The sequence below is a fragment of the Phycicoccus endophyticus genome (genome assembly GCF_011326735.1).
Taxonomy (GTDB): domain Bacteria; phylum Actinomycetota; class Actinomycetes; order Actinomycetales; family Dermatophilaceae; genus Phycicoccus; species Phycicoccus endophyticus.
In genome coordinates, this window is record NZ_JAANCN010000001.1 from 338386 (window position 1) to 393146 (window position 54761).

The following is a 54761-nucleotide window of genomic DNA, read 5'->3' on the forward strand; positions in this document are numbered from 1 at the left end:
TCGTCGACGGCGGGCTGCCCCAGGTCAATGCCGCCGCCCGCGCTCTCGAGGAGGTGGGGGCGGTCGACGTCGCGGTCGTCGGGCTGGCCAAGCGGCTCGAGGAGGTGTGGCTCCCCGGCGAGGAGCACCCGGTCGTCCTGCCCCGCTCCAGCGAGGGTCTCTACCTCCTCCAGCGGCTGCGTGACGAGGCCCACCGCTTCGCCATCACCTTCCACCGCCAGCGGCGCTCGACGGCGATGACCCGCAGCGCCCTCGACGCCGTGCCCGGGCTCGGCGAGAAGCGTCGGCAGGCGCTGCTGAAGCGGTTCGGCTCGGTCAAGCGGATCCGCGCGGCCTCGCTCGAGGAGCTCATCGAGGTCCCGGGGATCGGGCCTGGGCTGGCGGCCACGGTTGCGGCAGAGTTGGGGTCGGCCGAGCCGGAGCTGCCGGCCGTCGACCCCGTGACCGGCGAGGTCGTCGAGGACGAAGGAGCACGCCGTGGATGAGCAGTTGGCAGGGGCAGCGGGGGCGGTCTTCCTCGTCGTCAGCGGGATGAGCGGAGCGGGGCGCTCGACGGCCGCCAACGTCCTCGAGGACCACGGCTGGTACGTCGTCGACAACCTGCCCCCCCAGCTGATCCCCGCCATGGCCGAGCTCGCGACCCAGGCCCGCGACACCGGCCACCCCGTCCTGCGGATCGCCGCGGTCGTCGACGTGCGGGCCATGACGTTCACCAGCGAGCTGCGCGAGGGGCTGGCCGCCGTCCGCGACCGTGGATGGCGGGCCCAGCTCGTCTTCCTCGACGCCACCGACGAGGCGCTCGTCCGACGCTTCGAGAGCGTCCGGCGCCCGCACCCCCTCCAGCGGGACGGTCGCCTGCTCGACGGCATCCAGGCCGAGCGCGAGCTGTTGCGCGACCTGCGTGCGGACGCCGACGTCGTCATCGACACCTCCGGCCTGAACGTCCACCAGCTCGCCCGCAAGCTCGACCCGATCGCCGGCGCCTCGCACGGCCCGAGCCTGCGGCTCGCGGTGATGTCCTTCGGCTTCAAGTACGGGGTCCCGCTCGACGCCGACTTCGTCTTCGACATGCGCTTCCTGCCCAACCCGTTCTGGGTGCCCGAGCTGCGCTCGCTCACCGGGGTCGACGAGCCGGTCGCGTCCTACGTCATGGAGCAGGAGGGTGCCGGCACGTTCGTCGAGCGGGTCGTGGCCCTCATGGAGCCGGTCACCGCGGGCTACCGGCGCGAGGGGCGGCGCTACGCGACGATCGCCGTCGGCTGCACCGGAGGCAAGCACCGGTCGGTGGCCGTCGCGGAGGCGCTCTCCCGGCGGCTCGCCGACGAGACCGTGGCCAGCTTCGTCGTCCACCGCGACCTGGGGCGCGAGTGAGCGGCCCGGCCGTCACGGCACTCGGGGGCGGGCACGGGCTCAGCGCCACCCTGACCGCCCTGCGCTTCGTCACCGACGAGATCACTGCGGTCGTCACGGTGGCCGACGACGGCGGCTCCAGCGGCCGGCTGCGCGAGGAGCTCGGCGTCCTGCCCCCCGGCGACCTGCGGATGGCGCTCGCGGCCTTGTGCAACGACACCGAGTGGGGGCACACCTGGCGCGACGTGCTCCAGCACCGGTTCGCCGGCGACGGCCCGCTCGGTGGGCACGCCTTGGGCAACCTGCTCATCGTCGCCCTCTGGCAGCTGCACGAGGACCCCGTGGCGGGGCTCGACCTCGTCGGCCGCCTGCTCCAGGCCCGCGGTCGGGTCCTGCCGATGGCCGCGGTGCCGCTCGACATCGAGGCCGTCGTCAGCGGCCTCGACCCCGCGGACCCCACGGCCCGGCAGACGGTGCGTGGCCAGGCCCGGGTCGCGGTGAGCGCCGGGACGGTCGAGAGCATCCGGCTCCTGCCGACCGACCCGCCGGCCTACCCCGAGTCGGTCGCCGCGATCCGGGGCGCGGACTGGGTGGTCCTCGGCCCGGGCTCGTGGTTCACCTCGGTGATGACGCACCTGCTCGTGCCCGACCTCGCCGAGGCGCTCGAGGTGACCCGCGCGCGCCGGCTGCTCGTGCTCAACCTCGACCCCGGCTCGGGGGAGACCGCAGGCTTCAGCGCGGCACAGCACCTGGAGTCCTTCGCGGCGCTCGCGCCCGGCCTGCGGCTCGACGCCGTGCTCGCCGACCCCGACGTCGTCGAGGACGAGAGCGCGCTCGCCGAGCACGCCGGGCGGCTCGGGGCGGCCCTGCACGTCGTCCCGGTCGGGCGGCACGGCGGCGGCGGTCAGCACGACCCCCTGCGGTACGCCGCAGCGCTGAGAGACATCCTGTACAGCCCGCGACCGGCACACTGACGCGTGGCAGGATGTCCCGCTATGGCGATGACGGCGAAGGTGAAGGACGAGCTGAGCAGGCACGTCGTGACCAAGCCCTGTTGCCGCAAGGCCGAGGTGGCCGCGATGCTCCGGTTCGCCGGGGGGCTGCACATCATCGGGGGACGCATCGTCGTCGAGGCCGAGCTCGACACCGCCAGCGCCGCGCGGCGGCTGCGCCGCGAGCTCGCCGAGGTGTACGGGCACACCCCCGAGGTCCTCGTGCTCGCGGCCGGCGGGCTGCGCAAGGGCAGCCGCTACGTCGTGCGGGTGGTCCACGACGGGGAGGCCCTGGCCCGCCAGACCGGGCTGATCGACACCCGCGGTCGGCCGGTCCGCGGGCTGCCCGCCAAGGTCGTCAGCGGCTCCGTGTGCGACGCCGAGGCGGCCTGGCGGGGCGCGTTCCTCGCCCACGGATCGCTCACCGAGCCCGGCCGCTCCTCGGCGCTGGAGGTGACCTGCCCCGGCCCGGAGGCCGCCCTCGCCCTCGTCGGGGCCGCGCGCCGGCTGGGGCTGGCCTCCAAGGCGCGCGAGGTCCGCGGGGTCGACCGCGTCGTCATCCGCGACGGCGACGCCATCGGGGCGATGCTCACCCGCCTGGGCGCCCACGACGCGGTCCTGTCCTGGGAGGAGCGGCGGATCCGGCGCGAGGTGCGGGCCACCGCCAACCGGCTCGCCAACTTCGACGACGCCAACCTGCGGCGATCGGCCCGGGCGGCGGTGGCCGCCGGAGCGCGCGTCGAGCGGGCGCTGGAGATCCTCGGCGAGGAGATCCCCGACCACCTGCGCGACGCCGGGCAGCTGCGCCTGGAGCACAAGCAGGCCTCGCTCGAGGAGCTCGGCCAGCTCGCCGACCCGCCGATGACCAAGGACGCCGTCGCCGGCCGGATCCGGCGCCTGCTCGCCATGGCCGACAAGAAGGCCCAGGAGGAGGGCGTGCCCGACACCGAGGCCGTGCTCACCCCGGAGATGCTCGAGGGCTGAGCGGGCCGACGGCGTCTCACGAGGAGAGCCGTTTCCCGGCTGTGCGGCCCACGGGCCGGACGGTGCGCAGGCCCTCCGGGCCGAGGTCTAGGGTGGGGTGTGGACCACAGGGACGTGGGACCACCCACGTCACATCCCTCCCCATCGGAAGGCAAGGCAAGTGACCGTTCGCGTAGGCATCAACGGCTTCGGCCGCATCGGGCGCAACTTCTTCCGCGCGGTACAGGCGTCCGGCGCCGACATCGAGATCGTCGCCGCCAACGACCTCATGGACAACACCTCCATCGCGCACCTGCTCAAGTACGACTCCGTGCTCGGCGTGCTCGCCGACGAGGTCTCGGCCACCGAGGACTCCATCACCGTCGGCGACAAGACGATCAAGGTCTTCGCCGAGCGCAACCCCGCGGACATCCCCTGGGGCGAGGTCGGCGCGGACGTGGTCATCGAGTCCACGGGCATCTTCACCGACGCGACGAAGGCCCGCGCCCACCTCGACGGTGGGGCGAAGAAGGTCATCATCTCGGCGCCGGCGAAGAACGAGGACGCCACGTTCGTCATGGGCGTCAACGACGGCGACTACGACCCGAGCAGCCACCACGTCATCTCCAACGCCTCGTGCACGACGAACTGCCTCGCGCCGATGGCCAAGCCCCTCAACGACGAGCTCGGCATCGTCAAGGGCCTGATGACCACCGTGCACGCCTACACCCAGGACCAGAACCTGCTCGACGGCCCGCACAAGGACCTGCGCCGGGCCCGTGCCGCCGCGCTGTCGATCATCCCGACGAGCACGGGCGCCGCCAAGGCCATCGGCCTGGTCCTGCCCGACCTCAAGGGCAAGCTCGACGGCTACGCGCTGCGCGTGCCCACCCCGACCGGCTCCGCGACCGACCTCACCTTCGAGGCCGGGCGCGAGACGACCGTCGAGGAGGTCAACGCGATCGTCAAGGCGGCCGCCGAGGGCCCGCTCAAGGGCTACCTGAAGTACACCGAGGACCCGATCGTCTCGGCCGACATCGTCACCGACCCGAGCTCGTGCATCTTCGACTCGGGCCTGACCAAGGTCATCGGCAACCAGGTCAAGGTCGTCGGCTGGTACGACAACGAGTGGGGCTACTCCAACCGCCTCGTCGACATCACCGCCCTCGTCGGCGGCAGCCTCTGAGCGCGGGGGACCGAGCGACCCATGGCTGACATCGCCTCCCTGGGCGACCTGCGCGGCAAGCGCGTCCTCGTCCGGTCAGACCTCAACGTGCCGCTGGACGGGACGACGATCACCGACGACGGGCGGGTCCGGGCCTCGGTCCCGACGATCTCCCGGCTGGCCGAGGCGGGGGCGCGCGTCATCGTGTGCGCCCACCTCGGCCGGCCCAAGGGCGCTCCCGAGGAGCGCTACTCCCTGCGCCCGGTCGTGGCGCGGCTCGCCGAGCTGCTCGGGCGCCCGGTCACCTTCGCCGAGGACACCGTCGGCGAGTCGGCCCGGGCGGCCGTCGAGGCGATGGCCGACGGCGACGTCGTCCTCCTGGAGAACCTCCGGTTCAACCCGGGGGAGACGGCCAAGGCCGACGAGGACCGGGCCGAGTTCGCCGACGCCCTCGCGGGCCTCGCCGACGCCTACGTCTCCGACGGCTTCGGCGTCGTGCACCGCAAGCAGGCCTCCGTGTACGACGTCGCCACCCGGCTGCCCTCGGCCATGGGTGGGCTGGTGCACGACGAGGTCGAGGTCCTGCGGGCGCTCACCGAGCACCCCGAGCGGCCCTACGCCGTCGTCCTCGGTGGGGCGAAGGTCGCCGACAAGCTCGCCGTCATCGACAACCTCATGGGCACCGCGGACCGGCTGCTCATCGGCGGTGGGATGGTCTTCACCTTCCTCGCCGCGCAGGGCCACGAGATCGGCAAGAGCCTCTTCGACGCCGACAGCGTCCAGGCCTGCGCCGGCTACCTCGAGCGGGCCGAGCGCGAGGGCGTCGAGCTCGTCCTGCCCGTCGACATCGTCGTCGGCACCGAGTTCTCCGCCGACACCCCGACCGAGACCGTCCCGGCGGACGCGATCCCCGCGGACGCCATGGGCCTGGACATCGGCCCGGAGTCGGCCCGGCTGTACGCCGCCAAGCTCGCCGACGCCCGCACCGTCTTCTGGAACGGGCCGATGGGTGCCTTCGAGATGGCGCCCTTCGCCGCCGGCACCGCGGCGGTGGCCCAGGCCCTCGTCGACGCCACGGCCTCCGGGGCGCTCACCGTCGTCGGCGGTGGCGACTCCGCCGCGGCTGTGCGCCAGCTCGGCTTCGCCGACGACCAGTTCGGTCACATCTCCACCGGGGGCGGAGCCTCCCTCGAGTACCTCGAGGGCAAGGAGCTGCCCGGCATCGCGATCCTCACGAAGGAGCACTGAATGGCCACCGGCCGCACCCCGCTCATGGCGGGGAACTGGAAGATGAACCTGGACCACCTCCAGGCCACCCACCTCGTCCAGAAGCTCGAGTGGACCCTGCGGGACGGCAAGCACGACTTCAGCGCCGTCGAGGTCGCGGTCCTGCCGCCGTTCACCGACATCCGCAGCGTCCAGACGCTCATCGACGGTGACCGCCTCGAGCTCCGGCACGGTGCCCAGGACCTGTCCGTCCACGACTCCGGCGCCTACACCGGCGAGATCAGCGGTGCCTTCCTCGCCAAGCTCGGGTGCACCTACGTCGTCGTCGGCCACAGCGAGCGGCGCGAGTACCACGCCGAGGGCGACGACGTGGTCAACCTCAAGCTCCAGGCGGCCTACCGGCACGGGCTCACCCCGATCTTCTGCGTCGGAGAGGGCCTCGAGGTCCGCCAGGCCGGCACGCACGTCGAGCACGTGCTCGCCCAGGTCGAGGCCGGGCTCGCACAGATCCCCGCCGAGCAGGCCGCGAGCGTGGTCGTCGCCTACGAGCCGGTGTGGGCCATCGGCACCGGCGAGGTGGCCACTCCCGAGGACGCCCAGGAGGTGTGCGCCGCGATCCGCGGCAAGCTCGCCGAGCTCTACGACAGCGCTCTCGCCGACGGTGTCCGCGTGCTCTACGGCGGGTCGGTCAAGTCCGGCAACGTCGCGTCCATCATGGCCCAGGACGACGTGGACGGGGCCCTCGTCGGGGGGGCCGCCCTCGAGGCCGGAGAGTTCGCGGCGATCTGCCGCTACCGGGACCACCTCACCGCGAGCTGACCCGGCACCCTCGGACCGGGTCGTGAGGCCCGGCGCGGGACCGGTTATCCTGGTCCGGTTCTCCGACCCCACACGCGAAGGATCCCCGTGGACGCGGTTCGCATCGGCCTCCAGGTCCTCCTGGTCCTCGGTGGCCTGTTCCTCACCCTGCTCATCCTGCTCCACAAGGGCAAGGGGGGCGGTCTGTCGGACATGTTCGGTGGTGGGATGTCGAGCTCGCTCGGCGGTTCCTCGGTGGCCGAGCGCAACCTCGACCGGATCACGGTCGGCGTGGCCGCGGTGTGGTTCACCTGCGTCGTCGGTCTCGGCGTCCTCGAGCGGTTCGCCTGAGAGGGGCTGACTGATGGCTGGTGGCAACGCGATCCGTGGCTCGCGCGTCGGCGCGGGTCCGATGGGGGAGGCCGAACGTGGCGAGGCGGCCCCACGTCGCTTCGTGTCGTTCTGGTGCTCCAACGGGCACGAGACCCGGCCGAGCTTCGCCGAGGAGCCCGGGCTGGCGGTTCCCGAGCAGTGGGACTGCCCCCGCTGTGGCTTCCCCGCGGGGCAGGACCGCGACAACCCCCCGGCGCCGCCGAAGGTGGAGCCCTACAAGACCCATCTCGCGTACGTCAAGGAGCGCCGCTCCGACGAGGACGGCGCCGCCATCCTCGAGGAGGCCCTCGAGAGCCTGCGGGGGCGCGGCCTCATCCAGTGAGCCGGTGACGCCGCCGGGGGCGGTCAGCGCCGTGCGGCCCGCGCCAGGTGTCCGACGACTCCCTCGACCCACCCGGCCTCGCGCTGCATCCAGCGCACCGCGACGAGGGTGCGCACGACGACGGGCACGCCGCGCCGTGGGGGTTCGACCGCCAGGTCGGTGCCGAACGGGTCGGTGCTGACGACCCAACGGTAGCCCTGGTCGACGAGGTGGTCCCCGATGGCGGTGCCGAAGACCGTGACCACCTCGGCCGCCACGCCGTCGTCGTCCCGGGCCAGCGCGCGGGCCCACGCCGTGGCGAGCGAGACGATGTCCCCGGGGTCGATGCCGTAGGCCGGGTAGCGCAGCCGGTAGGCCTCGAGGCGGGCCTCCTCCTCGGCGTCGAGCGGGCGGGTGAGGACCTCCGTCAGGGGGCGCACCTCGGGCGCGGGGTCGGCGTCGTCGTCGGCCGCCACCGGGTCGCGGTCGCGGGTGCGCCAGCGGTCCAACAGTCCCATGGCGCCTCAGCCCAGGTCCGCTGCGGCGTCCGCGTCGAGCAGCCACAGCGTGCGCTGCTCGCCGTGGACGTTCGCGGCCGGGGTCTCGGCGAAGGAGGACCCCTGCACACCGCGGCGCACGGCGTCGGCCTTGTCACCGCCGGCGACGAGGAACCACACCTCCCGGGAGCGCTCGAGCCGCTCGCGGGTCAGCGAGACCCGGTCCGGAGGTGGCTTGGGGGAGTCGTGCACCGCGACCGTCGGCCGGCCGGCCGTCGGCGCGGCGGGGTGGTGGGGGAAGAGGGAGGCGACGTGACCGTCCGGGCCGACACCGAGGACCATGACGTCGAAGAGGTCGACCGCGTGCTCCTCCAGCGCGGCTGCGTACGCCTCGGCCGCGTCCTCGGCGCTCGCGGTGAGGTCGGGCCCCGGGACCCGGTGGACGTTCCCCGGCGGCAGCCCGAGGCTCGCGAGCCCGGCCTCGTCGTTCTGGGTGTCGTTGCGGTCGGGGTCGCCCGCCGGGAGGTAGCGCTCGTCCCCCCACCAGACGTGCACCCGTCCCCAGTCGACGGCGTCGCGGGCCGGCTCCGCGGCGAGCGAGCGGACGATCTGCGAACCCATCGACCCGCCGGTCATCGACACGTGCGCGCGGTCGCGTTCCGCGAGGGCGTCGAGCAGCGCCACGACGAGGCGGGCCGCGGAGGCGTCGGCGAGGGCCTGTCGGCCGGGGTGGACCAGGACGGGGGCGGCGCTCACGACCGGCGCTCCGTGATCTCGGCCAGCCGCTCGGCGGCCGCCTGCTGCACCTGCTCCCCGGAGGCGTCGTCGGCCGGCATCGGCATCTTCTCCACCATGGCACTCGTTCCCGCCGCACGCGCGGCCCGGCGCAGCCGCCGGCTGGTCTTGGCCGCCTCGGACGGTGAGGGGGCGTCGCCCGCCCGCACGGCCTCGCTCGCGGTGCGCCGCGAGGCGCGCACGGCCGCCAGGCCGGTGGTGAGCGCCTCCTCGTACACCTCGTCGGGGTCCAGGCGGCGCAGCTCGTCGGCCAGGCACTCCGCGTCCGAGCGGTGCTGCAGGGCGAGCGTGCGGTCCGGCTGGCCGGGCTGGCTCAGGGTGGAGGTGTTGCCGTCCTCGGGACGGACGAGGTCGACGGTACCGCTCGCCCGCTCCAGCCGCACCGAGATGATGCCGGTGCCCCGCCGGGAGCGGGCCAGTGAGACCGGGCAGCGCAGCCGGGCGGCGAGCCAGCCGGCGAGGAGCTCGCCGGAGGGGGACTCGGGCGCGGCGACGACCGTCGCCTCGGTGACCGGCTCGAAGGGGGGCTGGTCGAGCGCGGCCGCGAGCAGCGCGCGCCACAGGGTGACCCGGGACCACGCGAGGTCGGTGTCGCCGGGGCGGTAGGCCGCCGCGAGCCGCTTGAGCACGGCACGGGGGCGCCCCTCGGTGTGTGCGGAGTCGGTCACCCGGCGCTGGGCCATCGCGCCGATCGGGTCCGCGGAGGGGTCCTTGGGCGCGTCACCGGGCCACCACGCGACGATGGGGGAGTCCGCGAGGAGGAGGGGGGTGACGACGGCCCGACCGTGGGCCGCGAGCGGCCCGTAGAGCCGCAGGACGACGACCTCGGAGGCGCCGGCGTCACCGCCGACGCGGATCTGCCCGTCGAGCCGGGCGGCGCCGCGCCGGTTGCCGGTGACGACGACGATGATCCGGCACGGATGCTGTCGGCTGGCGTCGTTGGCCACCTCGACGGCGTCCTCGGCGTCGGTCTCCTCGGTGACGACGACGAGGGTGAGGACCCGCGAGAGGGCCATCGCCCCGGTGTCGGCGCGCAGCTGGACGAGCCGGCGGGAGACGGCTCCGGTCGAGGTGTTCGGCAGGTCGACGATCACCGGGGTCCCCCATCGGTATCGGAGCGGCGGGTCAGCGCGGGTCCCACGCTCCGCGTGGGCGAACCTGTCGGGATGGTGGTCACGGCAGCCTCCACTCGCGTCCGTCGCGGTGCATGAGGTCGTCGGCCGAGGCCGGCCCCCATCCGCCCGCGACGTACTGGTCCGGGGTGCGGCCCTTGCTCGCCCAGTACTTCTCGATGGGGTCGAGGATGCGCCAGGACTGCTCGACCTCCTCGTGCCGTGGGAAGAGCGGGGGCTCGCCGAGGAGCACGTCGAGGATGAGCCGCTCGTAGGCCTCGGGCGAGGACTCGGTGAAGGAGCGCCCGTAGCCGAAGTCCATGCTGACGTCCCGGACCTCCATCTGGGCTCCGGGCACCTTGGCCCCGAAGCGCAGGGTCACGCCCTCGTCGGGCTGGACCCGGATGACGACGGCGTTCTGCCCGAGCTCCTCGGTCGCCGTGTCGGCGAAGGGCAGGTGCGGTGCGCGGGTGAAGACCACGGCGATCTCGGTGACCCGCTTGCCGAGGCGCTTGCCGGTGCGCAGGTAGAACGGCACCCCGGCCCAGCGGCGGCTGTCGACGTCGAGCCGCAGCGCCGCGTAGGTCTCGGTCCGGGAGTCGGCCGCGACACCGTCCTCCTCGAGGTAGCCGACGACCCGCTCCCCGCCCTGCCAGCCGGCCGAGTACTGGCCGCGGGCGGTCCCGGTGGCCAGGTCGTGGGGCAGCTGGACGGCCGAGAGCACCTTCTCCTTCTCGAGCCGCACGTTGTGGGCGTCGAAGGAGACCGGCTCCTCCATCGCCGTGAGCGCCAGCAGCTGCAGGAGGTGGTTCTGGATGACGTCCCGGGCGGCGCCGATGCCGTCGTAGTAGCCGGCCCGGCCGCCGATGCCGATGTCCTCGGCCATGGTGATCTGGACGTGGTCGACGTAGCGGTTGTTCCACACCGGCTCGAACATCGTGTTGGCGAACCGCAGGGCCAGGAGGTTCTGCACGGTCTCCTTGCCGAGGTAGTGGTCGATCCGGAAGACGCTGTCGGCGGGGAAGACGTTCTCGACGATGGCGTTGAGCTCGCGGGCGGACTCCAGGTCGTGCCCGAAGGGCTTCTCGATGACGACCCGCCGCCAGGCGCCGTGCGCGGGGGAGGAGAGGCCGCAGCGCTCGAGCTGCTGGCAGACCGTGGCGAACGAGCCGGGGGGGATGGACAGGTAGAAGGCGTGGTTGCCCCCGGTGCCGCGCTGCTCGTCGAGCTCGGCCACGGTCGCCGCGAGCAGGTCGAAGGCGGCGTCGTCGTCGAAGCTGCCCGGCACGAAGCGGATGCCCTCGGACAGGCTGCGCCAGACCTCCTCACGGAACGGGGTGCGCGCGTGCTCCTTGACCGCCTCGTAGACGATCTTCCCGAAGTCCTGGTCGGCCCAGTCGCGGCGGGCGAACCCGACGAGGGAGAACCCCGGCGGCAGCAGGCCCCGGTTGGCCAGGTCGTAGATCGCGGGCATGAGCTTGCGGCGGGCGAGGTCGCCGGTGACCCCGAACATGACCATCGAGCACGGTCCGGCGATCCGGGGGAGGCGCTTGTCGCGCGGGTCCCGCAGGGGGTTCGCGTCGGCGGTGATGCGGCGTGGGCTCATGCCCCACCCTGCCCGAGGGCTGCCCGCACCCGGGCCAGGCCGGCGTCGTGCTCGCTCAGGTGCAGCCGCAGGACCGGCCGGCCGTGCTCGGCGAGCACCTGGGCGTCGCCGGCGGCCTGGGCGGCGATGAACTGCCCGAAGGTGAAGTCGCGCCCGGGCACCGCGAGGTCCTGCGCCGGCGTGGTCGTCACCTGGACGTAGACGCCGGTCGCCGGCCCGCCCTTGTGGTACTGGCCGGTGGAGTGCAGGAAGCGCGGTCCCCAGCCGAACGTGGCCGGCCGCCCGGTGCGCTCGAACAGGTCGCGGGCGACGTGCTCGAGGTCGGCGTCGGCCTCGCGGTCGAGGTAGGCCATCACCGCGACGTACCCGTGATCGGGGTCGAGACGGCCCAGCAGGGCGTCGACGGCGGCCTCGAGGGTCGAGGCGTCGCCGAGCCACTCGCCGCCGAGGGCACGCACCTGCACGGCACCGTCGGTGAACGCCGGGGGCTGGCCGGTGCCGATGCCCTGCTCGAGCAGGTCGCGGGCCGCCGCCTTGGCGCTCTCGACGTCGGGCTGGTCGAAGGGGTTGATGCCGAGGAGGGAGCCGGCCACCGCGGTGGCGGCCTCCCACAGGAGGAACTGGGCACCGAGCGGGCCGGCGACGGTGAGGACCGAGCCGCTGGCGCCCGCGGCGGCGTCCTGGTCCTCGTCGTCGGTCGGCACGAGGCGCACGAGCGTGCCGTCCGGGTAGAGCGTGCCCGGTGCCGGGCCGACCGCGACGACCGGGAGGATGCCGGTGCCGTCCTTGCCGCTGGACTCCGCGATGAGCTGCTCGGCCCAGGCGGGGAAGCCGGCGTTCTCGGTACCGGCGTCGACGAGGACGAGCTTGTCGCGCAGGGGCTCGGTGCCGGCCATCGCCGCACCGAGGCGCAGGGCGGGGTTGCCCTCGTCGTCGGCGGCGAGGACGTCGGCCACCGCCTCGGCGTCGTCGAGCAGCGCCTCGACGTCGGCACCTGCGAGGGCGCTCGGCACGAGACCGAAGGCCGTCAGGGCCGAGTAGCGTCCGCCGACCCCGGGGTCGGCGGTGACCACCCGGTAGCCCGCCTCGCGCGACTGCGCCTCCAGCGGGCTGCCGGGGTCGGTGACGACGACCATCCGTGCCGTGGGGTCCAGCCCGGCGTCGCGGAAGGCCGCCTCGAAGGCGCGCCGCTGGCTGTCGGTCTCGACGGTGGAGCCGGACTTGCTCGAGACGACGACGACGGTCCGCTCGAGCTCGGTGAGCGCACCCCGGACGACGTCGGGGTCGCTGGAGTCGAGCACGACGATGGGCACCCCGGCGGTCGCGCAGATGACCTCGGGGGCCAACGACGACCCGCCCATCCCGCAGAGGACGACCCGGTCGTAGCCGACCTCCTCGAGCTCGGCGCGCAGGGCGGCCAGCTCACCGACGAGCGGACGCGAGGAGCGCGGGAGACCGGTCCAGGACAGCCGCTTGGCGGCCTCGTCCTGGGCCTGCTCTCCCCACAGGGTGTGGTCCTGGGCGAACAGCCGGCTGGCGAACCGCTGGGCGACCAGGTCGGGGACGTGCGCGGCGACCGCGTCGGCGGCCGCCCCGGTGGCCGAGACGTCCAGGGCGCTCACGCGGTCGCCTTCTCCAGCTCCCGGGAGACGCGGTCGAGCAGCTCGCCCCAGGACTTCTCGAACTTCTCGACGCCCTCGCGCTCGAGCTGGTCGACGACCTCGGAGTAGCTGATGCCCAGCCGCTCCAGGGTGTCGAGAACCTCGGCAGCCTCGGCGTAGCCCCCGGTGACGGTGTCGCCGGTGATCTCGCCGTGGTCGGCCGTCGCCTCGAGCGTGGCCTCGGGCATCGTGTTGACGGTGCCCGGCGCGACGAGCTCGGTGACGTACATCGTGTCGGGGTAGGCCTCGTCCTTGACCCCGGTGGAGGCCCACAGCGGCCGCTGCGGGTGGGCGCCTGCTGCCTCGAGGGAGGCCCAGCGTGGGGTGGCGAAGACCTCCTCGTAGGCCTGGTAGGCCAGCCGCGCGTTGGCGATGCCGGCCTTGCCGCGCACGGCCCGGGCCTCCTCGGAGCCGATCTCGTCGAGTCGACCGTCGACCTCGGAGTCCACCCGGGAGACGAAGAAGGAGGCCACCGAGCGGATGCTCGAGAGGTCCTTGCCGTGCTCGCGGGCCTGCTCCAGGCCGGTGAGGAAGGCGTTCATCACGGCGCGGTAGCGGTCGAGGCTGAAGATCAGCGTGACGTTGACCGAGATGCCTTCGGCGAGCACCTGGGAGATCGCGGGGAGACCCTCCAGCGTGGCGGGGATCTTGATGAAGACGTTCGGCTGGCCGACCTCGGCGGCGAGCGCCTTGGCCTCCTCGACCGTCGTGGCGGTGTCGTGCGCGGCCCGCGGGTCGACCTCGATCGAGACGCGCCCGTCCTCACCGTCGGTGCGCTCGAAGACCGGCTTCATGACGTCACACGCGTCGTGGACGTCGGTGGTCGTCAGGGCGAAGACCGCCTCGTCGACGCTCGCGCCGGCGGCGGCCAGGTCGTCGACCTGGTCGTCGTAGGCGTTGCCCTCGGAGAGTGCCTTCTGGAAGATCGACGGGTTGGTCGTCACGCCGACGACGCCGCGGGTGTCGATGAGCTCCTGGAGGTTTCCGGAGGCGATGCGCTGCCGGGAGAGGTCGTCGAGCCAGACGGAGACCCCCTGCGCGGCGAGGTCCTGGAGGGGCTTGGGTGTGCTCATGCGTGTCTCACTTCCTCGCCGAGCGCGCACTCTTGCGGCTCGGCGTCGTCTGATCGCCCTTGGCGCGCGAGGACTTCGCCCGGGGGGCGGTGTCGGTGACCGCGGGGACCCCGTCGGCCGCGCGGGCGGCCTTGAGGGAGTCCTTCGCGGCCTTGGCGACCGCCTCCGGGGTGAACCCGAACTCCTCGAAGAGCCGGGCCCCGTCGGCGGAGGCCCCGAAGTGCTCGATGCTCACGCACCGGCCGGCGTCCCCGACGAGGTCGTGCCACCCCATGGCGACACCCGCCTCGACGCTGACGCGGGCCTTGACCTCGGGGGGAAGGACCTTGTTCTGGTAGGAGCGCGTCTGCTCCTCGAACCATTCCCGGCACGGCATGGAGACCACACGGGTGCGGGTGCCGGACCGCTCGAGGCGCTGTCGGGCGGCCAGCGCGACGCTCACCTCGGACCCGGTGGCGACGATGACCACCTCGGGCGCCTCGTCACCGTTCGGGCCACCGTCGACGAGGACGTAGGCCCCCTTGCGGACGCCGCTGGCCTTGGCATGTGTGGAGCGGTCGACGGTCGGCAGGGCCTGGCGGGAGAGTGCGAGACCGGCCGGGCGCCGCCGGCGGAGGATTTCGGCCCAGGCCTCGGCGGTCTCGTTGGCGTCGGCCGGGCGGACGACGTCGAGCTGGGGGATGGCCCGCAGGGCCGCGAGGTGCTCGATCGGCTGGTGGGTCGGGCCGTCCTCGCCCAGCCCGATGGAGTCGTGCGTCCAGACGAAGGTGACCGGGATCTGCTGGATGGCGCAGAGGCGGACCGCGGGGCGCATGTAGTCGGAGAAGACGAGGAAGGTGCCCCCGTACGGGCGGGTGAGCCCCTCGAGGGCGATCCCGTTGAGGATCATCCCCATCGCGTTCTCCCGGATGCCGAAGTGGAGCGTGCGGCCGTAGGGGCTGCCCTTCCACTGGGCGGTCTGCTTGCCCGTCGGGATGACCGAGGGCTGACCGGCCATCGTCGTGTTGTTGGACTCGGCCAGGTCGGCGGAGCCACCCCACAGCTCGGGGAGGACCTCGCCGAGGGCACTGAGCACCGTCCCGGAGGCGGCCCGGCTGGCGACGCCCTTCTCGTCGGGCTCGAACACCGGCAGGGCCTTCTCGAAGCCCTGCGGCAGCTCGCCGGCGACGAGCCGGTCGAGCAGGGCGGCGCTCTCGGGGTGGCCCTTGCGCCACGCCCGGAAGCCCTTGTCCCACTCGCGGTGGGCCGCCCGGCCCCGCTTCTTGACCTCTCGGGTGTGGGCGAGCACCTCGCGCTCGACCTGGAAGGACTTCCCCGGGTCGAAGCCGAGCAGCTCCTTGGTGGCGGCGACCTCGTCGGCGCCCAGGGCCGAGCCGTGGGCCTTGCCCGTGCCCCGCGCCGACGGGGCCGGCCAGGCGATGACGGTGTGCAGGCGCACGAGGGTCGGGCGCTTGCCGGGGCGGCGGCTCTTCTCGAGGGCGGTGAGCAGGGCGTCGACGTCCTCGGTGTACTCCGGGGTGCCGGCCGGGTCGCTGGACTGGCGCCAGTCGACGTCGACGACGTCCCAGCCGTAGGCCTCGAAGCGCTGGGCGACGTCCTCGCTGAAGGAGATGTCCGTGTCGTCCTCGATGGAGATCTGGTTGGCGTCGTAGACGACGGTGAGGTTGCCGAGCTCCTGGTGGCCGGCGAACGAGCAGGCCTCGGAGGCCACGCCCTCCATGAGGTCGCCGTCGGAGGCGAGCACCCAGACGTGGTGGTCGAACGGGCTCGTCCCCGCCTTGGCGTCCGGGTCGAGCATGCCGCGCTGGCGGCGCTGGGCCAGGGCCATCCCGACGGCCGAGGCCAGGCCGGAGCCCAGCGGCCCGGTCGTGATCTCGACCCCGTCGGTGTGGTGCACCTCGGGGTGGCCCGGCGTGAGCGACCCCCACGTGCGCAGGGCCTTGAGGTCCTTCAGGTCCAGCCCGTACCCGGAGAGGTAGAGCTGGATGTACTGGGTGAGCGAGGAGTGGCCGCAGGAGAGGACGAAGCGGTCACGGCCGAGCCACGTCGGGTCGGCAGGGTCGTGGCGCATCACCTGCTGGTAGAGCAGGTAGGCCACGGGGGCGAGGCTCATCGCCGTGCCGGGGTGGCCGTTGCCCTTGCGCTGCACCGCGTCGGCGGCGAGCACGCGGACGGTGTCGACGGCCCGGACGTCGAGGTCGCTCCACTTCGCCTTCTTGGCCACGGGCCGGGAGAGTTCCGGGGAGCGGTCGGCGAGCACGGAGGTGCGGGGACGGGTGGTGGTCGGCAACGGGGGTACCTCTCTCGCGGGGACATCGGATCGACGTCGCCACCGGCGGTGAGGGCGCCGTGTGACGCAACTCCTACCCACCCTAGTCCGATGTCACGCCTGGTCGGGACGGGCGGTCGGGTCGGGTGCCCGCCGAGCCGACGGATACACTCGCGGTGCCCCACTCCCGGCCGACACCCGAAGGACGACGTGGCCTCCACCCCCCTGCAGACCGCCTCGGTGCCTGCCGCCGTGCGCGGCGGGCGGCGCCGGGTCGCGGCCTTCGTGGCGCTGACCAAGCCGCGGATCATCGAGCTGCTCCTCGTGACGACGGTCCCGGTGATGTTCCTCGCGGCGCGCGGCGTCCCCTCGCTGTGGCTCGTCCTCGCCACCCTCCTCGGGGGGATCCTCAGCGCGGGCGCGGCCAACACGTTCAACTCGGTCTACGACCGCGACATCGACCGGCTCATGCACCGCACGAGCAGCCGGCCCATGGTCACCGGCGAGGTGACGGTGCGCGAGGCGCTCGTCTTCGGCGGGGTCCTCACCGTCGCCTCGACCGTGTGGTTCGCCCTCGTGGTCAACGTGCTCTCCGCGGCGCTCTCGCTCCTCGCCGTCGCGCTGTACGCGGTCGGCTACACGATGCTGCTGAAGCGCCGCACCTCGCAGAACATCGTCTGGGGCGGTGTCGCCGGGTGCATGCCGACCCTCATCGGCTGGTCCGCGGTCACCGGCACCGTCGGCTGGCCCGCCCTCGTGCTCTTCCTCGTGATCTTCTTCTGGACGCCGCCGCACTACTGGCCGCTGTCGATGGCCTTCCGCGAGGACTACGCCTCGGCCGAGGTCCCGATGCTGCCCGTCGAGCGCGGGCCGGTCGCGGTGGGCCGGCAGGTCGTCGTGTACTCGTGGGTCATGGTCGCGACCTCGCTGGCCCTCGTGCCGGTGGCGGCGATGGGCTGGCTCTACCTCGTCGTGGCGGTCGCCTCCGGCGCCGTGTTCGTCGTCGAGGCCCACCGTCTCCTCGCGGCGGCCCGGCGCGGCGCGAACGGGCTGCGGCTGCGCCCGATGCGCCTGTTCCACTACTCGATCACGTACGTGACCGTGCTCTTCCTCGCCGTCGCCCTCGACCCGCTGCTGCACCTGCCGGTGGGCTGAGCACGCAGGTGGATGTGGGCCGGGGCTCAGCCGGCGACGGACTCGGCGCTACGGACGTGCCCGGCCACGGGCCGGAGCGTGACGCCGCGGGCGAGGAGCAGGACCCGGGTCGAGGCCGCCACGAGCACCGCCGCGCCGACGAGGTGGAGCGCGACGAGGGGGAGCGGCAGACCGGTCGCGTACTGCACGACGCCGACGGCCCCCTGGGCGAGTTCGACGACGAGGACGAGCGTCATGGGGCCACGCAGGGCGCCGGAGCGGGCGACCCACCAGGTGACCAGCGTGACGGCGAGGAGGAGGTAGACCGCGCCCGCGTGGACGTGGCTCCAGGTCTGCGGGTCCAGCCCGTTGCGGGGTACGTCGGCGTCACCGGCGTGCGGCCCGCTGCCCGTGACGACGGTCCCGAGGTAGACCGCCACCCACACCAGCCCCTGGACGACGAGGGTGAGGGCGCGCAGCCTCGGCGCGGCGGGCGCTCCGAGGGCGTCGTGCACCCGTAGGACGAGCCAGGTGGCCAGGGCGACGAGGACCATCGAGAGGAGCAGGTGGACCGCGACGAGCCAGGGGTTGAGGTCGGTGAGCACGGTGATCCCCCCGACGACCCCCTGGAGGGGGATGCCGAGCGCGAGCGCGACGGCGTGCCAGCGCAGCGAGGTGCTCGTGCGGCTCCACCGCCAGACGGCGACCAGGGTGCCGAGGGCGACGGCGACGAGGACGTAGGTGAGCAGCCGGTTGCCGAACTCGATGACGCCGTGGGCGCCGAGCGCGCGGTGCGGGACGAAGGACTCGTCGGTGCAGCGCGGCCAGGTCGGGCAGCCCAGACCCGAGCCGGTGAGCCGGACCAGGCCACCGGTCACGATGATCACGGTGTTCGCGACGAGGCTCGCCCAGGCCCACCCCCGTACGGCTGGCGTCGAGACGGAGTCGGGGACCAGCGGCAGCCTGCTCACGCCCCGATGCTACGACCCGCGGCGCAGCCCTCTCGTGGCCGTCAGCCGGACCAGCGGAACCACCGGGAGGCGGCGAGCCCGGCGAGCAGCGCCCAGGCCGCGAGCACCGCCCACTGGCCCCACGGCCAGAGCCCGTCGACGAACGCGGCACGAGCGGCGTCACCGAGAGCGCCCGAGGGCAGTGCCCGGGCAACCCCGACGAGCGGCGCGGGCAGCACGCTCGTCGGCACGAGCGTCCCGAGGGCCAGGAGCAGGACCCAGCCGAGGTTGGCCAGGGCGAGGACCGCCTCGGCCCGCACCGTCCCCGCGAGCAGGAGGGCGAGGGCGACGTAGACGGCCGTCCCGAGCAGGAGCGAGAGGACCCCGGGCAGGATCCCGGACGCGGGCGGGCGCCATCCCAGCGCGAGGCCGAGGGTGCCGAGGACGAGGACCTGCACCGCGAGCACGGTGAGCACCGCGAGCACCTTCCCGAGAAGGAGACCGCCGCGCCCCAGGGGGCTCGTGCCGAGCAGCCGCAGCACGCCCGAGCGCCGGTCGAAGCCGGTCGCGATGGCCTGGCCGGTGAAGGCCGTCGAGAGCACCGCCAGGGCCAGCGCGCCGGCCGCGGCGAGGTCGGCGCGCCGCCCGGGACCGAGGTCGGGCACGGAGGACAGCGCGAGGCCCGTGAGCGCGATGGCGGGCAGCAGGACCGACACGAGCAGCTGCTCGCCGTTGGCGAGCAGGGTCCGCGCCTCGAAGCGTGCCTGGGCCGCGACCCGGTCGCCAGCGGGCGTCGGGGCGCTCACGCGGCACCCCGTCGGGTGAGCTCGAAGTAGACCTCCTCGAGGGCGCGCTCCCCACGCACCTCGGGCAGGGGCCCGGCGGCGGCGACCCGGCCGTCGGACATGACGACGACGTCGTCGGCGAGCCGCTCGGCCTCCTCGAAGGAGTGGGTGGTCACGACGACCGCCGCCCCCCGCCCGGCCTCGGCCCGCACGAGTTCCCAGACCTCGAGGCGGCCGTGCGGGTCCAGCCCGGCGGTGGGCTCGTCGAGGAAGAGCACCTCCGGCCGGCCGACGAGCGCGGCCGCGAGGGACACCCGCTGGCGCTCGCCGCCGGACATCCGGCGCACCGTCGTGCGGGCGAACCGGTCGATGCCGAGCCGTCCCGCGAGGTCGGCCACCGGCCACGGGTCGGCGTAGAGCGCCGCGAAGTGGTGCAGCAGGGGCAGCGGCCGCGTCGTCGTCGGCAGCCCGCCGTCCTGGAGCATGACCCCCACGGCCGCCCGGTGGGCCGCCGGCGCCTGCCAGGGGTCGCGGCCGAGGACGCGCACCTCGCCGGAGTCGGGCCGTTGCAGCCCCTCGAGGCACTCGACCGTCGTCGTCTTGCCGGCGCCGTTGGGCCCGAGGAGGGCCAGCACCCGGCCGGCCTCGGCGGACCACGTCGCACCGTCGACGGCCCGGGTGGCCCCGAACGCACGCCGCAGGTTCTCGACGAGGACCGCGGGCGCCATGCCGGGCATCCTAGGCCGCGCTCCCGTGCCCGCCGGCGGGGGCCTGCACGGGTTAGGTGACCCTGCCTTGGAGCGGCCGGCGCAATTTCCTAACATGGATGTGTGGTTAATGCCGAGGCCCGGGCGGAGGAGTCGCGTACCCGCGACCGGCTCCTGCGTGTCGTGAGCCAGGAGGGGCCGGTGAGCGTCACCACCCTCGTCGAGCGCGTCGGTCTCACCGAGACCGCGGTGCGCCGGCACGTCGAGCGGCTGCACGCCGCCGGGCTCGTGGCCTCACGGGACGCCGCGGGGCCCCGCCGCCGGGGCCGCCCGGCCAAGGCGTGGGTGCTCACCGACGCCGGCCACCGGGCCCTGGCCTCCGACTACGACGACCTCGCCGGGGAGGCGCTCGGCTTCCTGCGCCGCACCGGGGGCGAGCGGGCCGTCCAGGCCTTCGCCGAGGAGCGGGTCGCCCGGCTCGAGGCGCGCATCGCCCGGGCGCTGGACGCCGCACCCCAGGACGCCTCCGCCCGCGCCGGCGCGCTCGTCGAGGCCCTCAACGCCGAGGGCTACTCCGCCTCGGCGCGCCCGGTGGGAACACCGGAGGGCCCTGCGGCGCTGACCGGGGTGCAGCTCTGCCAGGGGCACTGCCCGGTCCAGCACGTGGCGGCGCAGTTCCCCGAGCTGTGCGAGGCCGAGACCGAGGCCTTCTCCCGGGTCCTCGGCGTCCACGTCCAGCGCCTGGCGACCCTCGCCCACGGCGACCACGTCTGCACCACGTTCGTCCCGACCCCAACCGAGAGGCCATCGCGATGACGAGCCACATCGAAGAGCTCAACCCGGGCCTGAAGGACCTCGGCCGCTACGAGTACGGCTGGGCCGACAGCGACGTCGCCGGCGCCTCCGCGCGCCGCGGGCTGTCCGAGGAGGTCGTCCGCGACATCTCGCGGCTGAAGAGCGAGCCGCAGTGGATGGAGGACCTGCGCCTGAAGGCCCTGCGGCTGTTCGACAAGAAGCCGATGCCGAGCTGGGGCAGCGACCTGACCGGTATCGACTTCCAGAACATCAAGTACTTCGTGCGCTCCACCGAGAAGCAGGCGACCACCTGGGAGGAGCTGCCCGAGGACATCAAGCGCACCTACGACAAGCTCGGCATCCCCGAGGCCGAGAAGCAGCGCCTCATCGCCGGCGTCGCCGCCCAGTACGAGTCCGAGGTCGTCTACCACCAGATCCGCGAGGACCTCGAGGAGAAGGGTGTCGTCTTCGTCGACACCGACAGTGGACTGCGCGAGCACGAGGACCTCTTCCGGGAGTACTTCGGCAGCGTCATCCCGGTCGGGGACAACAAGTTCGCCTCGCTCAACACGGCCGTCTGGTCGGGCGGGTCGTTCATCTACGTCCCGCCGGGCGTGCACGTCGACATCCCGCTGCAGGCCTACTTCCGGATCAACACCGAGAACATGGGCCAGTTCGAGCGCACCCTGATCATCGCCGACGAGGGCTCCTCGGTGCACTACGTCGAGGGCTGCACCGCCCCGATCTACAAGTCCGACTCGCTGCACTCGGCGGTCGTCGAGATCGTCGTGAAGAAGAACGCCCGGGTGCGGTACACGACGATCCAGAACTGGAGCAACAACGTCTACAACCTCGTCACCAAGCGCGCCACGTGCGCCGAGGGCGCGACGATGGAGTGGATCGACGGCAACATCGGCTCCAAGGTGACGATGAAGTACCCGGCGGTCTTCCTCCTCGGCGAGCACGCCAAGGGCGAGACGCTCTCGATCGCCTTCGCCGGCGAGGGCCAGCACCAGGACGCCGGCTCCAAGATGGTCCACGCCGCCCCGAACACCTCGAGCACGATCGTCAGCAAGTCCGTCGCCCGTGGTGGCGGGCGGACGTCCTACCGCGGCCTCGTGCAGGTGATGGAGGGCGCCACCGGCTCCAAGAGCAACGTCGTGTGCGACGCCCTGCTCGTGGACCAGGTGAGCCGCTCGGACACCTACCCCTACGTCGACATCCGCGAGGACGACGTCCAGATGGGTCACGAGGCGACCGTCTCGAAGGTCTCCGAGGACCAGCTGTTCTACCTGATGTCCCGGGGCATGACCGAGGAGGAGGCGATGGCGATGATCGTGCGCGGCTTCGTCGAGCCGATCGCCAAGGAGCTCCCGATGGAGTACGCCCTCGAGCTCAACCGCCTCATCGAGCTGCAGATGGAAGGAGCCGTCGGCTGATGTCGCTGCTCACCCCCCAGCGCCCCTCCGAGGGGGCGCACACCCACAGCGGGGCGACGATGGTCCCCGACGCCTCGCGCGCCGAGCGCACGGCCTCCTTCGAGGTCGCCGACTTCCCGGTCCCGCACGGGCGCGAGGAGGAGTGGCGCTTCACCCCGGTGGACCGCCTCGGCGCCTTCTTCCGCGACGAGCCCACCGGCGCCTGCCTGCAGTGGGAGGAGTCCCTGCCCGAGGGCGTCACCCTCTCGACGCTGTCGGTGCCGCAGTGGCGCGACCTCGGCGTGCCCGCACCCCAGGACCGCGCGGCCGCCGCCGCCGCGGCACACAGCGGGGGCGTGGCGCTGGTCGACGTCCCGGCGGAGGCCGAGCTCGCCGAGCCGGTGCGCATCCGGCTCACCGGCACCGAGCAGGACCTCGTCCACGGCCACCTCACCGTGCGGGTGGGCCGGTTCGCCCGGGCCACGGTCGTCATCGAGCACGCGGGGGTCGCCGACTACTCCGAGGTGCTCACCGTGCTCGCCGGCGACGGCTCGCACGTCACCCTCGTCACCGTCCAGGAGTGGGACGACGCCTCGCACCACCTCGGCCAGCACGACGTCGTCGTCGGCCGCGACGCCACGGTGCGGCACATCGCCGTGACCCTCGGCGGCGGCGTGGTCCGGCTGAACACCAACACCTCCTACACCGGGCCCGGTGGCTCCTTCGAGGGCCTCGGGGTCTACTTCGCCGACGCCGGGCAGCACCTGGAGCACCGGCTCTTCGTCGACCACGAGGCGCCGCACTGCCGCAGCAACGTCGAGTACAAGGGCGCCCTCCAGGGCGAGACCGCCCGCACGGTGTGGGTCGGCGACGTCCTCATCCGCGCCTCCGCCGAGGGCACCGACACCTACGAGCTCAACCGCAACCTCATCCTCAGCGACGGCGCCCGGGCCGACTCGGTGCCCAACCTGGAGATCGAGACCGGCGAGATCGAGGGTGCCGGGCACGCCTCGGCCACCGGTCGCTTCGACGACGAGCAGCTGTTCTACCTCCAGGCCCGGGGCATCCCCGAGGACGAGGCCCGCCGGCTGGTCGTGCGCGGCTTCTTCGCCGGGGTCGTGGCCCGGATCGGCGTCCCCGAGGTGCAGGAGCACCTCATGGCCGTCATCGAGCGCGAGCTCGCCGGGGGTGGGGAGTGAGCGAGCAGCTGACCGAGCAGGGGTTCGTCCACGTCTGCCACCTCGCCGACCTGCCCGAGGTCGGGCCCGCCCTGGCCGAGATCGAGGGCCGCCGGGTGGCCATCGTCCGTACCGAGGACGGCGAGGTGCACTGCGTCGACGACACGTGCAGCCACGCCAACGTCTCGCTCTCGGAGGGCGAGCTCGACGGCTGCACCCTGGAGTGCTGGCTGCACGGCTCGCGCTTCGACCTGCGCACGGGGGAGCCGACCGGCCCGCCCGCCGTGCTGCCCATCGCCGTCCACACCGTCCGCACCGAGGGCGACGAGGTCTTCGTCGCCCTCTCCGAGGAGAGCTGAGCGTCACATGTCCACCCTTGAGATCAAGGACCTCCACGTCACCGTCGAGACCGAGCAGGGCACCAAGGAGATCCTCCGCGGCGTCACCCTGAGCATCGCCAGCGGCGAGACGCACGCGATCATGGGGCCCAACGGCTCCGGCAAGTCCACCCTGGCCTACTCGATCGCCGGGCACCCCAAGTACACCGTCACCGGTGGCACGGTCACCCTCGACGGCGAGGACGTCCTCGCGATGAGCGTCGACGAGCGCGCCCGTGCCGGGCTCTTCCTCGCGATGCAGTACCCCGTCGAGGTCCCCGGCGTCACCGTCTCGAACTTCCTGCGCACCGCGAAGACCGCCGTGACCGGCGAGGCGCCCAAGCTGCGGCACTGGGTCAAGGACGTCAAGGACGCCATGGGCCACCTGCGGATGGACCCCGCCTTCGCCGACCGCAACGTCAACGAGGGCTTCTCCGGTGGCGAGAAGAAGCGCCACGAGATCCTCCAGATGGAGCTGCTCGAGCCGAAGATGGCCATCCTCGACGAGACCGACTCCGGCCTCGACGTCGACGCCCTGCGGATCGTCTCCGAGGGGGTCAACCGGGCCAAGGAGCGCACCGGTGCCGGCGTCCTGCTCATCACCCACTACACCCGCATCCTGCGCTACGTGAAGCCCGACTTCGTCCACGTCTTCGTCGACGGACGGGTCGCCGAGGAGGGTGGGCCCGAGCTCGCCGAGCGGCTCGAGGCCGAGGGCTACGACCGCTTCCACCCGGTCAACGTCGAGGCCTGAGATGTCCGCCGCCCCCTTCACCGACGAGGAGCTGGCCCGGCTGCGGGCCGACTTCCCGATCCTGTCGCGCACCGTGCGCGGGGGGCACCCGCTGGTCTACCTCGACTCCGGGGCCACCTCGCACAAGCCGACGGTCGTCCTCGACGCCGAGCGCGACTTCTACACCCGCACCAACGCCGCGGTGCACCGCGGGGCCCACCAGCTCTCCGAGGAGGGCACCGACGCCTACGAGGCGGCCCGCACGAGCATCGCGGGGTTCATCGGTGCCCGGGCCGAGGAGGTCGTCTTCACCCGCAACGCCACCGAGGCCCTCAACCTCGTCGCCTACGCCTTCACCAACGGCACCCACGGCGGGGGCGGCGGTCGCGGTGAGCGTTTCTCCCTGCGCCCGGGTGACGAGGTCCTCGTCACCGAGATGGAGCACCACGCCAACCTCATCCCGTGGCAGGAGGCCTGCCGACGCACCGGCGCGACGCTGCGCTGGGTGCCACTGACGCCGGACGGCCGGCTCGACCTCGGCGACCTGGACGCGCTGCTCACCGAGCGCACCAAGGTCTTCGCCTTCACGCACGTCTCGAACGTCCTCGGCACGCTCAACCCCGTGCGCGAGCTGGCGGCCCGGGCCCACTCCGTCGGTGCCCTCGCCGTCCTCGACGCCTGCCAGTCCGTGCCCCACCTGCCCGTGGACGTCGGCGACCTCGGGGTCGACCTGCTCGCCTACTCCGGCCACAAGATGTTCGGCCCGCTCGGGGTCGGGGTCCTCTGGGGCCGCCCGGAGGTGCTCGAGGAGATGCCGGTCTTCCTCACCGGCGGCTCGATGATCGAGACGGTCACCATGGAGGGGGCCACGTACGCTCCCGTGCCGCAGAAGTTCGAGGCCGGCGTGCCGGTCGCGGCCCAGGCCGTCGGGCTCGCCGCCGCCTGCGACTACCTGCGTGACCTCGGCATGGACCGGGTGCACGCGCATGAGCAGGCCCTCACCGAGCGGCTGCTGCGTGGCCTCGCGCAGCGCCCCTGGGTCTCGGTGCTCGGGCCCACCGACCTGCGCGAGCGCGGGGGAGCGGTGGCCTTCGCCGTGGACGGCGTGCATGCCCACGACGTCGGGCAGGTGCTCGACGACCGTGGCGTCGAGGTCCGCGTCGGCCACCACTGCGCGTGGCCGCTGCACCGGGCGCTGCGGGTGCCGGCGAGCACCCGGGCGTCCTTTGCCGCGTACACCACCCCGGGGGAGGTCGACGCCCTGCTCGAGGCGCTCGACCGGGTCCCGGCCGTGTTCGGGACCGGGGTGCCCGCCTGATGGACCTCTACCAGGAGCTCATCCTCGACCACTACAAGAACCCGGTCGGGCACGGCCTGCGCGAGCCGTTCGAGGGCGAGAGCCACCAGGTCAACCCGACGTGCGGGGACGAGGTCACCCTTCGGGTGCACGTGAGCGGCGAGGGTGAGGACGCCGTCGTCGAGGACGTGTCCTACGACTCGATGGGCTGCTCGATCAGCGTGGCCTCCGCCTCGATCCTCGCCGAGGAGGTCACCGGCGGCAGCGTGGCGCACGCCCGCGAGACCTACGAGGCGATGCGCCGCATGCTCACGAGCAAGGGCCAGGACCCCGGCGACGAGGACGAGATCGGCGACGGCGTCGCCCTCGCCGGCGTCGCGAAGTACCCCGCCCGCGTGAAGTGCGCGCTCCTGTCGTGGGCCGCGTTCACCGATGCCCTCTACCAGGCGCAAGGAGCGAAGCAGTGACCGACACCGCCACCCCCGCGAACGTCGCGGACGTCGAGGAGGCCATGCGCGACGTGGTCGACCCCGAGCTCGGGATCAACGTCGTCGACCTCGGCCTCGTCTACGGCATCACCGTCGACCCGCAGAACCACGCCGTCATCGACATGACCCTGACGTCGGCGGCCTGCCCGCTGACCGACGTCATCGAGGACCAGACCGCCGCCTCGCTCGAGGGCGTCGTCGCCACGCACCGGATCAACTGGGTGTGGATGCCACCGTGGGGCCCGGACAAGATCACCGACGACGGTCGCGAGCAGCTGCGCGCGCTGGGCTTCAACATCTGAGCGTGCCCACCCGCGTGGTCGAGGTCGCCCCCGAGCGCTACGAGCGCTGGCGGGCCCGCTTCGCCGAGAACAACGGTGCCGACGGCCCCCAGCGGGTCGTCGGCACCGAGCGTTTCGACCACGACCCGGTGGCGCTCGTCCTCGTGCGCCGGGGTGGCTACGCCGTGGGGCTGGCCGTGGGTGGCCGGCTCACGGCGCACAAGGTCGGCACGCGGTATGTCCAGTCGCGCACCGCCGCCGGGGGCTGGAGCCAGCAGCGCTTCGCGCGCCGGCGGGGCAACCAGGCCGACGAGCTCGTCGGTGCGGTGGCCGAGCACGCCGTGCGGCTCCTGCGGGGGAGCGGGGCACGCGCGCTCGTGGCCGGGGGCGACCGGGCGCTGGCCGAGGCCGTGCTCGCGGACGCCCGGCTGGCGGGCCTGCGCGACCTGCCGCGGCGCGAGCTCTACGACCTGCCCGACCCGCGGCTGGCGGTGCTCGAGCGCGCCGTCGAACGCGCCCGCGCCGTCCGGGTCACCATCGCCGACTGACCCGCCCCGGAAGACCTCTCCCGTTCGCGCCATGCTCGCTGGACCATGGCACGGTCGTCGACCCATGGCGTCACGGCGCCAGGGCTCGACGAGATCGCCAGGGAGCGGCGAGACGCACAGGGGTCGGAGAGGTCTTCCGGTGGGGGCAGTGGTGCGTGGCGCACCCTCACAGGAAGTCCGCCGGGTCGAACTGCTCGATCGGGATGATCCGCACCCGCGGCAGCCGGGCGTTGAAGGCACCCACGTCGTACTCGAGGTCGAAGGTCTGCAGGCCCCGCTCGACGAGCTCGGCGAACGCGGTGTTGCGGAACTCGGCGAAGCCGACGACCCCGACGCTCCGCCCGTCGAGGAGGTCCTCGACCTGGGGGGCGAAGTCGCCGTCGTTGCTCACGAGGAGCACGTCGGCCTCCCGCTCCCGCAGCGCCGCGAGGGTGCGCTGGATCGCGACATCGACGACCTTCTCGCTCGGTGGGCCGGAGAGCGGCACCGGACGGTACCCGATGGCGAGCAGGGCCTGGACGAAGGACATCGGCAGCTCGCCGTTCGCGGCGAGGAAGAACAGCCCGACGGCGGGCTGGTCCCAGCGCTCCTCGGCGAACTGCAGCAGCCGCTCCCATCGCGGGCGCTCCTCGGGGCGCGGCCGGCGCCCGAGGATCGAGCTGCCGAGGGTCGCGTCGATGTTCTCGCCGTCGACGAGGACGTACGTCGTGCGCTCGCCGCGGGGCATGTCCGGGCTCACTCGTACACCGACGCCACGGCGAAGGTGTCGCACTGGTTGAGGTCCCCCGACTGGAAGCCGCGCATGAACCACTGCTGGCGCGCCGCGGCCGACCCGTGGGTCCACGACTCCGGGTTGACCCGCCCGGTCGTGGCCTCCTGGATCCGGTCGTCACCGACCGCCGAGGCCGCCGACAGTGCGGAGTCGATGTCGCTTTGCGTCAGCGGCTTCAGGAACGGTGTCTGCGTGTCCTCGTCCGGGGTCTGGGAGGCGTGCTGGGCCCACACGCCGGCCAGGCAGTCGGCCATCAGCTCGGTGCGCACCGACCCCGACTCCGCCCCCTGCGGGTCCTGCTGGGCCCGTGAGAGCAGCCCGAGCTGGTCCTGGAGGGCGTGGCCGTACTCGTGGGCGACGACGTACTCCTGCGCCAGCGCGCCGTCGTCGGCGCCGTACTGGGAGGACAGGAGCTCGAAGAAGCTCGCGTCGATGTACACCGTCTGGTCCAGCGGGCAGTAGAAGGGCCCGACCTGGTTGCTCGCGGTGCCGCACGCCGACTGGGTGGCACCGTCGTAGAGGACCGTCTGGGTCGAGCGCCACTCGCGCTTGTAGCGCGGCAGCTCGCCTGCCCAGAACGCCTGGACGGAGTTGACCGTCCCGATGACGCGGCAGACGTCGCTGCGGTTGGCGTCGGCGCCCGTGTCGCACTCGGCGAAGGCGTCGGCCTCCTGGTCGCCGCCGGCCTGGACCTGCCCGGTGTCCAGCTGGCCGCCCCCGGTGGGGATCTGGGAGGGGTCGATGCCGAGGACCATGAGCAGGATCGTGATGACGATGCCGCCGAGCCCGCCGCCGACGACGAGACCCCCCGGCGCCCCCCGGCCGCCGCCCCCGGAGCGCACCTGGGAGGTGTCGAGGGTGACGTTCTCGTTGAAGCTCATCGCACCGCCTGGGGCTCGGGCCGTGCCGGGTGGCCCCCCGGCGGGACCTAGACTAGAGGGGCTTCGGGCCGCTGCGCCGCCGCACGCGGGCCCGCGCGTCCACCCCGACCCCCTGAGAGGCCACCGTGATCACCGCTGCGTCCGTCGAGCTGCGTGCCGGCTCGCGGCTGCTCCTGGACAACGCGACCTTCCGCGTGGCCCCGGGGGACCGGATCGGCCTCGTCGGGCGCAACGGCGCGGGCAAGACGACGCTGACCAAGGCGCTCGCGGGGGTCACCCAGCCCGCGGGCGGGACGATCACCCGCTCCGGCGAGGTCGGCTACCTTCCCCAGGACCCGCGCACCGGTGACCTGCACGTCTCGGCGCGCGACCGGGTGCTGTCCGCCCGCGGGCTGGACGCCATCGTGCGTGACCTGCGCGGCGCCGAGCAGGCGATGGCCGCCGAGGTCGGGGACGCGCAGGAGCGGGCCATGCGCCGCTACGCCCGGCTGGACGCGGAGTTCACCGCTGCCGGCGGCTACGCGGCGGAGTCCGAAGCCGCGCAGATCGCGGCCGCCCTCGGGCTCGAGGAGCGCGTGCTCGACCAGGAGATCGGCACGCTCTCCGGTGGCCAGCGCCGGCGGGTGGAGCTGACCCGCATCCTCTTCTCCGGCGCCGAGACCCTCCTGCTCGACGAGCCGACCAACCACCTCGACGCCGACTCCGTGCTGTGGCTGCGCGACCACCTCAAGGGCTACCGCGGCGGTCTCGTGGTCATCAGCCACGACGTGGACCTGCTCGACGTCGTCGTCACCAAGGTCTTCCACCTCGACGCCAACCGGGCCGAGCTCGACCAGTACAACCTCGGCTGGAAGGCCTACCTCCAGCAGCGCGAGACCGACGAGCGCCGCCGGCGGCGCGAGCGGGCCAACGCCGAGAAGAAGGCCTCCGCGCTCATGGCCCAGGCCGACAAGATGCGGGCGAAGGCGACCAAGACGGTCGCGGCGCAGAACATGCAGCGCCGGGCCGAGCGGCTGCTCGGTGGCCTCGAGGCCGAGCGGGCTCACGACAAGGTGGCCCGGCTGCGCTTCCCGAAGCCCTCCCCGTGCGGGAAGACGCCGCTGCGGGCCTCGGGCCTGTCCCGCTCCTACGGCTCGGCCGAGGTCTTCACCGACGTCGACCTCGCCGTCGACCGCGGCTCCCGGGTCGTCGTCCTCGGGCTCAACGGTGCGGGGAAGACGACCCTGTTGCGGCTGCTCGCCGGCGTGGACGCGCCGGACACCGGCCGGGTCGAGCCAGGGCACGGGCTGAAGATCGGCTACTACGCCCAGGAGCACGAGAACCTCGACGTCGGGCGAACCGTCCTGGAGAACATGAAGTCCGCCGCCCCCGACCTCGGCGAGACCGAGGTGCGTAAGGTGCTCGGCTCTTTCCTCTTCTCCGGCGACGACGTCGACAAGCCCGCGGGGGTCCTCTCCGGCGGTGAGAAGACCCGGCTCTCGCTCGCCCTGCTCGTCGTCTCCTCGGCCAACGTGCTCCTCCTCGACGAGCCGACGAACAACCTCGACCCGGCCTCGCGCGAGGAGATCCTCGGTGCCCTGCGCACCTACGAGGGGGCCGTCGTCCTCGTCACCCACGATGAGGGCGCCGTCGACGCGCTCGAGCCCGAGCGCATCCTCCTCCTGCCCGACGGCGTCGAGGACCTGTGGGGCGCCGACTACCGCGAGCTCGTCACCCTCGCGTGAGGCCCGCGGCAGGCGCCCCGGAACAGCCGTCGGCGCCCGGTGGTTGACTGAGCCGACGGTGAGCCGACGGTGAGCAGGCGAGGGAGGGCGGCAGGGTGAGCATGAGCGGCTGGCAGGTCATGCGCTCGCTGACCAACGACGCCAGCGTCCGTGACCGGCGGTTGGCTCCGGGTACCCGGCGTCGGGTGTTCGCCTACGCCCGGCCGTACCGCCGCCAGATCGGGTGGTTCCTCCTGCTCGTCGTCGTCGACGCCGCGCTCGTCGTCGCCACCCCGCTGCTCCTGCGCTCGATCGTCGACGACGGCGTGGTGCCGGGCGACTCCGGCGTCGTCGTGCGGCTCTCGCTCGTCGTCGCCGCGCTCGCCGTCCTCGACGGGGCGCTCACCCTGGTCCAGCGCTGGTTCTCCTCCCGCATCGGCGAGGGCCTGATCTACGACCTGCGCACCGAGGTCTTCGGGCACGTGCTGCGCCAGCCGGTCGCGTTCTTCACCCGGGCCCAGACCGGCGCCCTGGTCTCGCGGCTGGGCAACGACGTCATCGGCGCCCAGCAGGCGTTCACCTCGGTGCTGTCCAACGTCGTGAGCAACGCGATCTCGCTCGTCGTCATCGTCGCGACGATGCTGACGCTGTCCTGGCAGCTCACCCTCGCGGCGCTCGCGCTCGTCCCGTTCTTCCTCGTGCCGGCCCGGCTGATGGGGCGGCGGCTCGCCGGCCTCACCCACGAGCAGATGTCGCTCAACGCCGACCTCGGCACCCGGATGAACGAGCGGTTCAACGTGGCCGGCGCCCTGCTCGTCAAGCTGTTCGGCCGCCCGGCCGACGAGGACGCGGAGTACGGGCGGCGGGCCTCGCAGGTCCGGGACATCGGCGTGCGGATCGCCCTGAACCGCTCGGTCTTCTTCGTCGGGCTGACCATGGTGGCCTCGCTGGCGACGGCGCTCGTCTACGGCGTCGGCGGGGTGATGGCCGTCGACGGCTCGCTGACCGTCGGCACGCTGCTCGCGCTCGCCGCCCTGCTGGCCCGTCTGTACGCGCCGCTCACCGCGATGTCCAACGTGCGGGTCGACGTGATGACGGCCCTGGTCTCCTTCGAGCGGGTCTTCGAGGTGCTCGACCTGCAGCCCCTCGTCGCCGAGGCACCCGACGCCCGGGCACTGCCGCCCGGCCCGGTCCGGGTCGACGTCGAGCACGTGTCGTTCGCCTACCCCTCGGCCGACGAGGTCTCGCTCGCGTCGCTGGAGTCCACCGCGAGCGGCGACCGGCGCGGGAGCGGGCCGGTGCTGCACGACGTCTCGTTCTCGGTGGCACCGGGCTCGCTCGTGGCCCTCGTCGGGCCGAGCGGCGCTGGCAAGTCGACGATCACCTCGCTCGTCGCGCGGCTGTACGACCCCACGGCGGGCGTGGTGCGGGTCAACGGCACGGACCTGCGCGAGGCGACGTTCGCCTCGCTCCAGGACGCGGTCGGTGTGGTGACCCAGGAGGCCCACCTCTTCCACGACACGGTGCGCGCCAACCTGGCCTACGCCGCCCCCGAGGCGAGCGAGGAGGAGATGGTCCACGCGCTGCGTGCCGCGCAGATGTGGTCGCTCGTGGAGTCCCTCCCCTCGGGTCTCGACACCGTCGTGGGCGACCGCGGCCACCGGCTATCCGGCGGCGAGAAGCAGCGGCTGGCCATCGCCCGCCTCCTGCTCAAGGGTCCCGGCCTCGTCGTGCTCGACGAGGCCACCGCCCACCTCGACAGCGAGTCCGAGCAGGCCGTCCAGCGCGCCCTCGACGAGGCACTGCGCGACCGGTCCGCCCTCGTCATCGCCCACCGGCTCTCGACCGTGCGGCACGCCGACGAGATCCTCGTGGTCGACGCCGGCCGGGTCATCGAGCGGGGCACCCACGCCGAGCTCGTCCAGCGGGGCGGTCTCTACGCCGACCTCTACCACACGCAGTTCGCCGACCAGGCCGCCGACCTCACGGCCTGACCGGGCGCGCTACTCGTCCTCCTCGTCCCAGATCCGCGTCTTGCGCGGTGCGGCCGGGTACCGCTCCGGGTGGGCGAGGCGCTCCTCGCGGCGCACCCCGAAGCCGACGAGCACGAACCCGAGGACGGTGCCGAACCACCACTGGTAGGCGTAGGCCAGGTGCGGGCCGAGGTCGCGGTCCGGTGGGGGCAGCGCCTGCGGACGTGGGGGGGAGGAGCCGTCGGGCAGGGTCTCGGACTGCACGAGGACGTACCCGGGCCGCAGCGAGGTCGACAGGGCGGTGGAGGCGTCCTCGACGGACAGGTTCGCGATCTGGCCGCTGGCGAGCGGCCGGCCCGGCGACGGCTCGCCGGGCCGGACCCAGCCGACGACGGTGACCTCGCCCGTCGGCGCCGGGTCCACCTGCGGGAGCACCTCGGCGCCGGCGTCCGAGGCCGGCACCCACCCGCGGTCGACGAGGACGTCCTCACCGCCGTCGCTCGGGCGCAGCGCCCAGAGGACCTCGAGACCGACCTCCCCGTCGTTGGGTCGCCCGCGGACGTAGACCGGGCCGGCGACGTAGCGCCCCGAGACCCTCACCCGGGTCCACTCGTCCTGCGGGTCGACCCCGTCGGCGGTGAGCACCGTGCCGACGGGGACCGGGTCGGCGGTGTAGTGGGCGTCGAGCCGGGCGTTGCGCTCGACCTTGGCCTCGTGCCGGTGGTACTGCCAGAACCCCAGGTGGTAGGCGGCCACGGCAAAGACCGCCGCGAGGGCCAGGGCGCCCAGCCAGCGAGGAGTCAGGAGCCGTCGCAGCACCAGGTCACGCTACTCGTCGTACGCTGGCGCCCTATGACCGACCTTCCCGCCCCGCGCCTGCTCGACCGCTTCGGCCGTGCCGGGCGTGACCTGCGCGTCTCGGTCACCGACCGGTGCAACCTGCGCTGCACGTACTGCATGCCCGCCGAGGGCCTGGACTGGCTGCCCAAGCCCGAGATGCTCACCGACGACGAGCTCGTGCGCCTCGTGCGGCTCATGGTCGGCCTCGGGGTGACCAACGTGCGCTTCACCGGCGGCGAGCCGCTCCTGCGACGCAGCCTGCTCGGCGTCGTCGAGCGGGTCGCCGCGCTCACGCCGCGGCCGCGCATCGCGATGACGACCAACGGCATCGGCCTGGACCGGCTGGCCGCCCCGCTCGCGCGGGCCGGTCTGGACCGGGTCAACGTCAGCCTCGACACCGTCGACCGACGCCGCTTCCACGAGCTGACCCGGCGCGACCGGTTCGCCGACGTCGAGGCCGGCCTGAAGGCCGCCGCCGACGCGGGCCTGGCGCCGGTGAAGGTCAACGCGGTCGTCATGCGAGGGGTCAACGACGACGGCGTCGCCGAGCTGCTCCAGTGGTGCCTCGACCGGGGGTACGCCCTGCGCTTCATCGAGCAGATGCCCCTGGACGCCCAGCACGCCTGGGACCGCTCGGCGATGGTCACCCAGGGCGAGATCCTCGCCCGCCTCGGGGAGCGCTTCCGGCTCACCCCGGTGCCCGAGCGGGGTAGCGCCCCGGCCGAGCTCTTCCACGTCGACGGCGGGCCGGCGACCGTCGGGGTCATCGCCAGCGTCTCCGCCCCGTTCTGCGGGGCGTGCGACCGCGTCCGGCTCACCGCCGACGGCCAGCTGCGCAACTGTCTCTTCGCCCGTAGCGAGGTCGACCTGCGCGGGCCGCTGCGCGCGGGGGCCGACGACGCCGAGCTCACCGACCTCGTCGTCGCGCAGATGTGGGCCAAGAAGGCGGGGCACGGTATCGACGCGCCCGGGTTCGAGCAGCCGCAGCGGCCGATGTCGGCGATCGGCGGCTGACCCCCGCACGGTGCGCCGTGGTGTGCGGTGGTCAGTCCTGCTCGGGGTGGCGCGCCGTCCCGGGGACGGGGTCTGCCGGCCGCGAGCCGAGCGGCGTGGCCGGGGCGGCCGAGGGGGTGACCGGCCGGGCACGTCCGCGCACCCGGGGGGCGACGGCGTTCGCGGCCACCACGGCGACGAACGGCAGCACGACCGCCGCGGCGGCGAAGACCCAGCGGTACCACTCGTCGACGACGATGGCGAGCACGAAGCACACCGTGCGCACCGACATCGTCAGCAGGTACTGCCGCAGCCGGTGGCGCTGGTCCTCCTCGCGCGAGGTCGCAGCGCTCGTCACCGACTGGGGTGCGGCGCCGCGGTGGCTGCGGGTCGTGGGCACCGCTCCACCCTACGTCCGGGCCCTGCCGGCTACCGCCGGGTAGTCCACTAGGTTCGACGGCATGAGCGAGCCCCGTACCGTCCTGGTCACCGGCGGCAACCGCGGCATCGGCCTGGCCATCGCGCGCGCCTTCGCGCAGGCCGGCGACGCGGTCGTCGTCACCCATCGCAGCGGCGAACCACCCGAGGGGCTCCTCGGCGTGCGGTGCGACGTCACGGACACCGCCTCGGTGGACGCGGCCTTCACCGAGGCCGAGGAGAAGCTCGGGGGGCCGGTCGAGGTGCTCGTCGCCAACGCCGGCGTCACCCACGACGGGCTCCTGATGCGGATGCGCGACGAGGACTGGGACGCCGTCCTGGACACCAACCTCTCCGGCGCCTTCCGGTGCGTGCGCCGCGCGAGCACCGGCATGATCCGGTTGCGGCGGGGGCGGATCGTCCTCGTCTCGAGCGTCGTCGGCCTGTACGGGGGCCCCGGGCAGGCCAACTACGCCGCGAGCAAGGCCGGGCTCGTCGGGCTGGCCCGCTCGGTCACCCGCGAGCTCGGGGGCCGCGGCATCACGGCCAACGTCGTCGCGCCCGGGTTCGTCGAGACCGACATGACCGCCGCGCTGCCCGAGGAGACCCAGGCGCGCTACCGCGAGGCCATCCCCGCGGGCCGCTTCGCCAGCGCCGAGGAGGTCGCCGGTGTCGTCCGGTTCCTCGCGAGCCCCGAGGCGGCCTACGTCACCGGCGCCGTCGTCCCCGTCGACGGCGGCCTCGGGATGGGGCACTGACCGGCCGCCTGACCGCCATCGCACCCGCCGACCACCGACCCGAAAGGCCCGACATGCTGCTCGAGGGCAAGAAGCTGCTCGTCACCGGGGTCCTCATGGACTCCTCGATCGCGTTCCACGTCGCCCGGCTCGCCCAGGAGGAGGGGGCCGAGGTCGTCCTCACCTCCTTCGGAAGGACGACGAAGATCACCACCGCCATCGCCCGTCGGCTCCCGCGGCCGGCCCCCGTCGTCGAGCTCGACGTCTCGAGCGAGGAGGACCTCGCCGCCCTCGCCGGGCGGGTGGGCGAGCACGTCGACCACCTCGACGGCGTGGTCCACTCGATCGGCTTCGCCCCTCAGGGGGCGTTCTCGTTCATGGACGCGTCGTGGGAGGACGTCTCGACCGCGGTGCAGATCTCGGCCTTCTCCCTCCAGGCGCTCACCAAGGCGGCGCTGCCGCTGATGTCCGCCGGCGGGTCGGTCGTCGGGCTGACCTTCGACGCGCGCTACGCCTGGCCGGTCTACGACTGGATGGGGGTGGCCAAGGCGGCATTCGAGTCGACCAACCGCTACCTCGCGCGCGACCTCGGACCGCGGGGCATCCGCAGCAACCTGGTCTCCGCCGGGCCGGTGCGTACGACGGCCGCGAAGTCCATCCCGGGCTTCGAGCAGTTCGAGGAAGCCTGGGGCACGCGCGCCCCGCTCGGCTGGGACGTCAAGGACGCCGAGCCCGCCGCGCGCGCGGTCCTCGCGCTGCTCTCGGACTGGTTCCCCGCGACGACCGGCGAGATCGTCCACGTCGACGGTGGGTACCACGCCGTCGGCGCCTGACCTCAGGACTGGGGCGGCTCGGCGGTCTCGGCGTCCTCGATCTCCTCGCGGCTGACGCCGAGGAGGAACAGGACCGTGTCGAGGTAGGGCACGGTCACCGAGGTGTCGGCCTGCTCGCGCACGAGGGGCTTGGCGTTGAACGCCACTCCGAGCCCGGCGGCGCCAAGCATGTCGAGGTCGTTCGCGCCGTCCCCGATGGCGACGGTCCGGGCGAGGGGGAGGCCCTCGAGAGCGGCCAGCTCGCGCAGCGCCGCCGCCTTGCCCGCACGGTCGACGACGGGGCCGGCGACCCGGCCGGTGAGCCGCCCGTCGGCGACCTCGAGCCGGTTTGCGCGCACGTGGTCGACCCCGAGGTCGGCGGCGATCGGCTCGACGACCTCGGCGAAGCCGCCGGAGACGAGCCCGACGGTGAAGCCGAGCGCCTTGAGCGTGCGCACGAGGGTGCGGGCGCCCGGGGTGAGCCGTACCGCGGCCCGCACCTCGTCGAGGACGCCTACCGGCAGCCCGGCGAGCGTCGCGACCCGCGCGTGCAGGCTCTCGGCGAAGTCGAGCTCGCCGCGCATCGCCCGCTGGGTGACCGCGGCCACCTCTGCCGCGGTCCCGGCGTGCTCGGCGACGAGCTCGATGACCTCGTCCTGCACGAGGGTGGAGTCCACGTCCATGACGACGAGCCGCCCGCCGCGGCGGGCCAGACCCGCCGGCGCGACGGCGATGTCGCACCCGCTCTCGGCGGAGACCAGGGCCAGTGCGCGGCGCAGCCGGGGAACGTCCGCGCCGGAGACGTCGAGCTCGACGGTCGTCACCGGCCAGCGGGAGAGCCGGCGGATCCGGTCGATGTTCGCCCCGTGGCCGGCGACGGCGCGGGCCACGTCGGCGACGTGCCGGGTCTCCAGGTGCGCGGCCATGACGACCACCGCGGCCCGGCCGGTGCGCCGGGGTGCGTTGTCACCGTGCCCGGCGTGCAGGTCGACGCGCATCCCCATGGCCTCACCGGCCCGGGTGAGCCGGTCGGTGAGGACGTTCTCGTCGCGGCCGGGAGCGAGGAGCACCGAGAGCGCGAGGTGGCCGCGGACGACCACCTGCTCGAGGTCGAGCACCTCGGCACCGACGGTGGCGGCGGCCTCGAAGACCGCGCTCGTCACCCCCGGGCGGTCGGGCCCGCTCAGCGACACGAGCAGCGTGCGCGTCGTGGGGTCGGCCTCCGGGGGCACGGGCGGTGGCGACGGGAGGGGCACGCCCGCAGGCTAGCCGGGCATGGCGTCGCGCCACGCGAGCAGGTCGCGGACCGGACCGAGGTCGTAGTCGGGGCCGCTGAGGCCCACGGTGAACAGCCGCGTGCCGACGTCGTAGAGCTCCTGAGCACCGGCCGCGTAGTCCTCGACGTCCTCGGGCAGGCGGCCGGGCTTGGGGGAGACCCCCGCGGAGCGTTCGATCTCGCGCGGGTCGCGGCCGAGCGTGGCGCACCACTCGTCGAGCACGGCGTGCTTGCGGGCCACCGTCGCGGCGTCACCGAAGCCGTGCCAGATGTCGGCGTGCTCGGCGACGATGCGCAGCGTCTTGCGCTCCCCGCCGCCGCCGATGAGCACGGGGATGTCGCGGGTCGGGGGCGGGTTGAGCCGGGCCCAGCGCGCCTCGATGAGCGGCAGGTCACGCGCGAGCGCGTCGAGCCGGCCGACCGCCGTCCCGAACTCGTACCCGTACTCGGTGTAGTCCCGCTCGAACCAGCCCGACCCGATGCCGAGGATGAGCCGGCCGTCGCTGATGTGGTCGACCGTGCGGGCCATGTCCGCGAGCAGCTGGGGGTTGCGGTAGCTGTTGCACGTGACGAGCGCGCCGAGCTCGACCCGCTCGGTGGCCTCGGCCCAGGCGGCGAGCGTCGTCCAGCACTCGAAGTGCGCGCCGTCCGGGTCGCCGTAGAGCGGGAAGAAGTGGTCCCACGTGAAGAGCACGTCGACGCCGAGCTCCTCGAGCCGCGCGCAGGCGCGGCGCATGTCGTCGTACGCGGCGTGCTGGGGCTGGACCTGGGCGCCGATCCGCACCGGGCGGGGGTCGGCGCTCACTCGCCCACCACCTGGCCCTTGCCGACCACGGTGATGCCGGAGTCGGTGACCGAGAAGCCGCGGGCGAGGTCGGCCTCGCGGTCGAAGCCGATGGACGTGCCCTCGGGGACGACGACGTTCTTGTCGATGATCGAGCGCTGGATGCGGCAGTTCCGGCGGATCTGGACGCCGTCGAGGATGACGCTGTTCTCGATCTCGGTGTAGCTGTGGACGTGGACGTCGGGGGAGATGACCGACCCGTTGACCCGGGCACCGGAGATCACCACGCCGGGGGAGACCGCGGAGTTGAGGGCCTCCCCGAAGCGGCCGTGCGCGCCGTGGACGAACTTCGCGGGCGGGTAGTAGCCGTAGGTCGTGTAGAGCGGCCAGTCGTAGTTGTAGAGGTTGAAGACGGGGTGGATCGACACGAGGTCCATGTGTGCCTCGTAGTAGCTGTCGATGGTGCCCACGTCGCGCCAGTAGCCGAGGTCGCGCTCGGTGCCACCCGGGACGACGTTGTTCTTGAAGTCGTAGACCGAGGCGGCGCCCTGCTCGACCAGGGCGGGGACGATGTCGCCGCCCATGTCGTGGTCGCTGCCCTCGCGGGTGGAGTCGGCCGTCACGGCGTCGACGAGCGCCTCGGCGGTGAAGACGTAGTTGCCCATGCTCGCGAGGATCTCGTCGGGGGAGTCGGGCAGCCCGTCGGGCTCGGCCGGCTTCTCGAGGAAGGCCCGGATGCGTGTCGGGTCCTCCGGCTCGACGTCGATGACGCCGAACTGGTCGGACATCGAGCGGGGCTGGCGGATGGCGGCCACCGTCACGCCCGCGCCGCTCGCGAGGTGCTGGTCGACCATCTGCGAGAAGTCCATCCGGTAGACGTGGTCCGCGCCGACGACGACGACGATGTCCGGTCGCTCGTCGGTGATCGTGTTGAGGCTCTGGAAGATGGCGTCCGCGCTGCCCTGGTACCAGGACTTCCCGATCCGCTGCTGGGCCGGGATGGGCGCGACGTAGTTGCCGAGCATCGTGCTCATCCGCCACGTCTTGGTGATGTGCCGGTCGAGGCTGTGCGACTTGTACTGGGTGAGGACGACGACCTTGAGGTAGCCGGAGTTGACGACGTTGGAGAGGGCGAAGTCGATCAGCCGGTAGATGCCCCCGAAGGGGACGGCGGGCTTGGCCCGGTCCCGGGTGAGTGGCATGAGCCGCTTTCCCTCCCCACCCGCGAGGACGATGGCCAGGACCTTGGGACCTCCGCTGCGGTACGCCATGGCTCCAACCTATTGCGTGAGCGGCCTCGCTGACAGCCCACGCCCCGACTACGGTGAAGCGCGTGCGCATCGACATCCTGACCAAGGAGTACCCGCCGTCGATCTACGGGGGCGCGGGGGTGCACGTGGCCGAGCTCACCCGCGCGCTGCGGGCCCGGGGAGACACCGAGGTGTGGGTCCACGCCTTCGGTGGTCCCCGCGAGGAGGAGGGCACGACGAGCCACCCCGACCTGCCCGAGCTCGAGGGCACCAACGCCGCCCTGGCCACCCTCGGGGTCGACCTGACGATGGCCGCGCGCTGCGGTGGCGCCGACATCGTCCACTCGCACACGTGGTACGCGAACTTCGCCGGCCACGTCGCCGGGCTGCTCGAGGGGGTCCCGCACGTGCTGTCGGCCCACAGCCTCGAGCCGATGCGCCCGTGGAAGGCCGAGCAGCTCGGCGGGGGCTACCGGCTCTCCTCGTGGGTGGAGCGGACCGCCTACGAGGGCGCGGCGGCGGTCATCGCCGTGAGCGCGGGCATGCGGGAGGACATCCTGCGGGCCTACCCGAGCGTCGACCCCGACAAGGTGCAGGTCGTGCACAACGGGATCGACGCCGAGCTGTGGCGCCCCCGGGAGGACCCGGACGTCGTGCGCGAGCTCGGCATCGACCCCGATCGCCCCACCGTGGTCTTCGTCGGCCGGATCACCCGCCAGAAGGGCCTGCCCTTCCTCCTGCGCGCCGCCGGCCAGCTGCCGCCAGAGGTCCAGCTCGTCCTCCTCGCGGGAGCTCCGGACACACCGGAGATCAAGGCCGAGGTCGAGGGGCTCGTCGAGGGCCTGCGCGCCGAGCGCGACGGCGTCGTGTGGATCTCGCAGATGCTGCCGCGCGAGCAGGTCACGGCCGTCCTCGCCGCCGCCTCCGTGTTCGTCTGCCCGTCGGTCTACGAGCCGCTCGGCATCGTCAACCTCGAGGCGATGGCCTGCGAGCTGCCCGTCGTCGCCACGGCCACCGGGGGCATCCCGGAGGTCGTGCTCGACGGTGAGACCGGCTGGCTGGTCCCCATCGAGCAGAAGCAGGACGGCACCGGAACCCCCGTGGACGAGGACCGTTTCGTCGCCGACCTGGCCGCGGCGCTCACCGACGCCGTCTCCGACCTCGAGCGGGCCCGGCGGCTCGGGCTCGCGGGCCGCGAGCGTGCCGTGGAGTCCTTCTCCTGGGACACCATCGCCGAGCGGACGATGGAGGTCTACCGGGGCCTGACCGGCTCGTGACCGGCGGCACGCGAGGGCGCACGGCGGACCAGGGCGTGCCGACCCGTGGCGCCGCGGGGCGTCAACTAGGGTCGCAGGTATGAGCGACGTCCTGGCCCTGGCCGGTGTCAGCGTCGTGCGTGGGGACACGACGATTCTCGACGAGGTCACCTGGGAGGTCGAGGAGGGCCAGCGCTGGGTGGTGCTCGGCCCGAACGGCGCCGGCAAGACCACCCTCCTGCAGCTCGCGGCCGGGCGGATGCACCCGACCCGCGGGGTCGTCGGGATCCTCGGCGAGGTCCTCGGGGCGGTCGACGTCTTCGAGCTGCGGCCGCGCATCGGGCTCTCCAGCGCCTCGCTCGCCGAGCGCATCCCGGCGCGCGAGCGGGTGCGGGACGTCGTCCTCACCGCCTCCTACGGGGTCGTCGGCCGGTGGCGCGAGGCCTACGAGGGGATGGACGAGGGGCGCGCCGCCGAGCTGCTCGAGGCCCTCGGCGCGAGCCACCTCGCCGAGCGTCGCTACGGCACCCTCTCCGAGGGCGAGCGCAAGCGGGTCCAGATCGCCCGGGCCCTGATGACCGACCCGGAGCTGATGCTTCTCGACGAGCCCGCGGCCGGTCTCGACCTCGGGGGGCGGGAGGACCTCGTGCGCCGGCTGGGCGACCTCGCCGCCGAGCTCGCCGCCCCGGCCCTGGTTCTCGTGACCCACCACGTCGAGGAGATCCCGCCGCACTTCACCGACGTCCTGCTGCTGCGCGAGGGCCGCGTCGTCGCCCAGGGGCCGGTGGAGATCACCCTGACCGCGGACAACCTCGAGCGCACCTTCGGGATGCCGCTCGAGCTCGAGGCGCGGGGGAGCCGGTATGCGGCGCGGGCCCGCTGAGGGGCCGCGGAACCGTCGGGCGCGCCCACGCGTCCGAGCAGCGACAGCGAAGGAAAGGGGAGGCCGATGGACTGGCTGACCGACAACGCCTGGCTCGGGTGGCTGGGCGTGGCCCTCGTCCTGGCCGCCATCGAGGCGGCCACCGTCGACTTCGTCTTCCTCATGTTCGCCGGCGGCGCCCTCGCGGGCGCGGTGGCCGCCGCGCTCGGAGCCCCCTTCTTCCTCCAGGTCGTCGTGGCCGTCGTCGCGGCGATGCTCCTGCTGCTCGTCGTCCGGCCGATGCTGCGCGACCGGTTCATGGACTCCGTCACCGACCACCACATCGGTGCCGCCGGGCTCGTGGGCCGTGAGGCCTGGGTGCTCCAGGCGGTCACCGAGACCGACGGCCGGGTCAAGCTCGCCGGTGAGACGTGGTCGGCCCGGCTCGCCGAGGGCGGCGCCGCCGCCGGTCCGGGCGACCAGGTGCGCGTCATCGCCATCCACGGCGCCACGGCCATCGTCGTGCCGCTGCCCGACCCCTCGACCACCCCGACCACCTGAGCCGCGCTCCGGCGCGGACCCACCGAAAGGTTCCACCATGGACGGACTCGGCCCACTGATCGTCATCGTGCTGCTGGCGATCTTCGCGATCGTCGTGCTCGTGCGCACGGTGCGGATCGTGCCGCAGCAGACGGCGCTGATCATCGAGCGGCTGGGGCGCTACTCGCGCACCCTCGAGGGCGGCATCCACTTCCTCGTGCCGTTCGTCGACATCGTCCGCGCCAACATCGACCTGCGCGAGCAGGTCGTCTCCTTCCCGCCGCAGCCGGTGATCACGAGCGACAACCTCGTCGTGTCCATCGACACGGTGATCTACTACCAGGTCATCGACCCCAAGTCGGCCGTGTACGAGATCGCGAACTTCATCGCCGGGATCGAGCAGCTGACGGTCACGACGCTGCGTAACGTCATCGGCTCGCTCGACCTCGAGCAGACCCTGACCAGCCGCGACCAGATCAACGGCCAGCTGCGCGGCGTGCTCGACGACGCGACCGGCAAGTGGGGGATCCGGGTCAATCGGGTCGAGCTGAAGGCCATCGACCCGCCGGCCTCGGTGCAGGAGTCGATGGAGAAGCAGATGAAGGCCGAGCGCGACCGGCGTGCGGCCATCCTCAACGCCGAGGGGATCAAGGCCAGCCAGATCCTCACGGCCGAGGGCGAGAAGCAGAGCCAGATCCTCCGCGCGGAGGGCTCGGCCCAGGCACGCATCCTCGAGGCCCAGGGCCAGGCGCGCGCGATCCAGCAGGTGTTCGACGCCATCCACCGCGGCAAGCCGACCCAGAAGCTGCTCGCCTACCAGTACCTGCAGGTCCTGCCGCAGATCGCCCGTGGCGACTCGAACAAGATGTGGATCATCCCGAGCGAGCTCACCGACGCCCTGCGCGGCATCGGCGGAGCGCTCGGCGCCACCCAGCCCCAGCCCGAGGACGGCGACGACGACGGCTGGGTGGAGCCGGAGGAGTCGATGAGCGACGCCTTCGAGGACACGGTGCTCGAGGACCCGAAGCAGGCCCTGGCGCGTGCGCGCGGTCAGGCGGCGCAGTCCAGCCGGGAGGCCGAGGAGCACGCGACCCCGGCCTCGCGGGTGCAGCCGCCGATCACCCCCGGCCCCGAGGCCGTGCCCCCGCGCGCGGAGCCCCCGGCCCCGCCCGCCCCGCCGGCGGCACCGGAGCCGCCGGCGACGCCCCCGACCCAGGGGTAGCCCGTGGCGCCGACGCCGTGCCGGTCAGTGGCCGAGCACGGCGTCGAGCAGTCCCGGGAAGCGGCCCTCGAGCTCCTCGCGCCGCAGCGCGACCACCCGGCGCCGTCCGAGGGGCTCGTTCGTCACGAGCCCGGCCTCGCGCAGCGTGCGCAGATGGTGGGAGAAGGTCGACTTCGGGACGTCGGGCTCGCTGCCGCGGCACTCCTCGACGGTGCGTGGCCCCTCGGCGGCGAGCTCGCGCACGAGCGCGAGCCGCGAGGGGTCGCTCAGCGCGAAGAGCACGGTGGTCAGCTCGACGTCCCCGAGATCGGGGTGGGTGAGCAGCCGCGGCTGGCGGTCGCCGGCCATGGTTCGACTCCTTTGGAATAGTCGTCGTCGACGGTGGGTTCAACGGGCCGTACGGTTCCATCATTCCGGAACGGAGGCCCCATGGTCCCGCGTCTGCGTCCACCCGGTGCGTTCGTCGTCGTCGGGCTCACCGTCGCCACCTTCCTCGCGGCCTCGAGCGCGCCGAGCCCGCTCTACCCCGCCTACGAGGACACCTTCGACCTGACCGCGTCGTCGGTCACCCTGGTGTTCGCGGTGTACGTCCTCGCGCTGCTCGCCACCCTGCTCGTCGCGGGTCGGGTCTCCGACCACGTCGGCCGGCGTCCCGTCCTCGCGACGGCGCTGCTCGTCGAGGCCGGCAGCCTCGTCGCGTTCCTGCTCGCCGACGGGGTTCTCGTGCTGACCCTGGCCCGGGTCGTGCAGGGCGTGGCCACCGGGATCGCGATGGGGGTGATGGGTGCCTACCTGCTCGACCTGCAGCGGTACGGCACCGAGCACGGGGCCCTCGTCAACAGCGTGGCACCGGTCGCCGGCCTCGCCGTCGGAGGGGTCCTCGCCGGGACGCTCGCCGAGTACGCGCCGGCCCCCCTGCGCCTGGTCTACCTCGTCCTCCTCGCCGCGGTGCTCCTCCTGCTCCTCGCGGTCGCGACGCTTCCCGAGACCGCGGCACGGCGCCCGGGGGCCCTCGCCGCGATGCGTCCCGTCGTCGCCGTGCCCCGCCGGGCACGGCCCGCGTTCGTCGGCGCCGTCCCCGTCTTCGCCTCGACGTGGGCGCTCGGCGGCCTCATGCTCTCGGTGAGCGGCTCCGTGCTCGCCTCGCAGCTCGGCGTGACCAACCACGCGCTGTCCGGGCTGGTCATCGCCGCGTTCACCGGCGCGGGCGCGCTCGCCTCCCTGCTCGGGCGCGGGCTCTCCTCGCCGACCCTGACGCGCAGCGGCCTGGGGGCGCTCGTCGCCGGGCTCGGCGCGTTCGTCGCCGCCCTCGTCCTGTCCTCCCTCGACGTGCTCGTGCTCGCCGTCACCGTCGCGGGGGTCGGCTTCGGCATCGCCTTCCTCGGTGCGCTGCGGTCGCTGACGGCGCTCGCCGAGCCCCACGAGCGCTCGGCGCTGATGTCGGCGGTATACATGGTGAGCTACGTGGCCTTCGCGGTCCCCGCCCTCGTCGCCGGGGCCCTCGTGGGCGAGGTCGGGCTGCACGCCACCGCGCTCGGCTACGCCGCCGTCGTCGGCACGGTGGCCGCGACCGCCCTCGTCGTCGACCTCGTGCGCGCTCGCCGGGCCCCGGACGGCCCTCCGGAGCCGGCGGTGAGCGCACTAGGGTGTCCGGGTGTCGGTCGGTGAAGCGCTCGTCGTCGTCCTCGCCGGCGTCGGGGCCGGCACGATCAACACGATCGTCGGCTCCGGGACGCTGATCACCTTCCCGACGCTCCTCCTGCTCGGGGTGCCGCCGGTGACCGCCAACATCTCCAACAACCTCGGGCTTGTCCCCGGCAGCCTCACCGGGGCCGTGGGCTACCGGCGCGAGCTGCGGGGGATGGGCGCCGAGCTGCGCCGGTACGTCCCCATGTCCTTCCTCGGGGGCGCCGTCGGCGCGGTCCTGCTGCTCGTCCTCGACCCGGACCTCTTCCGCACGATCGTGCCCGTCCTCATCCTCGTCGGCATCGTCCTCGTGGCGGCTGGGCCGCGGATCGGCTCCTGGACCGCCCGGCGCCGCGGCGATGCCGGCGCCACCGACCATCGGGGGCTCATGCAGGGCGGGGTCCTGGGAGCCGGCGTCTACGGGGGCTACTTCGGTGCGGCCCAGGGGATCATCCTCATGGGGATCCTCGGGGCGCTCTCCGGGGAGTCCCTCCAACGGCTCAACGGCCTCAAGAACGTCCTGGCGACCGTCGTCAACGCGGTCGCCGCGGTTGTCTTCCTGCTCGTGGCTCCGGGACGCATCGACTGGTCGGTGGTGCTGCTCATCGCCGTGGGCTCGACCCTCGGGGGCGCGCTCGGGGCGACGGTGGGGCGGCGTCTGCCGAGCCCGGTGCTGCGCGGCTTCATCATCGTCGTCGGACTGGTGGCGGTGGGCCGGCTGGTGCTCTACCCGTGAGCGTGGTGCGCATCGAGGACGCCGCCGACCCCCGGCTGGCCGACTACGTCTCCCTGACCGACGTCGCGCTGCGGCGGCGTCTGGAGCCCGCGGGTGGGCTGTACGTCGCCGAGTCCGAGAAGGTCATCCGCCGCGCCCTGGAGGCCGGGCACCGGCCACGCTCCTACCTCATGGCCGAGCGGTGGCTCAGCGACCTCGCCGATGTCGTCGCCGACGCACAGCGGGACCGCGTGCCGGTCTACGTCGGGGAGCACGAGGTCATCGAGCGGCTCACCGGGTTCCACCTGCACCGGGGTGCGCTCGCGGCCATGCACCGGCCGCCGCTGCCGCCGCTCGGCCAGGTGCTCGCCGACGCCCGGCGGGTGCTCGTCCTCGAGGACGTCGTCGACCACACGAACGTCGGTGCCGTGTTCCGCTCGGCCGCCGCGCTCGGCATGGACGCCGTGCTCGTGACCCCCCGCTGCGCGGACCCGCTCTACCGGCGCTCGGTCCGGGTGTCGATGGGCACCGTGTTCCAGGTCCCGTGGACCCGCGTCGACCCCTGGCCGGGGGGTGTCGAGGCACTGCGCGGGTTGGGCTTCCACGTCGCCGCCCTGGCCCTCTCGCCGGACGCGGTGACCCTCGACGCGCTCGCGGGCGACCCGCCCGAGCGGCTGGCGCTCGTCCTCGGGACCGAGGGCGACGGGCTCTCACCGCGCACGGTGGCCGCGGTGGACACCGTCGTGCGCATCCCGATGGCCGGCGGCGTGGACTCGCTCAACGTCGCCGCCGCCGGAGCGGTCGCGGCGTGGGCGCTGCGCGTCACCGACGTCCCCGGGCGCCCCGGGCCCACCTAGCGCACGAGACGGTCCAGCAGCCGCTCGGCCTCGGCGTCGGGGTCCTCGGCGGCCCCACCGTGGACCGGACCGGGCTGGACCACCGTGGAGCGTGGGGCGCTCAGCCACCCGAACCGTTTGCCCTGGGTGGTCAGCGCCGTGTCGGCTCCCTCGGGGGGTGCCTCGCACACCCGCCCCACCGCCGCCAGTGCGGCCCGGAGGGCGTCGAGGTCGGCCGTGGGGTCGAGTGCGCGGGCCCGGTCCTCCTCGACGTGCCAGGCGCAGCGCAGCACCCCGGCGGACTGCGAGTGCAGCACGACCCCGACGTTGACGCACTCGCCGCGGTCGACCCGGGGGACGAAGCGCAGCACGACGTACTGGTAGGGATGGCTCATCCGGCACCTCCGAGCCAGGCATCGGGCCGTTCGAGCCGCCGGACCAGGTGCTCGAGGTAGGCCGAGCGCACGGCGTCCAGGTCGGGCAGGCTGCCCGTGGTCTCGAGCCACTCGTCGGGGACCTCGGCGACGACCTCGCCCAGGACGTCCTCGGTGAGCAGGGGGGCGAGCCGCTCGTGGGCCTGGCCCACCGGGCCGGCCACCGACGCCAGGACGTGGCCGGCGGGGTCGAAGGGCTGCTCGACGAAGCGCCCGACATCAGGGGGACGACTGGGCCAGCCGTGGTGGAACCACAGGGCGGCGCCGTGGTCGATGGCCCAGGCGCGCCCGTGCCAGAGCAGCAGGTTGGGGTTGGCCCACGTCCGGTCGACGTTCGCGGTGTAGGAGTCGAGCCAGAGGATGGCCGCGGCCTCCTCGGGCGAGGGCGGATGCGAACCGTCGTAGCCGAACGCCCCGGGGAGGAAGTCGACGCCGAGGTTGCGCCCCGGGCTCGCGGTGAGCAGGTCCTGGACCTCCTCGTCGGCCTCGTACCGCGCGATCGCGCTCGGCAGGTCGACCACGGCCAGCCCTGGGGTGGGGATGCCCACGCGCCGGGCGACCTCGCCGACGAGCACCTCCGCGACGAGGACCTTGCGGCCCTGGCCCGCCCCGGTGAACTTCACGACGTAGGTGCCGAGGTCGTCGGCCTCGACGAGACCGGGCAGCGAGCCACCCTCGCGCAGCGGCGCGACGTAGCGGACGGCGGTGACGGACTCGAGCACGGCCTCAGGCTAGTGGTCCGCGGGGTGCGCGGGCTCGCTGGCTACGCTGGCCCCGATGAGCAGCGAGCACAGACTTCTGGCGGGCCGCTACGTCCTCGAGGAACCCATCGGGCGTGGCGGGATGGGTGAGGTGTGGCGTGCCACCGACACCGTGCTCGGCCGGGAGGTGGCGGTCAAGACGATCGACCTGGACCGGGTACCCGACGAGGCGGGTGCCGCCCGCTTCGAGCGCGAGGCCCAGGTGACCGCCGCGATGAGCCACCCGAACGTCGTCACCGTCCACGACACCGGCGTCGAGGGACGGACCGCCTACCTCGTCATGGAGCTGCTGCCCGGGCCGAGCCTCGCCGAGCGCCTCGCGCAGGGCCCGCTGCCGCTCGAGGAGGTCGTCGACGCCGCGCGGCAGGTCGCCTCGGCCCTCGGTGCCGCCCATGCCCGGGGGGTGGTGCACCGCGACATCAAGCCGGCCAACGTCGTCCGCGCCGCGGACGGCCGGCTCCGGGTGCTTGACTTCGGGATCACCCAGCTCGGGGAATCCTCGGGCAGCCAGGCGCTCACGGCCACGCACACCGTCATGGGCACCGCCGAGTACCTCGCTCCGGAGCAGGCGACGGGTGGGCGGGTCGACGGCCGCGCCGACCTCTACGCCCTCGGCTGCGTCCTCTACGCGCTGCTGACCGGCCGGCCGCCGTTCCGCGGGGCCACGCCCGTCGCGACGATGATGCAGCACTCGCACGACCCGGTCCCCGACGTGCGGGAGTCCCGCCCCGAGACCCCGGCGTGGCTCGCCGGGCTGGTCTCCGCTCTGCTCGCCAAGGACCCGCAGGACCGCCCGGCGGACGCCGCCGCCGTGCTCGAGGCGATCGAGCGTCGCGAGGCGCCCGGAGCGGCCTCGGTGGCCGCGGCCACGACGACCCTCCTGCCCGCCTCCGGTGCGGAGCCCACACGCCGGCTCGCCAGCCCGGCCCCCGCGGCGGCCACGAGCCCGCCGACCGCTGCGGCGCCACCCACCCCGGCGCGCAGCCCCGAGCGGCGCGGGTCCTCCGCGCCGCTGTGGGTGCTCGCCCTCGTCGCGCTCGCGGCGCTCGCGCTGCTCGCGTGGTACCTCCTGACCGGTCTCGGGGAGGGCTCGGACCCCGCGACGACACCGACGTCCACGCCGTCGACGAGCGCGCCGGCGACCCAGGAGAGCCCCAGCACCACGCCCCCCGAGACGAGCGCGGCCGAGGAGTCGCCCACGAGCGAGGCGCCCTCCCCGACGCAGACCCCGTCCGAGACCACCGCCGACCCCCAGCCGGTCGAGGACGCCGGGAGCGCCCTGGATGACGAGGTGAGCCAGCTGCGCCAGGACGACGTCATCGACGAGCAGGCCGCCAAGGTGGTCCAGGACCCGCTCAAGGACGCCGACAAGGCGCTGCGCAAGGAGGACTCCGAGGCCCTCGTGGAGGCCCGGGACGCCCTCGTGGAGGACTACCAGGAGGCGGTGGCCGACGGCACCTACCCGGCCGAGGCGGCGCAGCGGCTCGACCCGCTCGTCGAGGACTTCGACCAGGCCGTCGACGACTACGCCGGCGGCTGAGGCCCGGCACGACGAAGGCCCCGAACCGCAGTGGTTCGGGGCCTTCGGGCCGGTGTCCGAGGGGGGACTTGAACCCCCATGCCCTATACGGGCACTAGCACCTCAAGCTAGCGCGTCTGCCAATTCCGCCACCCGGACGAGTGGTGCCGGAGCAGCCCGGGGCGGCCCTCCAACAGCCCGGAACGATACACGGTCCGCGGCCGGGAACCGAAATCGCCGGGGGGCGCGGGCGACGCCTAGGGTGGGGGGATGACCGAGACCCTGCGCCCCGAGGACGAGGTCGTGCGGATCTGCCAGGAGCTGATCCGGATCGACACGAGCAACTACGGCGACGGCTCCGGTCCGCGGGAGGCCGAGGCCGCCGAGTACGTCGTCGGCCTGCTGCGCGAGGTGGGCCTGGAGCCGAGCACCTACGAGTCCGACCCCGGTCGGGTGACCGTCGCGGTCCGCATCCCCGGCGCGGACGCCGACCGGGGGGCGCTGTGCGTGCACGGCCACCTCGACGTCGTGCCTGCGCAGGCCGAGGACTGGCAGGTCGACCCGTTCTCCGGCGAGGAGCGCGACGGCTGCGTGTGGGGCCGGGGAGCGGTCGACATGAAGGACATGGACGCGATGATGCTCGCCTGCGTGCGCGACATCGCCCGCCGCGGCGTCGTGCCGCCTCGCGACCTCGTCGTCGTCTTCTTCGCCGACGAGGAGGCGGGCGGGGTCAAGGGCTCGCACTTCATGGTCGAGGAGCACGCCGAGGTGTTCGAGGGCGTCACCGAGGCGATCAGCGAGGTCGGCGGCTACAGCGTCACCGTCACCGACCGCGAGGGGCGGGAGCGGCGCACGTACCTCGTGCAGACCGCCGAGAAGGGCATCGCCTGGCTGCGCCTGACCGCCACGGGGCGCGCCGGCCACGGCTCGGTCCCCAACGACGAGAACGCGATCGTGCGGCTCGCCGAGGCGATCGCCCGGATCGCCGCCCACAAGTGGCCACGCGAGTACATCCCCTCGGTGCGCACCCTGCTCGACGGGCTCTCCGAGCTCACGGGCACCGGGTGGTCGGACGAGGACCTCGAGGAGCTGCTCGCCCACCTCGGCGGTGCCCAGGGGTTCGTGCGCGGCACCCTCCAGGACACGAGCAACGTCACGATGCTCGAGTCGGGGTACAAGCACAACGTCATCCCGCAGGAGGCGCACGCGAACGTCGACTGCCGCTACCTTCCCGGGCACGAGGAGGACCTGCTCGAGACCATTCGCGAGCTCGCCGGTGAGCACGTGCGGGTCGAGGTGCTCCACGGGGACATCGCCCTCGAGGCGCCGTTCGAGGGCGACCTCGTCGAGCGGATGGTGGAGGCGCTGCGGGCCGAGGACCCGCAGGCCGAGGTGCTGCCCTACTGCCTCTCCGGCGGGACGGACAACAAGGCGCTCTCGCTGCTCGGCGTCACCGGCTACGGCTTCGCCCCGCTGCGGCTGCCGGCCGACCTGGACTTCGCCCCGATGTTCCACGGCGTCGACGAGCGGGTCCCGACGGAGTCCTTGCGGTTCGGCACCCGCGTGCTGACCCGCCTCCTCGAGACCTGCTGAGGCCCGCCGCCCTCACCAGGGGGTGGCCACCGGCTGACGCCGCGCCCGGATGATCCGCCGACGCAGCCACGTCGTCGTCCGCCCACCCATGGCGGTGCGGGTGCGGGCGAGCTCCCAGTGCCCGTACTCGGCGTGCTCGGTGAGTGCGCGCCGGATGTCGGAGCGGCGGACCTCCCGCCCGAAGCTCAGGACGAGGTACTCGTAGTCGGCCATCGGCACATTGTGCCCAAAGCCGGTACGGTTCGATGCATGAGTGCCGACCCGCGTGCCGCCCTCGCCCGGTTGGTCGCCGCGTTCGAGCGCCACCTCGAGGTGAGCAGCACCCGCCGGGGCGACGAGGACCCGGCCGTGGTCGCGGCGTACGAGGATCTCGCCGACGCCTTCGAGGAGTACGACGGGTCGCTCTACGACGCCTACGGGGAGATGACCCCGCTCGACATCTACGCCGGTGACGACGAGGACGACGAGGACCTCGACGACGGGCACGACGACGAGGACGGGGACCGGTCGCGGATCTACTCCGGGCTCGACGACGACTACGACGACGAGGACGACTGAGGGCGACCCCGCGGCTCAGACGTGGTCTGCGGAGACCTCGTCGAGCGCGCCGACGATCTGCTCGGGCAGTTCGACGTCCTCGCTCTCCAGGAGTGCTCCCAGCTGCACCGCGGTGCGAGGCCCGACGATCGGCGCGGTGACCGCCGGGCGGTCCCGGACCCACGCCAGCGCCACTGCCGCGGGGGCCACCCCGAGGCCCTCGGCGGCCGTGCGGACCGCTTCGACGACACCGAGGGTGTGCTCGCCGACGTGCCGCCCGGCGAACCGGGCGAACTCGTCGGACGCGAGACGCGAGTCGGCGGCCACCGAGCCCCGGTAGCGCCCGGTGAGCACCCCCCGGCCGAGCGGGGACCAGGGGAGCAGGCCGATCCCGAGATGGGAGGCGGCCTCGACGAGCTCGCGCTCCGGGCGGCGCTCGACGAGCGAGTACTCGACCGAGTCGGCGGCCAGGGGGACGCCCGCGGCCTCGAGCAGCGACATCGTCCGGGCGGCCTGCCAGCCGACGTGGTTGGAGACGCCGACGTACCGCGCGCGTCCGGTCTGCCAGGCGTGGACGAGGGCGCCGACGGTCTCCTCCAGGGGCGTCGCGTCGTCCCAGGTGTGCGCGAGCCACACGTCGACGTGGTCGGTCCGCATCCGCTGCAGGGACAGGTCGAGGTGGTGGAGCATCGTGCGCCGCGAGCAGTCGACGACCCGGGCGCCGGTCGAGCGGCTGATGCCGGACTTCGTGACGAGCACGACCTCGTCGCGCGCGCCGTCGGCGAGGAGCCGGCCGAGGATCTCCTCGGCGGCACCACCGGCGTACCCGTGAGCGGTGTCGACGAGGGTGCCCCCGGCGGACCGGAACGCCGTGAGGATGTCCTCGGCCTCCTCGGGGGAGGTGCGGGTGCCCCAGGCCATCGTCCCCAGCCCGAGCCGGGAGACCGTGAGCCCGGTGGCGCCGAGGCGGCGGGTCTGCATGGCCGCGACCCTACCCGGGAGGCCACTCCCCGGTCGGAGTGCGCCACACCGACACGTGGGGCTCGCTGTCGGCGGTGAACGGGGTGCCGAGCCAGTCCGCGGCCCGCCGTTCGAGGTTGTAGGTGTCGAAACCGCCGTGGTCGGCGCCGACGTCGAAGGGGACCGCGCCCGTGCCGGGCGGGAGGCGGCGCGAGCGGTTTTCGCGCCGGCGAGGAGCGCCAGTCAGAACGGCGGCGGTCCGGTGGGTAGGGGTGCGTGCCGCCGCCGGTGGTGGGCGTGGTGGTACTCGAGGTGGTACCTGCCCGGTGGCGGGTGGTGTTCCGAGTGGTGCTCGAGCACCGAGTGGGGCTGGTCCTGTGGGCCTCGGGCGCGGCGGGCCGGGGCCGGATCGTCGCCTCGGTCGGGGAGGACGAGGGCGCGGGCGTGGTCGGTCGGCGTGGTGGTGCGGGTGCGCCCGGTGGGGTCGGTCCAGGTCATCGTGGCGTCGGGGTGGAGGACGGCTCGCCAGCCGGGGCGTTGTTTGACGCGGTGGTGGCGCCGGCAGAGGCAGGTGAGGTTGCTCGCGCTCGTCGGACCGGCAGGCCAGGGGGTGACGTGGTCGAGATCGCAGAAGCGGGCGGCGACGTGGCAGCCGGGGAAGCGGCAGTGCCCGTCCCGGGCCCGGACCAGTGCCGCGAGCCGGGAACCGGGCCGGTAGCCGTGGCTCGCCAGCTCCTCGTGCGGGTCGAGCAGCGCACCGGTGACGGCGTCGGTGACGTGCGCGCCTGCCGCCGGCCATGGCTCGGTGACGGCTCGCTGGAGCCAGCCGCGCTCGACGAGCACCGGTTCGCTGGCCCGCGCACTGGCGACCTCGACCAGGTCCCCGGCTGCACGCTCGTCTCCGGTCCGCGGCTCGGCGGTCGTGGCCGCGCGGGCCGCCGGCGTGGTGAGGTGGACCTGGACGTCGACGGTCGCGTTCCCGGTGACCAGGTCGGTCAGCGCCTTCGCCCGGGCCCTATCGATCCGCTCGCAGACGCCGTCGCGCACGTAGGTCTGGGCGAGGGCGTCGATCGCGCCCCACGCGGCGCAGGCTTCCTCGGAGGGGAAGGTGCCGTGCCAGGTGTCGACGCCGGGCTGCTCCACCCACCGCTGCAGGGAGGACTCGCTCCGGGCCCGGGCCGCCTTCGCACGCAGGAAGTCCGGAGAGATCGCGGCGAGCACCCGCCGCACCCGTTGGCGCAGCCGTGGCCCGTCCTCGCGCTCGACGTGCGGTTCGAGCGCGTCGAGCACGGCACGGGCGACCTCGGCCCGGCACTCCTCCAGCTCCTCGGCGACCACCCCCGCCCGATACGCGTCCACCCGGCCGGCACCCATCGCCGCGTGCAACCGACCCAACCCGGTACAGGTCTCGGTACCGTCCGGTCCGTCCGCGGCCCGCCGCACCGCGGCCTGCACCCGACGCTCGGCGTGCACCGCGGACACGGTCAGCACCCCGGACAGCACCGCCGCCGCGTCCAACGCGACGTGGCCCAGCGCCCGGTGGGTCTCGACGACCTCACCGTCGTCGAGGACCTCCGGCTCGATGGCGGCCAACCGCACGACCGCCGCATCCTGCGCCGCGGCGACGGTGTTCGCCAGCGACTGGAGCTCACCGACCGCCTCGGCCCACTCACCGACCGACCCCACCGCCGAGGCCGGCTCCATCACCGCGGCGACCGCCTCCCGCGCGACGTGCGCGGCAGCGGCGACGTCACCCGGAGTGCACAACGCGGCCATCGCAATCCCCTTCCCTGCTACCGGAGATTCTACCGGCGCCCACCGACAGCGCCCCGCTCCCAAGGGGGTTGTCCACAGGCTGATTCTGCTGCCGCACAGCCCGGTTCGACCGCTGCGGAGTGCTGTGAGCGGAGGCGTGTGGAGGTCAGGGCCCCGGACGGGTGTCGAGCGTCCAGCGGTGCCCGAAGGGGTCGGTGAACACGGCGAGCGCGGTACGCGCCGACACCTCGTCGATGCCCAGCCCATCCGACCCCGTTGCCGCCATGCCGGCGACGCTACGACCCGACGCCACGTGAGGAGCAAGAGCGCGCCCGCTAGCCTGCCCTGCATGCGTCTCGGACTGGCTGGTGGCTACGCGGGGATGGGCATGGGCGAGGACCTCCTCGAGCTCGTGCAGGAGGCCGACCGGCTCGGCTACGCCTCCGTGTGGGTGGCGGAGGCGTACGGCTCGGACAGCCCGACCGTGCTCGCCTGGCTCGCGGCCCAGACCGAGCACATCGGCCTGGGTGCCGGGGTGATGCAGATCCCCGCCCGTACCCCGGCGATGACGGCGATGACCGCCGCGACCCTCGACACGCTCTCCGGTGGTCGCTTCCTGCTCGGGCTCGGGGTCTCCGGTCCCCAGGTGAGCGAGGGCTGGCACGGCGTCCGGTTCGCCGACCCGCTCGGCCGCACCCGCGAGTACCTCGAGATCGTGCGGGCCGCCCTGCGGCGCGAGAACGTCGTCGCGGAC

Annotated in this window: 58 protein-coding genes and 1 tRNA gene (2 of these 59 only partly in view); 35 read left to right on the forward strand and 24 right to left on the reverse strand. The window is 73.6% G+C overall.

The window, feature by feature from the left end; translation table 11 throughout:
- The 9 genes from uvrC to G8D98_RS01665 all read left to right on the forward strand — a co-directional run.
- Positions 1-485: the 3' end of an excinuclease ABC subunit UvrC gene (gene uvrC / locus G8D98_RS01630; RefSeq protein WP_166098192.1), read on the forward strand. 1474 nt of this gene lie to the left of the window's left edge; only the last 485 of its 1959 coding nucleotides appear in the window; its start codon lies beyond the left edge, outside the window; it ends in the stop codon at positions 483-485.
- Positions 478-1371: an RNase adapter RapZ gene (gene rapZ / locus G8D98_RS15395; protein ID WP_373868487.1), complete on the forward strand. Its 894-nt coding sequence runs from the start codon at positions 478-480 to the stop codon at positions 1369-1371. Before uvrC ends, rapZ begins: the two co-directional genes overlap by 8 nt.
- Positions 1368-2324 carry a gluconeogenesis factor YvcK family protein gene (locus G8D98_RS15400; RefSeq protein ID WP_229661703.1) on the forward strand — a complete coding sequence of 319 codons (957 nt, stop codon included), beginning with the start codon at positions 1368-1370 and terminating at the stop codon, positions 2322-2324. The genes rapZ and G8D98_RS15400 overlap by 4 nt, the downstream gene beginning before the upstream one ends.
- Positions 2325-2345: 21 nt before the next feature.
- A complete protein-coding gene (whiA, locus tag G8D98_RS01640) occupies positions 2346-3326 on the forward strand; it encodes a DNA-binding protein WhiA (RefSeq protein ID WP_166098195.1) in 981 nt (326 codons plus the stop codon).
- 160 nt (positions 3327-3486) lie between these two features.
- Positions 3487-4491 (forward strand): type I glyceraldehyde-3-phosphate dehydrogenase, encoded by a 1005-nt coding sequence (gap, locus tag G8D98_RS01645; RefSeq protein WP_166098197.1) that lies wholly within the window; start codon positions 3487-3489, stop codon positions 4489-4491.
- A gap of 21 nt (positions 4492-4512) precedes the next feature.
- Positions 4513-5718 carry a phosphoglycerate kinase gene (locus G8D98_RS01650; RefSeq protein WP_166098200.1) on the forward strand — a complete coding sequence of 402 codons (1206 nt, stop codon included), beginning with the start codon at positions 4513-4515 and terminating at the stop codon, positions 5716-5718.
- A complete protein-coding gene (gene tpiA / locus G8D98_RS01655; RefSeq protein ID WP_166098202.1) occupies positions 5719-6516 on the forward strand; it encodes a triose-phosphate isomerase in 798 nt (265 codons plus the stop codon).
- 87 nt (positions 6517-6603) lie between these two features.
- Positions 6604-6846, forward strand: a complete 243-nt coding sequence (gene secG / locus G8D98_RS01660; RefSeq protein WP_166098205.1) for a preprotein translocase subunit SecG — start codon at positions 6604-6606, stop codon at positions 6844-6846.
- A 13-nt stretch (positions 6847-6859) separates the two neighbouring features.
- Positions 6860-7210: an RNA polymerase-binding protein RbpA gene (locus tag G8D98_RS01665; RefSeq protein WP_166098206.1), complete on the forward strand. Its 351-nt coding sequence runs from the start codon at positions 6860-6862 to the stop codon at positions 7208-7210.
- A gap of 23 nt (positions 7211-7233) precedes the next feature.
- Here G8D98_RS01665 and G8D98_RS01670 read toward each other — a convergent pair whose 3' ends face one another.
- The 7 genes from G8D98_RS01670 to tkt all read right to left on the reverse strand — a co-directional run bounded on the left by G8D98_RS01670 (position 7234) and on the right by tkt (position 16223).
- Positions 7234-7707: a DUF3806 domain-containing protein gene (locus G8D98_RS01670; RefSeq protein WP_166098209.1), complete on the reverse strand. Its 474-nt coding sequence runs from the start codon at positions 7705-7707 to the stop codon at positions 7234-7236.
- A 6-nt stretch (positions 7708-7713) separates the two neighbouring features.
- On the reverse strand, positions 7714-8442 hold the full coding sequence (pgl, locus tag G8D98_RS01675) for a 6-phosphogluconolactonase (RefSeq protein WP_166098213.1): 729 nt from the start codon (positions 8440-8442) through the stop codon (positions 7714-7716).
- A complete protein-coding gene (locus tag G8D98_RS01680; RefSeq protein WP_166098216.1) occupies positions 8439-9575 on the reverse strand; it encodes a glucose-6-phosphate dehydrogenase assembly protein OpcA in 1137 nt (378 codons plus the stop codon). The genes pgl and G8D98_RS01680 overlap by 4 nt, the downstream gene beginning before the upstream one ends.
- Before the next feature lie 79 nt (positions 9576-9654).
- A complete protein-coding gene (gene zwf / locus G8D98_RS01685; RefSeq protein WP_166098219.1) occupies positions 9655-11199 on the reverse strand; it encodes a glucose-6-phosphate dehydrogenase in 1545 nt (514 codons plus the stop codon).
- Positions 11196-12821 carry a glucose-6-phosphate isomerase gene (locus tag G8D98_RS01690; RefSeq protein ID WP_166098222.1) on the reverse strand — a complete coding sequence of 542 codons (1626 nt, stop codon included), beginning with the start codon at positions 12819-12821 and terminating at the stop codon, positions 11196-11198. The genes zwf and G8D98_RS01690 overlap by 4 nt, the downstream gene beginning before the upstream one ends.
- Positions 12818-13933, reverse strand: coding sequence for a transaldolase (tal, locus tag G8D98_RS01695; protein WP_166098224.1), 1116 nt, complete (start codon positions 13931-13933; stop codon positions 12818-12820). The genes G8D98_RS01690 and tal overlap by 4 nt, the downstream gene beginning before the upstream one ends.
- A gap of 7 nt (positions 13934-13940) precedes the next feature.
- Positions 13941-16223 carry a transketolase gene (gene tkt / locus G8D98_RS01700; RefSeq protein WP_373868486.1) on the reverse strand — a complete coding sequence of 761 codons (2283 nt, stop codon included), beginning with the start codon at positions 16221-16223 and terminating at the stop codon, positions 13941-13943.
- 189 nt (positions 16224-16412) lie between these two features.
- Between tkt and G8D98_RS01705 the strand changes: the two genes are divergently transcribed.
- Positions 16413-17357, forward strand: a complete 945-nt coding sequence (locus G8D98_RS01705) for a heme o synthase (RefSeq protein ID WP_373868485.1) — start codon at positions 16413-16415, stop codon at positions 17355-17357.
- A gap of 26 nt (positions 17358-17383) precedes the next feature.
- Here the strand turns inward: G8D98_RS01705 and G8D98_RS01710 are convergent, their stop codons facing one another.
- The 3 genes from G8D98_RS01710 to G8D98_RS01720 are packed head-to-tail and all read right to left on the reverse strand — an operon-like array spanning position 17384 to position 19799.
- Positions 17384-18307 carry a COX15/CtaA family protein gene (locus G8D98_RS01710; protein WP_205859667.1) on the reverse strand — a complete coding sequence of 308 codons (924 nt, stop codon included), beginning with the start codon at positions 18305-18307 and terminating at the stop codon, positions 17384-17386.
- A gap of 41 nt (positions 18308-18348) precedes the next feature.
- On the reverse strand, positions 18349-19092 hold the full coding sequence (locus tag G8D98_RS01715) for an ABC transporter permease (protein WP_166098229.1): 744 nt from the start codon (positions 19090-19092) through the stop codon (positions 18349-18351).
- Positions 19089-19799 carry an ABC transporter ATP-binding protein gene (locus tag G8D98_RS01720; protein WP_166098231.1) on the reverse strand — a complete coding sequence of 237 codons (711 nt, stop codon included), beginning with the start codon at positions 19797-19799 and terminating at the stop codon, positions 19089-19091. The genes G8D98_RS01715 and G8D98_RS01720 overlap by 4 nt, the downstream gene beginning before the upstream one ends.
- Before the next feature lie 102 nt (positions 19800-19901).
- Here G8D98_RS01720 and G8D98_RS01725 point away from each other — a divergent pair, with 102 nt between their 5' ends.
- Genes G8D98_RS01725 through G8D98_RS01765 form a run of 9 tightly spaced genes read left to right on the forward strand, consistent with a single transcriptional unit; the run spans position 19902 to position 26893 of the window.
- Complete coding sequence (locus G8D98_RS01725; RefSeq protein WP_166098234.1) at positions 19902-20594, forward strand: helix-turn-helix transcriptional regulator; 693 nt, start codon at positions 19902-19904, stop codon at positions 20592-20594.
- The gene (sufB, locus tag G8D98_RS01730; protein ID WP_166098237.1) at positions 20591-22012 is read left to right on the forward strand and encodes a Fe-S cluster assembly protein SufB; all 1422 of its coding nucleotides are present in this window, start codon (positions 20591-20593) and stop codon (positions 22010-22012) included. Before G8D98_RS01725 ends, sufB begins: the two co-directional genes overlap by 4 nt.
- Entirely contained in the window at positions 22012-23190 is a 1179-nt protein-coding gene (gene sufD / locus G8D98_RS01735; RefSeq protein ID WP_166098239.1) for a Fe-S cluster assembly protein SufD, read from the forward strand. The genes sufB and sufD overlap by 1 nt, the downstream gene beginning before the upstream one ends.
- A complete protein-coding gene (locus tag G8D98_RS01740) occupies positions 23187-23528 on the forward strand; it encodes a non-heme iron oxygenase ferredoxin subunit (protein ID WP_229661702.1) in 342 nt (113 codons plus the stop codon). Before sufD ends, G8D98_RS01740 begins: the two co-directional genes overlap by 4 nt.
- Positions 23529-23535: 7 nt before the next feature.
- A complete protein-coding gene (gene sufC / locus G8D98_RS01745) occupies positions 23536-24300 on the forward strand; it encodes a Fe-S cluster assembly ATPase SufC (RefSeq protein ID WP_166098242.1) in 765 nt (254 codons plus the stop codon).
- Position 24301: 1 nt separating this feature from the next.
- Complete coding sequence (locus G8D98_RS01750) at positions 24302-25597, forward strand: SufS family cysteine desulfurase (RefSeq protein ID WP_166098245.1); 1296 nt, start codon at positions 24302-24304, stop codon at positions 25595-25597.
- Positions 25597-26043 (forward strand): Fe-S cluster assembly sulfur transfer protein SufU, encoded by a 447-nt coding sequence (gene sufU / locus G8D98_RS01755; RefSeq protein ID WP_166098248.1) that lies wholly within the window; start codon positions 25597-25599, stop codon positions 26041-26043. The genes G8D98_RS01750 and sufU overlap by 1 nt, the downstream gene beginning before the upstream one ends.
- Positions 26040-26366, forward strand: a complete 327-nt coding sequence (locus tag G8D98_RS01760; RefSeq protein WP_166098250.1) for a metal-sulfur cluster assembly factor — start codon at positions 26040-26042, stop codon at positions 26364-26366. The genes sufU and G8D98_RS01760 overlap by 4 nt, the downstream gene beginning before the upstream one ends.
- Positions 26367-26368: 2 nt before the next feature.
- A complete protein-coding gene (locus G8D98_RS01765) occupies positions 26369-26893 on the forward strand; it encodes an acVLRF1 family peptidyl-tRNA hydrolase (protein ID WP_166098253.1) in 525 nt (174 codons plus the stop codon).
- A gap of 166 nt (positions 26894-27059) precedes the next feature.
- Here the strand turns inward: G8D98_RS01765 and G8D98_RS01770 are convergent, their stop codons facing one another.
- Together G8D98_RS01770 and ypfJ are read right to left on the reverse strand one after the other, a co-directional pair.
- Positions 27060-27620 carry an NYN domain-containing protein gene (locus G8D98_RS01770; RefSeq protein WP_166098255.1) on the reverse strand — a complete coding sequence of 187 codons (561 nt, stop codon included), beginning with the start codon at positions 27618-27620 and terminating at the stop codon, positions 27060-27062.
- Positions 27621-27628: 8 nt separating this feature from the next.
- Positions 27629-28546: a KPN_02809 family neutral zinc metallopeptidase gene (gene ypfJ, locus G8D98_RS01775; RefSeq protein ID WP_166098258.1), complete on the reverse strand. Its 918-nt coding sequence runs from the start codon at positions 28544-28546 to the stop codon at positions 27629-27631.
- Between the two features lie 125 nt (positions 28547-28671).
- Between ypfJ and G8D98_RS01780 the strand changes: the two genes are divergently transcribed.
- Both G8D98_RS01780 and G8D98_RS01785 read left to right on the forward strand, forming a co-directional pair.
- Positions 28672-30270, forward strand: coding sequence for an ABC-F family ATP-binding cassette domain-containing protein (locus G8D98_RS01780; RefSeq protein ID WP_166098261.1), 1599 nt, complete (start codon positions 28672-28674; stop codon positions 30268-30270).
- A gap of 101 nt (positions 30271-30371) precedes the next feature.
- Entirely contained in the window at positions 30372-32243 is a 1872-nt protein-coding gene (locus G8D98_RS01785; RefSeq protein WP_166098264.1) for an ABC transporter ATP-binding protein, read from the forward strand.
- Positions 32244-32252: 9 nt separating this feature from the next.
- Here the strand turns inward: G8D98_RS01785 and G8D98_RS01790 are convergent, their stop codons facing one another.
- A complete protein-coding gene (locus tag G8D98_RS01790; protein ID WP_229661701.1) occupies positions 32253-33041 on the reverse strand; it encodes an SURF1 family cytochrome oxidase biogenesis protein in 789 nt (262 codons plus the stop codon).
- Between the two features lie 33 nt (positions 33042-33074).
- Here G8D98_RS01790 and moaA point away from each other — a divergent pair, with 33 nt between their 5' ends.
- Entirely contained in the window at positions 33075-34076 is a 1002-nt protein-coding gene (gene moaA / locus G8D98_RS01795; RefSeq protein ID WP_166098266.1) for a GTP 3',8-cyclase MoaA, read from the forward strand.
- Positions 34077-34107: 31 nt separating this feature from the next.
- Here moaA and G8D98_RS01800 read toward each other — a convergent pair whose 3' ends face one another.
- Positions 34108-34455: a DUF3099 domain-containing protein gene (locus G8D98_RS01800; protein ID WP_166098269.1), complete on the reverse strand. Its 348-nt coding sequence runs from the start codon at positions 34453-34455 to the stop codon at positions 34108-34110.
- Between the two features lie 61 nt (positions 34456-34516).
- Here G8D98_RS01800 and fabG point away from each other — a divergent pair, with 61 nt between their 5' ends.
- Together fabG and fabI are read left to right on the forward strand one after the other, a co-directional pair.
- Positions 34517-35230 (forward strand): beta-ketoacyl-ACP reductase, encoded by a 714-nt coding sequence (fabG, locus tag G8D98_RS01805; protein ID WP_166098272.1) that lies wholly within the window; start codon positions 34517-34519, stop codon positions 35228-35230.
- Between the two features lie 53 nt (positions 35231-35283).
- The gene (gene fabI / locus G8D98_RS01810) at positions 35284-36042 is read left to right on the forward strand and encodes an enoyl-ACP reductase FabI (protein WP_166098273.1); all 759 of its coding nucleotides are present in this window, start codon (positions 35284-35286) and stop codon (positions 36040-36042) included.
- A 2-nt stretch (positions 36043-36044) separates the two neighbouring features.
- Here the strand turns inward: fabI and serB are convergent, their stop codons facing one another.
- Genes serB through glgC form a run of 3 tightly spaced genes read right to left on the reverse strand, consistent with a single transcriptional unit; the run spans position 36045 to position 39352 of the window.
- A complete protein-coding gene (serB, locus tag G8D98_RS01815; RefSeq protein WP_229661700.1) occupies positions 36045-37277 on the reverse strand; it encodes a phosphoserine phosphatase SerB in 1233 nt (410 codons plus the stop codon).
- 9 nt (positions 37278-37286) lie between these two features.
- The gene (locus G8D98_RS01820; protein ID WP_166098277.1) at positions 37287-38102 is read right to left on the reverse strand and encodes an LLM class F420-dependent oxidoreductase; all 816 of its coding nucleotides are present in this window, start codon (positions 38100-38102) and stop codon (positions 37287-37289) included.
- Positions 38099-39352: a glucose-1-phosphate adenylyltransferase gene (glgC, locus tag G8D98_RS01825; RefSeq protein ID WP_166098279.1), complete on the reverse strand. Its 1254-nt coding sequence runs from the start codon at positions 39350-39352 to the stop codon at positions 38099-38101. The genes G8D98_RS01820 and glgC overlap by 4 nt, the downstream gene beginning before the upstream one ends.
- Positions 39353-39414: 62 nt before the next feature.
- Between glgC and glgA the strand changes: the two genes are divergently transcribed.
- From glgA to G8D98_RS01845, 4 genes are all read left to right on the forward strand, one after another.
- On the forward strand, positions 39415-40608 hold the full coding sequence (glgA, locus tag G8D98_RS01830; protein WP_166098281.1) for a glycogen synthase: 1194 nt from the start codon (positions 39415-39417) through the stop codon (positions 40606-40608).
- Positions 40609-40687: 79 nt separating this feature from the next.
- A complete protein-coding gene (locus G8D98_RS01835) occupies positions 40688-41470 on the forward strand; it encodes an ABC transporter ATP-binding protein (protein WP_166098284.1) in 783 nt (260 codons plus the stop codon).
- Between the two features lie 66 nt (positions 41471-41536).
- Positions 41537-42010 (forward strand): NfeD family protein, encoded by a 474-nt coding sequence (locus tag G8D98_RS01840; protein WP_166098286.1) that lies wholly within the window; start codon positions 41537-41539, stop codon positions 42008-42010.
- A gap of 37 nt (positions 42011-42047) precedes the next feature.
- On the forward strand, positions 42048-43211 hold the full coding sequence (locus tag G8D98_RS01845; protein ID WP_166098289.1) for an SPFH domain-containing protein: 1164 nt from the start codon (positions 42048-42050) through the stop codon (positions 43209-43211).
- 24 nt (positions 43212-43235) lie between these two features.
- Here the strand turns inward: G8D98_RS01845 and G8D98_RS01850 are convergent, their stop codons facing one another.
- Complete coding sequence (locus G8D98_RS01850) at positions 43236-43559, reverse strand: ArsR/SmtB family transcription factor (RefSeq protein WP_166098291.1); 324 nt, start codon at positions 43557-43559, stop codon at positions 43236-43238.
- Between the two features lie 81 nt (positions 43560-43640).
- Between G8D98_RS01850 and G8D98_RS01855 the strand changes: the two genes are divergently transcribed.
- Genes G8D98_RS01855 through G8D98_RS01865 form a run of 3 tightly spaced genes read left to right on the forward strand, consistent with a single transcriptional unit; the run spans position 43641 to position 46469 of the window.
- On the forward strand, positions 43641-44879 hold the full coding sequence (locus G8D98_RS01855; protein WP_166098294.1) for an MFS transporter: 1239 nt from the start codon (positions 43641-43643) through the stop codon (positions 44877-44879).
- Positions 44866-45633, forward strand: a complete 768-nt coding sequence (locus G8D98_RS01860; RefSeq protein ID WP_166098297.1) for a sulfite exporter TauE/SafE family protein — start codon at positions 44866-44868, stop codon at positions 45631-45633. Before G8D98_RS01855 ends, G8D98_RS01860 begins: the two co-directional genes overlap by 14 nt.
- Positions 45630-46469 carry a TrmH family RNA methyltransferase gene (locus G8D98_RS01865; protein WP_373868484.1) on the forward strand — a complete coding sequence of 280 codons (840 nt, stop codon included), beginning with the start codon at positions 45630-45632 and terminating at the stop codon, positions 46467-46469. Before G8D98_RS01860 ends, G8D98_RS01865 begins: the two co-directional genes overlap by 4 nt.
- On the opposite strand, the gene G8D98_RS01870 is transcribed toward G8D98_RS01865, so the two are convergent.
- Positions 46466-46843, reverse strand: coding sequence for a DUF3037 domain-containing protein (locus G8D98_RS01870; protein WP_166098299.1), 378 nt, complete (start codon positions 46841-46843; stop codon positions 46466-46468). The two genes, G8D98_RS01865 and G8D98_RS01870, sit on opposite strands and share 4 nt — an antisense overlap.
- The gene (locus G8D98_RS01875) at positions 46840-47604 is read right to left on the reverse strand and encodes a HipA family kinase (protein ID WP_166098302.1); all 765 of its coding nucleotides are present in this window, start codon (positions 47602-47604) and stop codon (positions 46840-46842) included. The genes G8D98_RS01870 and G8D98_RS01875 overlap by 4 nt, the downstream gene beginning before the upstream one ends.
- Before the next feature lie 55 nt (positions 47605-47659).
- Here G8D98_RS01875 and G8D98_RS01880 point away from each other — a divergent pair, with 55 nt between their 5' ends.
- Positions 47660-49183 (forward strand): serine/threonine-protein kinase, encoded by a 1524-nt coding sequence (locus G8D98_RS01880; RefSeq protein ID WP_166098304.1) that lies wholly within the window; start codon positions 47660-47662, stop codon positions 49181-49183.
- 53 nt (positions 49184-49236) lie between these two features.
- On the opposite strand, the gene G8D98_RS01885 is transcribed toward G8D98_RS01880, so the two are convergent.
- Positions 49237-49321: transfer RNA gene (locus G8D98_RS01885), tRNA-Leu, on the reverse strand.
- 111 nt (positions 49322-49432) lie between these two features.
- Between G8D98_RS01885 and G8D98_RS01890 the strand changes: the two genes are divergently transcribed.
- Positions 49433-50755, forward strand: a complete 1323-nt coding sequence (locus G8D98_RS01890; RefSeq protein WP_166098307.1) for a M20/M25/M40 family metallo-hydrolase — start codon at positions 49433-49435, stop codon at positions 50753-50755.
- Positions 50756-50767: 12 nt separating this feature from the next.
- Here G8D98_RS01890 and G8D98_RS01895 read toward each other — a convergent pair whose 3' ends face one another.
- A complete protein-coding gene (locus tag G8D98_RS01895; protein WP_166098310.1) occupies positions 50768-50968 on the reverse strand; it encodes a DUF5703 family protein in 201 nt (66 codons plus the stop codon).
- 36 nt (positions 50969-51004) lie between these two features.
- Here G8D98_RS01895 and G8D98_RS01900 point away from each other — a divergent pair, with 36 nt between their 5' ends.
- A complete protein-coding gene (locus tag G8D98_RS01900) occupies positions 51005-51313 on the forward strand; it encodes a primosomal protein (RefSeq protein WP_166098314.1) in 309 nt (102 codons plus the stop codon).
- Positions 51314-51328: 15 nt separating this feature from the next.
- Here G8D98_RS01900 and G8D98_RS01905 read toward each other — a convergent pair whose 3' ends face one another.
- Positions 51329-52273, reverse strand: coding sequence for an aldo/keto reductase (locus G8D98_RS01905; protein ID WP_166098317.1), 945 nt, complete (start codon positions 52271-52273; stop codon positions 51329-51331).
- Positions 52274-52495: 222 nt separating this feature from the next.
- Positions 52496-54028, reverse strand: a complete 1533-nt coding sequence (locus G8D98_RS01910) for an HNH endonuclease signature motif containing protein (protein ID WP_166098319.1) — start codon at positions 54026-54028, stop codon at positions 52496-52498.
- Positions 54029-54356: 328 nt separating this feature from the next.
- On the opposite strand from G8D98_RS01910, the gene G8D98_RS01915 reads away from it, so the two are divergent.
- Positions 54357-54761 carry the 5' end (the start) of an LLM class F420-dependent oxidoreductase gene (locus G8D98_RS01915; protein ID WP_166098321.1) on the forward strand. The gene runs 645 nt beyond the window's last position, so 405 of the gene's 1050 nt are visible here — the first part of the coding sequence; it begins with the start codon at positions 54357-54359; its stop codon lies off the right edge, out of view.

What these genes read in the sequence shown, in the direction of transcription:
- G8D98_RS01720 (WP_166098231.1), bottom strand. Translation starts at nt 19,799, where the DNA reads ATGGCGCCCGCGGTCCTCGTCGAGAACCTGCGGCGTGCGTTCGGGGCC.
- glgC (WP_166098279.1), bottom strand. Translation starts at nt 39,352, where the DNA reads ATGGCGTACCGCAGCGGAGGTCCCAAGGTCCTGGCCATCGTCCTCGCG.
- sufC (WP_166098242.1), top strand. Translation starts at nt 23,536, where the DNA reads ATGTCCACCCTTGAGATCAAGGACCTCCACGTCACCGTCGAGACCGAG.
- sufU (WP_166098248.1), top strand. Translation starts at nt 25,597, where the DNA reads ATGGACCTCTACCAGGAGCTCATCCTCGACCACTACAAGAACCCGGTC.
- ypfJ (WP_166098258.1), bottom strand. Translation starts at nt 28,546, where the DNA reads ATGAGCTTCAACGAGAACGTCACCCTCGACACCTCCCAGGTGCGCTCC.
- tal (WP_166098224.1), bottom strand. Translation starts at nt 13,933, where the DNA reads ATGAGCACACCCAAGCCCCTCCAGGACCTCGCCGCGCAGGGGGTCTCC.
- G8D98_RS01870 (WP_166098299.1), bottom strand. Translation starts at nt 46,843, where the DNA reads ATGAGCCATCCCTACCAGTACGTCGTGCTGCGCTTCGTCCCCCGGGTC.
- G8D98_RS01845 (WP_166098289.1), top strand. Translation starts at nt 42,048, where the DNA reads ATGGACGGACTCGGCCCACTGATCGTCATCGTGCTGCTGGCGATCTTC.
- fabI (WP_166098273.1), top strand. Translation starts at nt 35,284, where the DNA reads ATGCTGCTCGAGGGCAAGAAGCTGCTCGTCACCGGGGTCCTCATGGAC.
- moaA (WP_166098266.1), top strand. Translation starts at nt 33,075, where the DNA reads ATGACCGACCTTCCCGCCCCGCGCCTGCTCGACCGCTTCGGCCGTGCC.
- whiA (WP_166098195.1), top strand. Translation starts at nt 2,346, where the DNA reads ATGGCGATGACGGCGAAGGTGAAGGACGAGCTGAGCAGGCACGTCGTG.
- G8D98_RS01850 (WP_166098291.1), bottom strand. Translation starts at nt 43,559, where the DNA reads ATGGCCGGCGACCGCCAGCCGCGGCTGCTCACCCACCCCGATCTCGGG.
- fabG (WP_166098272.1), top strand. Translation starts at nt 34,517, where the DNA reads ATGAGCGAGCCCCGTACCGTCCTGGTCACCGGCGGCAACCGCGGCATC.
- G8D98_RS01665 (WP_166098206.1), top strand. Translation starts at nt 6,860, where the DNA reads ATGGCTGGTGGCAACGCGATCCGTGGCTCGCGCGTCGGCGCGGGTCCG.
- G8D98_RS01770 (WP_166098255.1), bottom strand. Translation starts at nt 27,620, where the DNA reads ATGCCCCGCGGCGAGCGCACGACGTACGTCCTCGTCGACGGCGAGAAC.
- G8D98_RS01880 (WP_166098304.1), top strand. Translation starts at nt 47,660, where the DNA reads ATGAGCAGCGAGCACAGACTTCTGGCGGGCCGCTACGTCCTCGAGGAA.
- G8D98_RS01750 (WP_166098245.1), top strand. Translation starts at nt 24,302, where the DNA reads ATGTCCGCCGCCCCCTTCACCGACGAGGAGCTGGCCCGGCTGCGGGCC.
- sufD (WP_166098239.1), top strand. Translation starts at nt 22,012, where the DNA reads ATGTCGCTGCTCACCCCCCAGCGCCCCTCCGAGGGGGCGCACACCCAC.
- tpiA (WP_166098202.1), top strand. Translation starts at nt 5,719, where the DNA reads ATGGCCACCGGCCGCACCCCGCTCATGGCGGGGAACTGGAAGATGAAC.
- G8D98_RS01840 (WP_166098286.1), top strand. Translation starts at nt 41,537, where the DNA reads ATGGACTGGCTGACCGACAACGCCTGGCTCGGGTGGCTGGGCGTGGCC.
- G8D98_RS01785 (WP_166098264.1), top strand. Translation starts at nt 30,372, where the DNA reads ATGAGCGGCTGGCAGGTCATGCGCTCGCTGACCAACGACGCCAGCGTC.
- G8D98_RS01895 (WP_166098310.1), bottom strand. Translation starts at nt 50,968, where the DNA reads ATGGCCGACTACGAGTACCTCGTCCTGAGCTTCGGGCGGGAGGTCCGC.
- G8D98_RS01900 (WP_166098314.1), top strand. Translation starts at nt 51,005, where the DNA reads ATGAGTGCCGACCCGCGTGCCGCCCTCGCCCGGTTGGTCGCCGCGTTC.
- G8D98_RS01905 (WP_166098317.1), bottom strand. Translation starts at nt 52,273, where the DNA reads ATGCAGACCCGCCGCCTCGGCGCCACCGGGCTCACGGTCTCCCGGCTC.
- G8D98_RS01855 (WP_166098294.1), top strand. Translation starts at nt 43,641, where the DNA reads ATGGTCCCGCGTCTGCGTCCACCCGGTGCGTTCGTCGTCGTCGGGCTC.
- G8D98_RS01650 (WP_166098200.1), top strand. Translation starts at nt 4,513, where the DNA reads ATGGCTGACATCGCCTCCCTGGGCGACCTGCGCGGCAAGCGCGTCCTC.
- sufB (WP_166098237.1), top strand. Translation starts at nt 20,591, where the DNA reads ATGACGAGCCACATCGAAGAGCTCAACCCGGGCCTGAAGGACCTCGGC.
- zwf (WP_166098219.1), bottom strand. Translation starts at nt 11,199, where the DNA reads ATGAGCCCACGCCGCATCACCGCCGACGCGAACCCCCTGCGGGACCCG.
- G8D98_RS01835 (WP_166098284.1), top strand. Translation starts at nt 40,688, where the DNA reads ATGAGCGACGTCCTGGCCCTGGCCGGTGTCAGCGTCGTGCGTGGGGAC.
- G8D98_RS01890 (WP_166098307.1), top strand. Translation starts at nt 49,433, where the DNA reads ATGACCGAGACCCTGCGCCCCGAGGACGAGGTCGTGCGGATCTGCCAG.
- G8D98_RS01910 (WP_166098319.1), bottom strand. Translation starts at nt 54,028, where the DNA reads ATGGCCGCGTTGTGCACTCCGGGTGACGTCGCCGCTGCCGCGCACGTC.
- G8D98_RS01670 (WP_166098209.1), bottom strand. Translation starts at nt 7,707, where the DNA reads ATGGGACTGTTGGACCGCTGGCGCACCCGCGACCGCGACCCGGTGGCG.